Genomic DNA, 57,004 nt, shown 5'->3' with positions numbered 1-57,004 from the left:
GTGCTCGTCTCGGTCGGTTCCGTCCTCGTCGTGACGGTGCTCGTGTACGGCGCGGGTCTTGACCTAGCTCCGGACTCCGTGCGCTACTCCGCCTTCCTCGCTCCGGGCCTCGCCGCCTCCCTCGGCTGGCTCGTCTCGCGATGGCGACCACTCGCCGTCGCGGCGGTGATCGGCGCCGTCGCGTTCACGTCGATCGGGGTCTGGGATCGCTCCGATCGGTTCACGATCGACACCTCAGCGCGCTTCGACCCCGCTCTGCGACCGGTCGCGGAGCTGCTCGGAGCGCGCGGTGAGGACCACGTCTACGGCAACTACTGGTTGAGCGCGACGTTGACGGCTTCCACGGACGAGGAGATCACCGTCGCTCCTCTCGTCAACCGGCGCTATCCGCCCTACGAGGATCTCGCCGCCTCCGAGGACGCACCCGTGATCGTCGTCGACACCGGCCGGTTCAACGACGTCGAGCTCGACACATCGACCGTGCTCCCTCACCGGGAGCGAGTCGAACTCGGGAGATACACCGTCTACTTCTTCTCGGACGGGTTCGACGTGTTCGACCAGCCCTGGGGACTGTTCTGACCCGACAGGACTGGTCCGGGCTCAGCCCGGGAAGCCGTGCAGCTCGAGCGTCTTCTCGGCGCTGCGGTCGATCGCGTCCGTGAGGATCCGCTCTCCCGGAGTCCCCTCGTAGTCGTAGATCTCGAAGTCGCCGCACGTCGTGACCTCGGCGGGCGTGCCGAGGACCTGGACCGACTGCTCCGTCACATGGCCCCACGGATCGACGATGACGTACGAGTAGTCCTTGTCGACGTAGGTCGCGACGTTGATCATCCAGTCGTCGACCGAGAGGTCGCCCCGCACCTGGAGCACGTCGCCGCGCTCGTCCGCGTAGACCTCCCACTGCCTGGTGATCCAGAAGGATCCGACACCGGACTCCTCACGATCACCGATGGTGTCCTCGAAGCACGTCGCTCCCGAGTACGTCGCTCCCGTCACCATGCGGATCACCGGCGGGAGGGAGACGGCCCCGGCCACGACGACGAGGACGGCCACCGCCGAGGACGCGCCGACCATGAATCGCGCGAGGCTCCGCCGGTACTCGGCGTAGGGCACGACCAGCATCGAGAGGCGGAGCACGTGGATCACCACCGGGATCATCCCGAGCAGGGGGAACACGAAGATCGGCAGCAGGTAGCGCGTCGTCTGCGAGCCGGTGACGAAGAAGCCGAGCACCATCGTGACGAGCGAGAGCGTCGAGAACGCAGTGAGGAACAGCTCGGCTCCCGAGACGGTGCGACGCAGGGACGGCCTCGTCTGCGCGAACAGCGCGTAGAGGAAGAAGCCGACCGTGACGACGACGACGGCTCCCCACAGCAGGAGCTTGAACATGCCGACCGAGGTCGAGGCCAGTTCGGCGATCGTGTTCCCGACCAGCGTGATGCTCGACGGGATCTTCTCGATGTCCATGTACTTGTCGAGGGCGATGGCGAGGTACTGCTCGACGAAGCGGCGCCCCCAGAGGCCGAGGAGCGCGGAACCGCCGTTGACCGCCGCGAGCAGGAGGAACCCGCGGGTGGTCAGGTGCCGGGCGAACCACATCACGACCAGCGTCAGTCCGAGTGGTGCCGTGACCTGGAGGAGGTAGAGCGGGTCGCAGAGGGTGACCGCGGCGGTGACGGCCCCCGTGACCACCGTCGCCGTCACCGTCCGCGTGCTCCCCCAGGCGGCGCGCCGGAAGGCCCGGGTCAGCCAGAGCGTCAGCGCGAGGACGGACAGCCCGATGATGATGACGCCCTGGTAGTACGTGTTGAAGAGGTAGAGCGTCGCGATCGAGGAGCCGTTGATGTTGGGCTGCGGCTCGAGCAGGCAGATCACGGCGTAGAGGCCGATCGCGCCGAGGGCGACGGAGATCTCGATGAACCGGTGACGGCTCCGCTGCAGCGCGAGGCGCGCGATGACCCGCGCGAAGGCGTAGAAGAGGAGCAGATTGACGATGCCGTTGACCACGATCGCGGCGCGCGGATCGCTCACCACCAGAGCGATGGCCGAGTAGATGACCAGCTCCGGGAAGAAGAAGAGCTGCGACGAGAACACCCAGTCGAAGGGCTCTCCCGCGACGATCGACGAGTGCAGCAGCGGGAGGACGAGGGAGTCGCCGCTGTACAGCAGGACGGCGCTCCACTCCGACGCCGCCATGCGGGCCAGCACGACCAGAGCGGTCGAGACGACGACGACGACCGGCGCGAGTTCGATCAGGAGGCGCTGCCACAGCGGCGCACGGAGCGCGGGGGGCGACGCGCGGGGCGCAGTTCGAGTCATCGGACGCAATCGTGGCACACTGGCCGGACGGTTCCGCTCCCTCGGCATCGCGAGTCGCCTTTCGACCGCTCCCTCACGCCGGTCACGGCGGCACCGCACAGGCCCCTCCTCGAGGAGGAACAGACCCCCGGAGGACCGGACGACGGTCGCGGCCGCCTCCCGCACCCCGACCGAGAGATCCCCACCGCGTGACGAGACTGTTCGAGAAGCAGCAGGTGCGTTTCCTCGCCGCCGGATCGGTGAACACGGCGATCGACTTCGTGCTCCTCAACATCATGACACTGGCGCTCGGCGCCCCTGTCCTGATCGCGAACTCCGTCTCGGTGGTCTTCGGCATCTGCCTGTCCTACGTGATGAACCACTTCTTCGTCTTCCGCTACCCCGACCGGGTGACCGTGAAGCGCTTCCTGCAGTTCTTCGCCGTCACGGGTTTCTCGTCGCTGGTCATCCAGAACGTCATCATCTGGCTCTTCGAGATGCTGTTCGGCACGAGCTTCGGGCGGTCGCTCCTCTTCCTCGGCTCGGACGCCGACAACAACGTGCTCGCCATCAACTTCGCGAAGGCAGTCGCTGTGTTCGCCGGGCTCGTCTGGAACTTCGCCTTCTACCGGCTCGTCGTCTTCCGATCGAATCGCGGTTCGTCGATGGACGACGCCGGCGCGAAGGAGGTCGGTGCCGCGGGGACCCGTGCGGACCAGCCCCTCCAGCAGGAGAGCCGCCCGACGACCGTCGATCCGATCGACGGCCGTCCCGACCCGAGCCACTAGGCTGTTCGCCGCAACGCGGGCAGACGCCCCGCCCCGGACGAGAGAAGCGATGAGCCAGACCCTCCGACACACGACCGAGTCCGAGCACCGGCCGGGTCCGGCCCGGAGGCACCGCGGCGCACTCCTCGATCTGGGATGCGCCCTGGGGGTCGGTCTGGTCGCCCTCGTCGCCGCGATCATCGCCCTGCGCCTGTCGCCCGCGGATCTCGGGCGGCGCTGGACCTCGGGGAACACCGGCGACATGGTCGCGCACTACCTCGTCGCCGCGGGGGCGAAGGACTGGACGCTGTTCCTGCCGAACCCCTCGATGGGATTCCCCGGGACGCAGAACCAGTGGTTCACCCCGATCTTCGACTTCGAGTCGATCGGCGTGCTCTCCGCGCTGGCTCTCGTGCTGCGGGATCCGATCGTGATCCTGAACGTGTTCCAGCTGTCGGGGTTCGCCCTGGCCGGCATCGCCGGCTACTACCTCTTCCGCGCGCTCCGCATCCGCCGCTCCGTGGCCGTGCTCTTCGCCCTGATCTTCGCCCTGATGCCCTACCACTTCGAACGGGTCGCACTCGGGCACGCGTTCGTCGGGATGTACTGGGGGGTCGCCCTGCTCGGCATCCTGATCCTGGTCGTCGCGTCTCCGACGCTCGATCCCTTCGCGCGCTGGGTCGACCGCGCGCCGAGCCGAAGCCGATGCGTCCTGCGCCGGGCTCTCCCGGTGCTCGGCCTCACGTTCGGCCTGTCCGTCTCGAGCTCCTACTACTTCGTCTTCGGCTGCATCCTCCTCGGCGGAATCGTCCTCTTCCGGGCGATCGCGATCCTGATCGCGCGATCAGGATGGCGCGAGCTGGTCTGGCCCGCGCTGACCGTCGTCTCGCTCGTCGCCTTCATCGGCGTGCAGCTCGCTCTGCTCTCCCTCGACTTCGGCGAGCGGTACGCCTCCTACTTCGCGGAGCGCCTGCCGTTCCAGTCCGAGCAGCACAGCGGCAAGATCACGAGCCTCCTGCTGCCGTGGGACGGATCGGGATTCGGCCCCCTGGCCGAGCTCTCGCGCGGGTACCAGCAGAGCACCACGGTCTCGCCGACCGCCGAGCCGACGGGCACACCGCTGATCGCCGCCGTGGCGATGATCCTCCTCGTCCTCTTCCTCCTCGTCAGGGCGGTTGCCCCCGTCCGCACCGGGTCCACCGGTCCGACCGCGCGCTTCCTCGGCGACGAGCGCGCGCGCGTCCTCGCCGGCGTGTATCTGTGGGGACTCCTCTTCTTCGTCGTCGGCGGTCTCGGCTACGTCTTCGCCGCCGTGGTCACCGGCGAGATCCGCGCCTGGGTGCGCCTGTCGGTCGTGCTGTCGACCGTCGCCCTGATGTTCGCCGCTGTCCTGCTCGACACGCTGCTCCGGCGTCGGCTCCCCCTGGTGATCGCGATCGTGGGCATCGGACTCGTCGCGGGCGTCGATCAGCTGGGAGGAGCGAGTGTCGGTGCAGACCTCTCCCCCGTCGACGACACGGCACTGCGCGCGGCCGTCTCCGCAGCCGAATCGGAGTTCGCCCCGGGGTGCGGCATCGTGCAGCTCCCGCTCCACGGCTACCCGGAAGCCGGCGCCGTGGGCGGGATGGGCGATTACGACGAGGCCCTCCCCTACCTCTTCAGCTCCGACGACTCCGCGCTGCGCTGGTCGTACGGGGCGGTCACCGGCACCCGCTCGGCCGACTTCTGGGCGGACGTGACGACCCCGGAGCAGTTCGGAGCGGCCGTCGCCGAGAGCGGAGCGTGCGGCCTCCTGGTCGATCAGGCGGCCTACGGTGACGACGCGGCCGCTTGGGCGCCCTTCGTCGACGCCGCGACCTCCGCGACTCAGCCGGTGATCGAGTCCGAGGACGACTCCCGTCGCTACCTCTTCTTCCGGGTGAGCTGACTCCGCCCGGAGGAGCCCCCGTTTCCGGATCAGTCGACCCTGAACACCAGCCATCGGCCGGACGACGACTGCGCCATCGGGTCGAGACCGCCGGTGGCGGCGACGACCTCGTCGAACCACGCGCCCTCACTGTCCGAGTAGGCCGCAGTGTCGACGAGGAGGGCGCAGGCTCCGCTCTCCCGGACGGCGGCGGCGAAGGTCTCGGCATCGGCCGCGTCGTCGAAGACGTCGAAGCCGGGGGTCCCCTCGACCGCTCCGTAGCTCCAGCGCAAGTCCTCACCCGCAGTGAAGAGGTACGGGAGCGCCTCGTCGTAGTCCCGCATCGAGCCGATCGCACCGCTGTCGGGGAAGCTCTTGACGGGGAGCTGCACGACTCCGCAGCCGTCGGCCAGGTCGGCGTCGACCGCCGCGACGAAGGACGAGATCTCCGCGTCGTCGGCGGGAGCGAGCGGGACCATCCGCCTCACGCCCACTCCCTGATCGAGGACGACGAGGACGCAGACGAGGACGACCGCGAGCACGCGAGCACTGCGGTGGCGCAGGCGCTGCAGCACGAGGGCGACGGCTCCGAGTGCGAGCACGATGAGCACGATCGAGAGCCGCGACCAGGCGCGGATGGTCGTGCCGGCGAGGAGGGCGACTGCCATGCCGAAACCGGTGACGACGTAGAAGAGCAGCGTCCAGAGGGCGGCGACCGCGAGCACGCGGACACGATCGTCCGAGACGAGACGGCCGATCCCGGTCACTCGCAGAGCACGTCCTCCCACGATCGCGATCATGGGCAGTGCCGCGAGGAGCAGGACGAGCCCGGCGATCCCGAGCACCGGCATCCCCGGCGGCTCGGTGGTCTTCGCCACTGCGGTCGCGTTCGCGTAGATCAACGGCAGCGCTCCGAGCTTCGGCACGCGGGTCCCCTCCCACGGCAGGAACAGCGGGAGGATCTTGCCTGCGAAGTTCTCCGACTCGCCGAGTCCTCGATCCTCGAAGTACGGGGCGTATCGTCCGCCCCAGTCCGCCGAGAGGGCGAGCAGCTCGAGGCCCACCGCGACGACGAGCACTCCGAGAGGCGCCGCACGGGCGAGCACGGCTCGCCGACGCTCACCCGAGGCGAGCGAGGCGGCGGCGCCGAGGAGCCAGACTCCGCCGAGAACGATGATGCTGAAGACGTAGTAGTAGCCGCCCGATGTGGCGATGAGGACGGGAAGGAGAACCGTCGGGACTGCCGCGCGCGCGATCCGCGAAGCACCGGTGCCCCGCCGGATCCAGCTGCGGAACGGGTCTGTGCGCTCGCCGGCGGCGCAGAGCAGGAGTATGCCCAGCAGCGGTACGGTCCAGTAGTTGGCGAGGAAGGCGTGGCCGGCGCCGATGCGCAGGAAGTGATACGGAGCGAGAGCCAGCACGACGGCGACGAGAGCCGAGACCCAGGGCGAGGTCCTCAGGCAGCGGAAGAACGCGTAGCCCGTCAGTGCGACCGCGAAGAAGCCGAGCAGGTAGTAGATGTTGAGGAGCGCGAAGCCGTCCTCGACGACGAGTCCGAGCAGTGCGACGAGCACGGCGGAGGCGAGATCGAACTGCGCCGTGAAGAAGGCGTTCAGCCCCTCGGGAAAGCCGAGAGCGCCGTTGACCGAGAACGGGAAGGACTGGGTGGCGCTGCGGAACAGGGTGTAGTGCAGGATCTGGTCGTCACCCCCGACGGTCCACCGCTGTCCCAGGGAGGTCGGCGTGACGCCGAGGGCGAGGACGCCGCCGAGGAGGCTGATCACGCCGGCGCCCGTCGCCCACGCCGCCTCCCTCGCCGCGCGGGCGAGGAAGGCGGTCCGGGCCGCACCGGTCCGTGTCGCGATGCGCGTGTCAGAGTCCATGATCCCGATCCGCTCTCTCGATGCTGTCGGAGACGATCCCGTTCAGGATCGTCTCGCCGTCCGTCCCGGCGTAGTCGTAGATGTCGAAGGTCGGGCAGTCGACCACCGCGCTCGGCTCCCCGAGGTGGGCGAGCGCGAGGGCCGACCAGTCGGGATCACGGTCGGCCAGGACGAAGGAGAAGGTCGTGTCGCGATACGCGGCCGTGTTGTTCATCCAGAGCTGAGCAGTGAAGTCGAAGTTCACCTGCTGCACGTCGAGCGACGGCGGCCCGTACAGCTCGAGTGGGCGCGCTGTCCAGAACGAGGCGACACCGGACCGCGTGCGGTCCCCCAGCCAGTCCTCGAGGCACTGCCGCTCCGGGGTCGAGCCCGCCCGTTCGGCGGCCACGGCGAGCGGAGGCGCGGAGACGGCGATCCCCGCCGCGAGCGCCGAGACGGACAGCCCCGCGCAGACGAGGGCTCCGCGGCGTGACGCGTCGCCGGAGTTGCGGCGCTTCACTGGCAGGTGGCGGGACACCCGCCGCGCTGACTCACCGCACAGAGGCACGACCAGAAGCACCGGGAACGCGGCGAGAGGGAGGAGGTACCGGCTGACAAGGCTGCCGGTGACGACGACTCCCAGCAGAAGGGACAGGCAGGAGACGACCACGAACAGCGCGACGGCGGTGCTCGACGTCGAGACGCTTCCACGGCGCGGCTCCCTCGACTGCGTGGCCAGCGCCGCGACGACCGTCAGTGCGGCGAGCACGAGCAGGAGGCCGACCACGAGGAGCTCGATCTTCCCGCTGGTCGCCGACCCGACGACGCGCATCTGCAGGATGAAGGCGTCGACCGCTTGACCGGCGCGCTCCAGGTGCAGGTAGGTCGAGGCGTCCACGGCGATGAGGCTCCGCGCGAGCCCGCGCGACGCGTAGCCGAGGACCGCCCCGACGAGGAGGACTCCACCGAGGACCGCGGCGGTGCGCCGGGACATCCGCGCGAGCACGAGCAGGAGCAGGAGAGTCACGACCGCGGGTGCGGTGAACTGCAGGGCGAACAGCGGATTCGAGAAGGTCGTCGCGGCCGAGACGGCGAACACCGCCGCGAGACAGGTCCACCGTCTCCGCCGATCGTCGACCAGCCCGGAGGCGAAGCCCCGCGTGACCCCGCTCATCAGCGCGAGGATCCAGACCCCCGCGAGCGCGACGCCCGAGTAGTAGGTGGTCAGGAGGATCCCGCCGGAGAACGCACCGACGTTGATCAGCCCACGCCCCTCCGTCGCCGCGAGGAGCAGGAGAGTCGCGGTGGCCGCGGCGGAGGACCCGACGCGCAGTCCTCTCGAGCGATCGACGAGCACTCCCGAGGCGAGCAGCCGGGCTCCGCCGTAGAACACGACCGCGTTCACGACCGCGTTCACGATGAGCGACGTCTGGATCACGCCACCCGCCAGCGCGACGCTGAGGAGGTAGAGCGGCAGCTCGGGGAACACGAGCAGCTGGCTCGTCATGACCCAGTCGAAGGGCTCGCCGCGCTGCACCGACTGGAGGAGGAGGGGCAGGGCGAGCGAGTCTCCATCGGAGAGGAGGTACTCGACCCACGGCGTCGATGCCAAGTGCGCGAGGACGGCCAGCGCGCCGGCGACGACGAGGAGGAGCCCGGACGCCTCGACGAGGAGAGGCCGCGATCGACCCCCTTCCTCCGCCCTCATCGCTTCCCGTCGCGCCCGAACCGGATGCGCAGGACGAGCAGGAGGCTCTGCACCAGAGTGTTGCCGGGGATCTTCGAGGTGCCCTCGGTGCGGTCGAGGAAGACGATCGGGATCTCCCGCGTCCTCCTCGCAGCCGTGACCGCGCGGTGCTTGAGCGCGATCTGGAAGCCGTAACCCGTCGCGTCGACCGTCTGGAACGCGATCCTGCGCAGCAGCTCGGCGCTGAAGAGGTTGTAGCCACCGGTCCAGTCCGTGAGCGTGGACCCGAGGAACAGGCGCGTGTAGATGTTGCCGCCCCGGCTGAGGATCTTGCGGTCGAGTGTCCAGTCGGGAGTGCCCCCGCCGGGGATGTAGCGGGACGCCACGACGAGGTCCGCGCCCTCACGCACCTCGCGGAGGAAGTCGGAGACGTACCGCGGATCGTGCGAGAGGTCCGCGTCCATCTGCAGGATGTAGTCGGGGGCGTCCTCCGCCTCGAGCACCTGGGCGAACGACCAGATGTACGCCGCTCCCAGGCCCTCCTTCTTCGCCCTCTCGAGGACGGACACCGAGAAGTTCCCGGTCGCGAGCTCCTCGCCGATCGTCCTGGCCCTCCCCGCTGTCCCATCGGGCGACGAGTCGTCGACGATCACCGACCGGATCAGGGCGTCGGGGTTGTCGGCGGCGACGGCAGCGATCCGGCGGAGCAGTTCGCCGATGTTGTCCGCTTCGTTGTAGGTGGGAGTGACGATCGTCAGGGTGAGCATGGAGAGCCAATTCGACTGCAGAGGACGGAACGCTGGACGCGCGACGGGCGGTCGCAGAGTATCAGCGTCCGTCGGAGCCTCGCGGTTGATCGCGGGCTGGTCGCCGTTCGAGCGGTTCTCAGATTCGGAGCGCTTCGTGCACCTCCGCGTTCAGACACGACGGATACCGTCGGCCCGTCGCGCTCGCGCATCAGGGCGCCGGAGGAGGACACGTGGCGAGTCGAGCGGGATCGAGCGGGTGGCGGGACTCTCAGACGGTGCGATTCCTCGCAGCGGGCTCGCTGAACACAGTCCTCGACTTCGCGATCCTGAATGCGCTGACGCTGCTCGTCGGTCTGCCGGCCCTGGCGGCGAACGTCGCCTCGGTGACGGTGGGCATCTCGATCTCCTACCTGCTCAACCACTTCTTCGTCTTCCGCCAGCGCGGCCGACCCTCGGCCGCCGCGTTCGGCGTGTTCTTCCTCGTGACAGGCGTCAGCTCGCTCCTGCTGCAATCGCTCGTCATCTACGGCTTCGAGGTCTTCTTCGGCACGACGTTCGGACACTCTCTCCTCTTCCTGCCCAGCTCGGGACAGAACGCGGTCCTGGCGATCAACGCGGCCAAGGCCGCCGCCGTCCTCGTCGGCCTGATCTGGAACTTCTGCATGTACAAGTTCGTCGTCTTCCGCCGGCCCGGCGAGCCGGAGCTCCCGCTGATCGACACGGCGTCCGGCGCGGCCGTCGCTGCCGGAACAGCCCCTCTCGACGTCGTCCGCTGAGAGGAACGGGCCTCCCGGGAGGCTCCGAGGCTGCGTGCTAGCCTCGATGAGTTCTTCCGACGGAGCCTTCGCCCGTCGACACCGCACCCCCGGAGGCTCCCATCTCTCGCTCGACGTTGCCCATCGCGGTCGTCGTCGTCACCTACTTCTCGGGTGAGGTCCTCCGCGCCTGCCTCGAGTCGATCCCGGAGGCCACGGAGCACGACGTCCACGTCGTGGTCGTCGACAACGCGACGACGGACGACTCCGTGCGCCGCGTCGTCGAGATGCGCCCGGAGGTCGTCTTCTACGAGACGGGCGAGAACCTCGGCTACGGCAAGGCCGTCAACTACGCCGTGAACCGGCTGGGCCCGGAGTACGAGTGGATCCTGGTGACCAACCCGGACACGGTGTTCCTGCCCGGATCCATCGACGCCCTGTACGCCGCCGCCTCCGCCGACCCCCGGATCGGGTCGATCGGCCCGCGCATCCTCGACTCGGACGGCACCGTCTACCCGTCGGCGCGGGCGCTGCCCTCCCTCGGGACCGGGGTGGGCCACGCCCTCTTCGCGCACCTCTGGCCGGGCAACCCGTGGTCGGCCCGCTACCGCCGCTCGCGCGCCGTCGGCACTCTCGAGCACGGCAGCATGACGGCCGGATGGCTCTCGGGAGCCTGCGTGATGGTCCGGCGCACCGCCTTCGAGCAGATCGGCGGCTTCGACGAGCGGTACTTCATGTACTTCGAGGACGTGCAGCTGGGCGACTCGCTCGGTCGACGCGGCTGGACGAACGTGTACCTGGCCGACGCCCTGGTCTCGCACCTGGGCGGGCACTCGACCCGGCTCGCATCGGCGCGGATGCTCGCCGTGCACCACCGGAGCGCCTACCTGTACCTCGCGCAGAGGTACGGCGCCTGGTACCAGGCGCCGATCCGGCTGGCCGTCCGGCTCGGGCTCGGCGCGCGCGTCGGACTGATGCGCCTCCGGCTGGGCCGCTGAGCCGGGCGCTCCCCAGCCGCTACTCGTCGAGTCCGGCGTAGTACGCGCGCGCCTCGTCCCAGGTCGGGAGGAGCCCCAGCGCCTCGGCTTCGGCCAGCGTCGGCGCATCGGTGTCCTTGGGCGACAGCAGCAGCTCGCCCGCCTCGTCCGGGAACCGCAGGCCGATCTGCTCGTCGAGCGGGTCGATGCCCTTCTCGCGCTCGGGATCGAAGGTCGCATTCACCAGGTACGACACCACGGCGCCCTCGGTCAGCGCGACGAAGGCGTGCCCGATGCCCTCGGAGATGTAGACGGAGCGGCGGTCGACGTCGTCGAGCAGGATCGTCTCCCACTGCCCGAAGGTGGGCGATCCGACTCGGATGTCGACGACGTAGTCGAGCACGGCGCCCGAGAAGCACGACACGTACTTCGCCTGCGACGGCGGGATCTGCGCGAAGTGGATCCCGCGCACGGTGCCGCGGCGCGAGACCGAGGTGTTGCCCTGCCGGAGCGTCAGCGGATGTCCCACCTTCTCGGCGAGCCGATCGAAGCGGTAGAACTCGAAGAACACCCCCCGATCGTCGGGGAACTGCCGCGGGGTGACCTCGTAGACGTCGGGGATGTCGAGTTCTCGGATCTGCACGGGACGAGTGTAACGAGCGCGTGGGCGGCCCTGACGCCGTGTGCCGGGCGGTGCGTCCCGTGCCTGCGGAGCGCGCCCCTCCGGCATGATGAGGGGGTGACCTTCCTCCTCACGGGCGCCGCAGGAATGCTCGGCACCGACCTCCGCACCGCCCTCGGCGACCGTCCCCTCACGGCCCTCGGCCGACGCGATCTGGACGTCACCGACCTCGACGCCGTCCGCGCTGCGGTGGCCGGGCACGACGCGGTGCTCAACTGCGCCGCCTACACGCGCGTCGACGACGCGGAGAGCGACGAGGACGAGGCGCGACGAGTCAACGCGCTCGGCGCGCAGAACCTCGCGCGAGCGGCGGCCGAGATCGGCGCGGCGATCGTGCAGGTCTCGACCGACTACGTGTTCGACGGCTCCGCGACCTCCCCCTACGGCGAGGACCACCCGCGCCGGCCGATCTCCGCGTACGGGCGCACCAAGGCCGAGGGCGAGGAGCTCGTCCTGGCCGCGAATCCGGAGCGGGGCTACGTCGTCCGCACCGCGTGGCTCTACGGCGAGCACGGCGGCAACTTCGCGAAGACGATGGTCCGCCTCGCGGGCACTCACGAGACCCTGAGCGTCGTCGACGACCAGCGCGGGCAGCCGACCTGGACGGGCGACCTCGCCGCCCGCCTGGTCGAGCTCGTCGACTCGGGAGCGCCGGCGGGCGTCTACCACGGCACCAACGCCGGAGAGACGACCTGGTACGGCTTCGCCCGCGCGGTCTTCGAGAAGGCGGGGCTCGACCCCGAGCGGATCCGCCCGACCGACAGCGGCGCCTTCGTCCGCCCGGCGCCGCGCCCCGCCTACTCCGTCCTCGGCCACGACGGCTGGGGCCGGGCGGGCCTGCCTCCGCTGCGCTCCTGGGACGAGGCACTCGCGGCCGCACCGATCGAGGCGGTCCGACCGTGAGCACCGTGCTGCGCGTCGTCGTCGACCAGATGCTCGCCCGCGTGCCGGGCGGCATCGGCCGCTACACGGAGGAGCTGACGCGCGAGCTCATCGCGACCGCGCCCCGCGACTGCGAGGTCGAGGCCGTCGTCTCCGCCTACCCGCCCGAGAAGGAGGAGGAGCTGCGGCAGCGGCTGCCCGGGCTCGCGCGGATCCACCGGCTCCACCTGGGCCGCCGCGAGCTGTCGCGCGCCTGGCAGTACGGCATCGGCATCCCCGCCGGCGGAGGCATGATCCACGCTCCGAGCCTCTTCGCGCCGCTGCGCAGCCACGAGGGCCGGGACGGCGAGCAGATCGCCGTGACCATCCACGACACCGTCCCGTGGACCCATCCCGAGACCCTCACCCCGCACGGGGCGAAGTGGCACCGCGCCATGGCGAAGCGGGCGCGCAAGCACGCCGATGCCGTCGTCGTCCCCACCCACGCGGTCGCCCAGCAGCTCTCCGAGGTCCTCGACTTCGGCGACAGGCTGCGGGTGATCGGCGGAGCGGTGGGCTCGGGTCTCGTGCTCCCGGACGACGCCGAGGCGCGCGCCGTCGCGCTCGGGCTGCCGGCCGAGTACGTGCTGAGCGTCGGGACCCTCGAGCCGCGCAAGGGGCTCGTCTCGCTGATCGCCGCGTTCGGCGGCGCCTCCGCCCCCGCGATCCCGCTGCTGATCGTCGGACCGACCGGCTGGGGCGAGCTCGACATCGCCGCCGTCGCCGACGAGCAGGGACTTGACGAGCACCGCGTGCGCGCCCTCGGCGTGCTGAGCGACGCCGACCTCGCCGTGGTCCTGGACCGGGCCACCCTCTTCGTGTACCCCAGCATCGCGGAGGGCTTCGGCCTGCCGGTGCTCGAGGCGATGCACTTCGGCGTGCCGGTCGTCCACTCGGACGACGCGGCCCTGCTCGAGGTCGCGGCCGACGCCGGAGTGGCCGTCGAGCGCGGCGACGCGGAGGACTACCCGGAACGGCTGGCCCTGGCGATGAGCAGCGTCCTCTCGGACCCTGCGCTCCGCGAGCGGCTGTCGGTGGCCGGACGCGACCGCGCCCGGGCGTTCAGCTGGCGGGACTCGGCCGAGCGGGTCTGGGCGCTGCACGCCGAGATCTGAGCGGCGGCCGCGAGGCCCCGTCGAGATCGTGCTCGACCGGCTCTAGTTCCCGGAGTCGTCCGGGAACAGCGCCTCGTGCACCATCGACCGGACGACGTTGTAGTCCGGGTCCTCGGGGTCGACGGTCGGCGGAGTGAGCTCGACGCTCTCGATCGGCTGCGACCTCGTCTTCAGGCCGAGCTGCACGAAGTAGCCGAGCATCCCCTGGGGCACGTCCGTCTTGATCACCTGCGAGCCCGCCTCGGCCACGTCCTGGAACTTCGAGAGCACGTTCGCCGGCTCGAACTGGCGCACCAGCGCCTCCTGCACCTGGCGCTGCCGCTCCATCCGGGCGTAGTCGTCCGAGGTGATGCGGGAGCGCGCGTAGGCGAGGGCCTGCTCGCCGTTGAAGTGCCAGTCGCCCGGCTCGATCCACTGGTTCACGCCGTAGGGCACGCCGTCCGAGTCGAGGAGCCCGCCCAGTGGCAGCGGTTCGTCACCGTCGTAGGTGATGTCGACTCCTCCGAGCGCGTCGATCAGCTGGGCGAAGCCCTCCATGTCGATCAGCGCGTAGTACTGGATCGGCAGGTCCAGGATCGACTCGACGGCGTCCCGCATCGCCTCGATGCCCGGCTCGCTGCCCTCGGCGACCGCGTCGGGGTAGAGCTCCGGGTTCTTCAGCTCCACCTCGGTGTAGATCGAGTTCAGCTTGCACACGCTGACGTTGCAGTCGCCCCAGTTGTAGCCGTCCGGGTAGAGCTCGTGCATCGGACTGTCCTCGGCGAAGGGGACGTCGCGGAACTCGCGCGTCACACCGATGATGGTCGCCGTACCGCTGGACGCGTCGATGCTGACGACCGAGATGCTGTCGGGACGCAGCCCCTCGCGGTCCTCGCCCGCGTCGCCGCCCAGCAGCATGATGTTGTACCGGCCGTCGACCGGAGCCTCCATCGCTCCGCCACCGAAGATCGAGGAGAGCGTGCCGCGGGTGACGCCCAGGAGGTAGGTGCCCGCTCCCGCCGTGCCGACGGACACCGCCATCAGTGCGATCGTCGCGAACGCCAGCACTCCGCGCATCCTCGGCCGCACCCGCACGACCCGGATGAGCCGCAGGGTGTCGAGGGTGAGCACGAGCCAGACCACCGCGTAGATCACGAGTGCGGCCTGGAGGGCCAGCATCGACAGGTCGAAGGTCGCGAGCGTGTAGAGACCGGTCGGGAAGACGAAGTAGAGCACGACCGCGAGCAGCAGTGCGGTCCAGAGCGCGAGGGTGAACGCCAGGCCGAGGCGGCCCAGCCGGCGGTTGCCCGCCAGGACCTGGGCCGATCCGGGGACCAGGAAGTTGCCGACGAGCAGCCACCAGGCGCGCCGCGTCATGAAGGTGCTGGAGCGGACGTCGGGATGCCGCAGCGGCAGGGACACCGCCGTCACAGGCTCGCCACCAGGGCGTCGTTCTTCGCGGCGACCTGGGTCTCGAGGTCGGCGGCGAACGCGACGAGGCGCTCCGAGAGCGCGTCGTCGGCCGTGGCGAGGATCTTGACGGCGAGCAGCCCGGCGTTGCGGGCTCCGCCGATGGACACGGTCGCGACGGGGACGCCCGCGGGCATCTGCACGATCGAGAGGAGGGAGTCGAGGCCGTCCAGGCGCGCGAGCGGCACGGGCACGCCGATGACGGGCAGCGGAGTCACGGCCGCGAGCATGCCCGGGAGGTGGGCGGCGCCGCCCGCACCGGCGATGATCGCCTTGAGGCCTCGGGAGCGCGCGTCGCGGCCGTACGCGATCATCGCCTCCGGGGTCCGGTGGGCCGAGACGACTCGGACCTCGTGGGCCACGCCGAACTCCGTCAGGGTCGTCGACGCGGCCTGCATGACCGACCAGTCCGAGTCGGAGCCCATGACGACGCCGACGACCGGCGCGGATCCGTTCACGAGCGCATCCGCGCTCACGGTGGGGTCTCCGGCGGGGGCGGGGGTCGTCAGTCGGCTCGTCACGGCCACCATGGTACGTGTCAGTCGGTGAGAAGCGCCGCCGCGGCTCGCGCCTCGTAGACGACGCTCTCGAGCTCGTCGCCGGTCGCGTTCACGTGGCCGACCTTGCGGCCGGGGCGCGGCTGCTTGGAGTAGTTGTGCACCTTGACGCCCGGGTGCTCCGCCAGCACGCGGGGGTAGCGATCGGTCAGCGACTCGCCCTGCGGTCCGCCGAGCACGTTCACCATGACGGTCCACGGGTCGCGGCAGCCGGTCGCTCCGAGCGGCAGGTCGAGGACCGCGCGCAGGTGCTGCTCGAACTGCGAGGTGGTGGAGCCGTCCATGGTCCAGTGACCGCTGTTGTGCGGCCGCATGGCCAGTTCGTTGACCAGGATGCGGTCGTCGGTCGTCTCGAAGAGCTCGACGGCGAGGACGCCGGTGACGCCCAGGCGCTCGGCGATCGACTCGGCGATCTCCGCCGCCATCGCGGCGACGCGTCCGGCGGAGGCGGGAGCAGGGGCGAAGACCTCCGCGCAGACGCCGTCGCGCTGCACGGACTCGACGACCGGCCAGAGCACCGTCTCGCCGGAGGGGCGGCGGGCGACGAGCTGCGCGAGCTCCCGCCGGAAGTCGACGAGCTCCTCGACGAGCAGGGAGCCGCCGCGACCGTCCTCGGCGAGCGCCTCGAACCAGTCGTCGGCCTCCGCGGCGCCGCGGACGACCCGCACGCCCTTGCCGTCGTAGCCGCCGCGGGCCGTCTTGACGACGGCACGGCCGCCGTGGTCGTCGAGGAACGCGGCGAGCTCGTCGGCCGAGGACACCTCCGCCCAGTCCGGGACCGGCAGGCCGAGATCGGAGAGCCTGCGCCGCATGAGCAGCTTGTCCTGCGCGTAGAGGAGGGCGTCCGGGCCCGGATGCACGGGGATCCCGCGGGCGACGAGCTCGCGCAGGATCGGCTGCGGGACGTGCTCGTGGTCGAAGGTCACGACGTCGACGGTCTCGGCGAACGCGAGCACCACCGCCTCGTCGCGGTAGTCGCCGACCTGCGTCGCCGCGAGCGCCGCGGGAGCGCCCTCGGTCTCGGCGAGGACGGCGATGTCGATCCCTAGCTCGACGGCCGCGGGGATCATCATCCTGGCGAGCTGGCCGCCACCGATCACGCCGACGCGCATGGCGCTCCTCCGTCTCCGCCCGCTGGCGCGGGGCGGCTCCATGGTACCGACGCCCTCACTCGGGCCGCACCGGGTCCTCCCACGCCGGCAGCGGCCGCGGCGACGCGGCGATGGCGTCGCGGAGCACGATCGCGGCGAGCCCGGGATCGGGCAGGTCGCGCAGCACGAACACCTCCGCACCGTCCTGCTCGATCACGACGTCGGCGCACCGGGCGAACCGCTGGGTCACCGACCGCGCGACCCGGACGCTCATCCGCGGATCGAACACGACCTCGGCGCGCCGGACGCCCACGAGGCCGCGCCGCGCGTGCAGGGCGCGCGTGGTGATCCGGTAGCGGATCCCCGCCGAGCGCAGCGCCGAGGGGGCGCAGAGCAGGAGCACCAGGACGGCCGTGCCGAGCGCGATGATCCACCGCTGGAGCCCCAGGTCGAACTGAGCGGCGAAGTAGAACCCCGACCAGGTGAGGAGGAGGAAGCCGATCACCGGGGCCACCGCCTTCCTCGCCCGAGGGGTCAGCCGCGCGAGCTCGAGCTCGGGTGCGTCCGTCGTCATCGCCCCCTCCTCACTGCCGCAGGTGGGTGACGTCGCCCGCCGAGAACGCGCGCGGTCCGTCCGCGAGCTGAACGACGAGCCGACCGTCGGCGTCCAGCTCGAGGGCGGTCCCCTCGTGCACCGAGCCGTCGGGGAGCTCCACGCGTACGCGGAGGCCGAGGGTGCCGCAGCGCTCGCGCACGGCGGCGGCGGTGCCGGCCGCCTCGGCGTCGCGCAGCGAGAGCAGGGGTGCGAGCAGGGCCGAGAGCTCGGTGAGGTACGCCGCGAGGACGGCGTCGGCGTCGGTGGTCCGGGCGCCGGCGAGAGCGAGCGAGGTCGCGGTCGGCACGGGGAGCTCGTCCTCCGTGAGGAGCAGGTTCACGCCCGTTCCCAGGATCACGCGGCCGTCGGGGAGCCGCTCGGCGAGGATGCCGGCGGTCTTGCGGCCGTCGAGGAGCACGTCGTTGGGCCACTTCACGGCGACCGGGAGTGCGACCAGCGGGGCGAGCGCCCGGGCGAGCGCCGCACCCGCGACCAGCGGCAGCCATCCGGAGGCGCCGGCCGGAAGTCCTGAGGCGTCGACCAGGACCGAGACGGCGAGGGTCCGACCAGCCGGTGCCTGCCAGACCCGGCCCAGGCGGCCGCGGCCGGCCCGCTGGTCGTCGGTCGCCACCACCGCGAGGTGCGGCCACTGGTCCGGCGCGCGGGTGGCGTACTCGCGGAGCACGTCGTTCGTCGAGCCGGCGTGCTCCTCCCACAGCACCTTCGGGGACACGGAGCGGGAGAGCGGGAGCTGCATGCCGCCACGGTACTCGCGCCCTCTCCGAGGAGCCCGGAGGCGGGAGTCCTTGTGCGGATCCTCCCGCGCGGCAGGCCGCTCCCTGTGCCCTCACGACAAGGGGGGCGCCCCTACCCCCGCCGGTAAGGTGAGCGGGTGACCGCGAACATCGAACGTCCTGCGCCCGACATGTACACGACCGCGGGGAAGATCGCCGACCTCAAGGCCCGGTACCACGAGGCGGTCACCGCGAGCGGTGAGGCCGCGATCGAGAAGCAGCACGCCAAGGGCAAGATGACCGCCCGCGAGCGCATCGACACCCTTCTGGACCCGGGCTCCTTCGTGGAGCTGGACGAGTTCGTGCGCCACCGCACCCACGCGTTCGGCATGGAGAAGAAGCGCCCCTACGGCGACGCGGTCGTCACCGGCACCGGCACCATCCACGGTCGCCAGGTCGCCGTCTACTCGCAGGACTTCACGATCTTCGGCGGCTCGCTCGGCGAGGTCGCGGGCGAGAAGATCATCAAGGTCATGGACCTCGCGCTGAAGACCGGCGTCCCGATCATCGGCATCCTCGACTCCGGCGGAGCCCGCATCCAGGAGGGCGTGGTGGCCCTGGGCAAGTACGGCGAGATCTTCCGCCGGAACACCGCGTCCAGCGGTGTCATCCCGCAGATCTCGATCATCTGCGGGCCCGCGGCCGGAGGAGCGGTGTACTCCCCCGCTCTGACCGATTTCGTGATCATGGTCGACAAGACCAGCCAGATGTTCGTGACCGGCCCCGACGTGATCAAGACCGTCACCGGCGAGGACGTCGGCATGGAGGAGTTGGGCGGCGCGCTCACCCACAACAAGATCTCGGGCGTCTCGCACTACCTCGCGAGCGACGAGAACGACGCCCTCGACTACGCGCGGACGCTCCTCTCCTTCCTCCCCGACAACAACCTCTCGCAGGCTCCCGTCTTCGACACCGAGGTCGACCTCGAGACCACCGACTCCGACCGCTTCCTCGACACAGTCATCCCGGACAGCCCGAACCAGCCGTACGACATGCGCGTCGTGATCGAGCACATCGTCGACGAGGGCGACTTCCTCGAGGTGCAGCCGCTGTTCGCCCCCAACATCGTGATCGGCTTCGGCCGCGTCGAGGGCCGCTCGGTCGGCATCATCGCCAACCAGCCGAGCGCCATGGCCGGCACGCTCAACATCGAGGCGGGCGAGAAGGCCTCGCGGTTCGTGCGCTTCTGCGACGCGTTCTCGCTCCCGATCCTCACGCTCGTCGACGTGCCCGGCTACCTCCCCGGCACCGACCAGGAGTGGACCGGCGTGATCCGCCGCGGCGCCAAGCTGCTCTACGCCTACGCCGAGGCCACCGTGCCCCTGGTCACCGTGATCCTCCGCAAGGCCTACGGCGGCGCGTACATCGTCATGGGCTCCAAGCAGCTCGGCGCCGACATCAACCTGGCCTGGCCGACCGCCGAGATCGCGGTCATGGGCGGCCAGGGCGCGGTCAACATCCTCTACCGCAACGAGATCAGGAAGGCGGAGGAGGCGGGCGAGGACGTCGCCGCCGTCCGCACTCGTCTCGCGAACGAGTACACCTACAACGTGGCGAGCCCGTTCCTGGCCGCCGAGCGCGGCGAGCTGGACGGCGTCATCGAGCCGTCGGCCACCCGCGTCTCCGTGATCAAGGCGCTGCGGGCGCTGCGCACCAAGCGCGCGAACCTGCCCGCCAAGAAGCACGGCAACATCCCGCTCTGATCCGGCGGCCGCCCTCCTGTTAGCGTGGGCGGCGACGACGGCATCCGCTGCGGAATGACGGAGGGAGCGGGCATGGCGACCGACTCCCTCTCGACCCTGTCCTCCTCGTACGCCGACGAGTTCCCCGTGCGCGGCGCGGCCATCTCGACGATCGGCTCGTCGTTCGGCGGCGAGACCGTCTCGGCGAGCGACGACGTCGCTGCGCGCCTCGACGAGATCCAGCTCGACCTCGGCGAGGGGCCCTGCTGGGATGCCGCGCGGCGCCGCACGCCGGTGCTCGTCGACGACGTGCGCGACGCGGCCGAGCGCTGGCCCCTGTTCGCGGCCGAGGTCGGCCGGCTGCCCCTGGACGCGGTCTACGCGTTCCCTCTGCGCATCGCGGGGCTCGACGTGGGCGTGGTCGACCTCTACAGCACCACCGCGGGTCCGCTGCCCGCCGCGGTGATCGAGCGGATCCGCGCGCGCACGCCCGGCACGGCACTGCGCGTCGTCGCCCATGTCCTCTCGGACAGCGGGACCGCCGCGAGCAGCAACGTGCACTCGCGCCGCATCATCCACCAGGCGACGGGGATGATCCTCGCTCGGCACGGCATCTCGGCGGAGGAGTCCCTCCTGCTGCTCAGGGCCCATGCGTTCGCGCAGGGCCGCCCGGTCGCGGAGGTCGCCGAGGAGATCGTCGGCCGCCGCACCGGGTTCCCCCCTCCTCCCCTCGAAATCTAGGATCGACTGCATGGCGGCCCGCTCACGGGAGCACGACCTCATCGAGACGTTCGTGACCCTCTCCGACACCCTCGTCGACGACTACGACACGGTGGAACTCCTCCAGACCCTCGTGGACCGCAGCGCCGCGCTCTTCGAGGCCGCCTCGGCGGGCATCGTGCTGCGCGACGCCGGGGGCGTCGCCGAGGTGCTCGCGTCGACCGACGAGGACTCCCGCCTGATCGGGCTGCTGCAGCTCCGGGAGGAGTCCGGGCCCTGCATGGAGTGCCTCACGACCGGCGAGGCCGTGGTGGTGCCCGACATCCGCGACGTGCGCGCGGGCTGGGAGCCCTTCCGGGACCGCGCTCTCGAACTCGGACTCCGCTCGGTGCACTGCGTCCCGATGCGCCTGCGCAGCGAGTGCATCGGATCGCTCAACCTCTTCCGATCCGAGCCGGGCACGCTGCCGGCCGACGACGTCGCCGTCGCGCAGGCGTTCGCCGATGTCGCGACCATCGGGATCCTGCACCAGCGGGCCCTGCTCGAGAGCGACACCGTGCGCGATCAGCTGCAGCACGCTCTGAACAGCCGCGTGCTCATCGAGCAGGCCAAGGGCGCGGTCGCCTACGCCCGCGAGGCGTTCCAGATCCTGCGCCGGCACGCCCGCTCGAACTCGACGGCGCTCACCCTCGTCGCGAGCCGAGTCGTCGCCGGCGAGTTGCGGCTCTAGGCGGTCCGCGCGGGCCCCTCCCGCGCATCGGCCTGCGCGCCCGCTCGCGCCCGCCGTACAGTGGGGAGGGCGCACCCCGGCCCCCGGTGCCGAGCCCATCGCACACGGGGAGAGGTCACGACCATGAAGGTTCTGCGCTACGCCGGAGGCTCGCTGGTCGTCGGGGACGCCGTCGCTCACGCCGTCCTCGACTACGCCCGGACGGCCGACACGGTCGTCGTGCCCGGTCTGACCGAGAGCGGAGGAACGGACGAGGCGGAGCTGCTGCTCGAGCCGACCAGCCAGCTCGCCTCGAGCGCGGCCGGAGGCCCGGAATCGCTGCCCGGCGACGCCGCGACTCTCGCCGACCTGGCCGCCCGACGCGTTCCGGTCGGCTCGCTCGTGCAGCCCGTCGTCGGTGAGCAGGACGCCGACGGCTTCCCCGACCTCGACTTCGAGATCTGGTCGGCGGCCGACGGCGCCTGACGACTCAGCCGGCGTTGCGGACGGGCGTCTCGTGCTCCTCGGGCCGCGCGCCCAGCGTCCGGGCGAACGCCAGTGCGTCGCGGGCCGAGAGGTCCGGGAGGTAGGCGCGCGCCAGCGCCGTGCCGATCTGCGGCAGCCGCATCGCGTCGGGGTAGGCCAGCCAGAGCCCCTCGTAGCGCGGATGGAACTTCGCCTTGAACCGGAAGAGCGACATGAATCCGTAGGCGGGCTCGAGCGTCCGCGCGAGGAAGTCGAGCAGGCGCGAGAGCACGGTCGGCTCGGGCGGCGCCTCCCCCTCGGCGACGGGCGCGGTGGCGAGCGGAGCACCCGACAGCGAGACGTACTCGGCACCGTCCTCCTTCGCGCGCAGGGCCGCGGAGGCGATCAGGAACTCCATGATCCCGGGCATGGCGTCGTCGGAGCGGCGCATGAAGTCGAGCGTCCATCCCACGATCAGGCCGTCGCGGCGCACCGGCAGCCAGCTGGTCACGCCCTGCAGCACGCCGTCCGGTCCCACGGCCAGCAGGAGGGACACCTCCGGGTCGCGGGCCTCGTCGAGACCGCCCAGGGTGAAGCCCATCTCGGGGAGGGCCTTCTCGGCGACCCAGCGCTCCGAGAGGTCGACGATGCTGTTCGAGGTCGCGAGCGACAGCTCCGGCCAGGTGGTCCACACCGCCTCGATGCCGAGCTTCAGCCCCCGGTTCAGCGGGTAGCGCACCTTCTGCCACTGCTTGCCGGTCAGCTCGAACCCTGCGAGGTCGACGACCGTCTCCTCGCCGACCGAGACCCGTGACCAGCCGAGGCGGTCGAACACGGGCAGGAGCTCGTCGTGGACGCTGTAGAACACGGGCGACCAGCCGCGCTCGTCGCAGTGCCGGAGGAAGCCCGCGACGACCTCGTCGCGACGCTCAAGGGCGCACGCCGGATCCGAGAGCGCGATCGCGATCCCCCCGACGACCCGGTAGGCCACTCCGCCCTCGCCGTCCGGAGCGATCCAGTGGTCGTTCCCCTGCCAGGTGCCCTGGTGGCCGAGACTCCCGGCGCCGTGGCGCGCGAGGATCCCGCGGTACACCGCTCCGTCGCCTCGGGACCGTTGCGCGTCGGTGGCGCGCAACAGGGCCACCACGGCGATCACCACGAGCAGCCAGAACGCCGGCCCCACCCAGTCGGACACGACCCGGGCGAGAGGATCGCCCGGCATCGGGAGCCGACCGGCGCCCCCGAGGAAGCCGACGGGCACGAACCGCAGGAGTCCTCCGACGAGGAGACCTCCCCCGTCGACGGCGGGCTCGAAGCTCGTCCGCGCCGCGAAGGCGACGGCCAGGTAGCCGCCCAGACCGGCCACGAAGGCGGCACCGATCGCGCGCCGCCAGCGGCGGGCCGCGGCACGCGGCGCGAGTACGCGGAAGTGCCGGCGTCCGGCGAGCAGGAGCGCGACGACGGCCAGGGGGACGAGGACCGTCGTCGCGACCCAGAGCAGGTACTCGGCGTGGTGCTCGAACTCCGGATGCCGCGCCGCGTGCTGGAGCGACAGCACGTCGAGGACGACGATCGCCCCGTTGACGCCGACGGCGAGGACGAGTCCGAGACGCCGGCCGGACCGCAGACCCCGCGCGGCGACCAGGAGCAGAATCAGGGGCACGAACGTCAGCAGGATGGCTCCCGGCTGCACGAGGCTCAACTGCACGTGGTGGGTGCAGTGGCGGGTCAGCCGCGCGCAGGGATCCTCGAGATCGCCCGTACCGGTGAACGCGCTCTGCAGGAGTCGACCGAGGAACGAGAAGGGGCCGTAGCCCGAGTCGGACAGGACGGCGACGAGCGGGCCGAGGGCGGTGACGGCCACGACGGCTGCGAGCAGGCCGCGCGACTCGCGGTGAGAGCTGGGTGCGGGCCGGTGCGGGCGGACGCCGGCGACCGGGCCCGCGAGGACGGCACCGAGGCCCAGTCCCGCGACTCCGGCGAGGAGGCGGTGGACGTCGGCGGGATCGCCGGCGTAGAGCACGAACATGAGCACGAGGGCGAACACGGTGACGCGCAGGCGTCGACGCCACAGAGCGCCCATGAACGCGGTGGACGTGAGCAGCGCGCCCACCGCTCCGGTCAGCGGATCGAACGCGGTGTCGCCGATCGTGTCGCTCGCCCACCACTCCCCCGCGGCCGCGCCGACGACCTGGAGGAGCACGCCGAGGACGATCCCGGTCGTTCCCGTGATCACGAAGGCGAGCACCGTCCGCCACGACCCGAGGCGGCGCTCGGCGATCACCAGGAGCAGCAGGGCGAGCACCGCTTCGAGCACGAGCTGCAGAGGATCGGCGGCGATCACGAGCGCGGTGACCGCGGTCCACGGGCGGCCACCCAGCAGGGAGCCGGATCCGGCGGCCCACCACGCGGCTGTCGTGGCTGAAGCGGGCCCCGCGAGGGTGCCCGCAGCGGCGCTCGCGCCGATCACGAGGAGCACCAGCCCGACCGCGGCCGGCGACCGACGGGCGCCGGCGAGCAGACCGCGGACGGCGGACACGGCGTGCGGGGGGATCCACGACGGCATCGGGAGGTGCTCCTGGTTCGACGACGGTCGGTCGTCGCTCCGGCGGCGTCCGGCGTCAGCATAATCACCTCGCGCCGAACGCCGCCGCAGAGCATGCGGTACCGTCGCGGGATGAGCGAACAGGACTCCGCCCCCTCCGTCGTCATCTCGACCCCCGGGCTCGACGCCCGGCAGATCGCCGCGGTGACCGCCGTCGTCACCGCTCTCGCGACTCAGGGCGCGGACGAGGTCGAGGAGTCGCAGGAGCTGATGAGCGGGTGGAACGACCGCTCCCACGCCGTCCGGGCGCCCCTGCACGCGGCACCGGGCGCGTGGCGCTCCTTCGCCGGCTGACGGCCCTCTGCGCTCCAGGGGCCCGCAGCGGCGGAGAAGATGAATTTTGTACCCCGATTAGTCCCCTAAAGTGACGACTATCAGGCCCCTTCCGATCTGAGCATGATTATCCGTGTTAGGTGTTCACTCCTCGGAGGGGGCATCGCCAATCACTCGCCGACCAGGGTAATGAGGCGGGTGTTTTGGGGGCGAGTGAGGGTAATATTCGGGTTGTTACCCTCACTCGGGGTTTGACGGCGGGCTGGGCCCCCTCTTCGGAGGAGCGGACAGCCCGCCGCACTCTTTTAACCCGCTGTGTTCGTTCGACCCGCTGTACTCGTTCGACCCGCTGTCCTTCTGCGATGCGCGCAACTCGTCCGATGGGTGCTCCTCGACTCCGCAGAGCGGGCTCCTGAACGCGAGGAACTCCTCCGCGGAGGCATGGCCGCCGTCGCCCCGGTCAGACCCGCTGGTCGTCGCGGCGGATCTCGACCCAGGCGTCGACCTCGTCGGCCGAGTCGTCGGAGCCGAGCGCGACCGCGCTGCCGTCGCCGGCCGTCCGCAGCCCGACGATCGTCACGGCGGAGGGCGAGTCAGCCGACGCCGTCCGGACGACGATGCGGTCGACTCCGTGGCGAATCCCCGCGAGCGCCTGGGCGAGTTCGTGCAGCACGCGCCTGCTCTCCCGTTCGGACGAGTGATCGAGCCCGCCGTCGTCGAGGACCGACACGGTCACTCCTCGCCTTCGGGCGTCGAGGACGAGCCGCCTGACGTCGTCGTCGAGAAGCCGTCGCCCGCGGATCTCGTCGCGCACCGAGGCCTCGAGGAGGCGGCACTCGAGGCGCTCCTCGTCGCTCAGCCCCGGCTCGCTCGCGATGCGACGGAGCATGTCGGAGGCGATCGCGCGGGTCTGCTCGAGGCGGATCTCGCGCTCCGTCAGGTGCGCCTCCTCCGCCGCCCGCCACGACGTCGCGGCGCGCTCCGCCGCCTCGAGCACCCGCGCCTCGGATCCTGCTCGCCCGAGCTCGATGATGAGCGCCTGCGCTGAGCCGACCCAGGCCAGGTTGCCGATGACGCCGAGCGTGAAGAGCGAGAGCGGTCCCGCCCAGATCATCGTGTGCACGATGAGGACGAGCATGCCGGTCCAGGCGAACACCGGACGGCTGCGGGAGCACACGATGGTCATCAGGGTGCCCACGGCGGCGATGTACCAGGTCGAGTAGCCGTTCGGCGCCGCGGGATCCAGCGCCGGTGCCACGAGGAGGGGCAGGGCGACGGCCACCACCGTCATCGACGCGGCCACGGGAGTCGACAGGCGCGTCGTGGCGGACGGCCAGAGCGCCACCACCGTCGCCGCCACGTACAGGGCGACCGCGAGCAGATCGAAGGTGCTGGGCGAGGAGTTGCGGTACGAGAAGAAGGCGAGGACCACGTGGTACAGCGAGAAGCCCGCGCCGAGCGCGTAGAGCAGCGGGCGCGGATACGCGATCACGAGCCGGTCCCCGACCGCGCGGCGGCTGTCCGGGCACTCCAGCCGATCACGACGCGGGTGCCCTCCCCGGGGCGGGACTCCACCCGCGCGTCTCCGCTCACGTTGTGCACCCGCTCGAGGATCGAGAGCCGGATGCCCAGTCGCTCGCGCGGCACCTCGGCGACGCGGAAGCCGCGCCCGTCGTCCTCGACCACCACCTCGACGGAGTCCACGTCGAGCAGCCCTCGCACGGTGCGGCGCACCTGATCGCCGGGTCCCGCGTGCTGGACGCTGTTCGACAGCGCCTGCCAGACGGCTCCGAGGACCGCCTCCGCCACGATGCGCGGAACGGACGCCGTCCGGGGATCGGCCGCCGGAGTGGTCCCCATGTCGAGTTCGGCGGCGAAGGTCGACGCGGCGTGCGCGAGCTGCCGCTCGACGACCTCGAGCGGCACAGCCCCCTCCGCGACGTCCGACTCCTTCTCGGGCAGCAGCACGGCGAGCGTCCGGCGGGCCATGGACGACGCGAGCGCGCGCTGGGAGGGCGACTCCGCTGTGGCGGCCGCGAGGAGCGTCGCGAGCACGTTGTCGTGCACGAGGGCGTCGACCTCGATCCGCTCGACCTCCCCCGCGTGCTGGCGCATGGCCGCCTCGTACTGCTCCATCGCCGTGGTCTGGGCGCGGTCGACCTCCTCGGCCGACTGCCGGAGCACCGAGATCAGCACGAGCATGACGAAACCGACGATGCCCACGTAGAAGGCGTCCAGCACCGCTCGGGTCGGCTCGACGGCTCCGCCCGACGGCAGCACCCGCAGCACGCAGAAGAGCACCGGGGTGACGACGGCGTAGACGACCGCCACCCGCAGCGGAGCGACGAGGGTGCAGAAGGCCGTGCCCAGCGTCAGCAGGTAGAAGACGTAGGGCATCGCGGGCAGGACCTCGCCCGGGACGACGCTCAGCGGCCACGTCAGCAGCGCGAGGAGGAGGGCGCCCGCCACGAGGACACCGGTGATGCGCGTGCCGCGGTGGACGACCGCGGTGCCGACGGCCGCGGCCAGCGCGCCGAAGACCAGGGCCAGCACCGGCCAGGCCACCGCCGGCTGGAGGAACCGCAGCTGGTCGAGGATCGGCGGGACCGTCTGCAGGGCGAAGCCGAAGCCGAAGAGCGAGAGGACCGTGGTGACGATCCGGTCGATCCGCAGCCGGTTCGCCGGCGCACCCGTCGGCGGAGCGTCAGCGACCGGCATCGCCGTCGTCCGGATCGATGCCGGGCAGGATCCCGTCCTCCACGGCGCGGCGGAGCAAGTCGACCTTCGTCGGCGCGGGGCGGCCGATCTCGACGTACTTGTCGCGGATCCGGTCGAGGTACTCCTTCGCCGTCGACACCGAGATCTGCAGCCGGTCGGCGACGAGCTTCAACGGGAGACCGGAGGCGTAGAGGTGCAGCACGTCGCGCTCGCGACGGCCGAGGACCGCTCGCGCGAAGTCGTCGTCCGCGTCGATCGCCGACGCCCACTCGAGGTTGTTCAGCACTTCGCCGCGGGCGACGGTGCGGATGGCCGCGATCACGGTGGACATCGGCGACGACTTCGGGATCACCCCGGCCGCGCCGGCCGCCAGGGCCTCCCGCACGGCCACCACGCGGTCGGCGATGCTGTGCACCAGGACCGCGGATCCGCGGACCTGGCCCCACTTCACATTCGCGGTGATGCTCGAGCCGTCGTTCAGGGAGAGATCCAGCACCAGGACCTCGATCTCGGATCCGTCGAGGACCTGCTCGAGGACACGCACGGTCTCGGCGGCGGCGACCACGTGCATCCCGGCGTTCTCGATCGCTGCGGCGACGCCCAGGCGCACCGACTCGTGGTCGTCGACGATGGCGACCCGCACGCGCGGCTCCCCGACAGGCTCAGCGTTCACAGGTCCACTCCCTCGGGTCCGTCGGGGCCATCGTAGCGACGCCGGGCTCAGGCGGAGCGGCGCACCAGCCGCGCGACGGCCTCGACGTGCGAGGTGTTCGGGAAGAGGTCGAAGCCGTCGAGGCGCTCGAGCTCGTAGCCGCCGGCCGCCAGAGCTCCCACGTCGCGCGCGAGGGCGACCGGATCGCAGGCCACGTAGACGAGCTGAGCGGGAGCGAGCTCGACGAGGGCGTCGGTGACCGCGCGGCCCGCACCCGAGCGGGGCGGGTCCAGCACGACCGTCGCCGAGCGCCAGCGCTCGCGCTCGCGCGCGTCGGCCTGGGCGAGGGCGTCCCGGAGGTAGCGGTCGACCCGGGCGGTCACCGCGCGGGCGCCGACCTGGTCCGACAGGTTCTCCAGCGCGTGCTCGGTGGCGCGGGCGTCGCTCTCGACGCTGGTCACGCGGAGGCCGGCTCCGAGACGGTCGGCGAGCGCCGCCGCGAGCAGGCCGACTCCGCCGTAGAGGTCGTGGTTGGCCGCGCGGGGGTCGCTCCGCTCGGGGTCGACGGCCGTCTGCACGGCGTCGAAGAGGGTGGCTGCGGCTCCGCGGTGCACCTGCCAGAAGCCGGAGCGGTCGACGCGGAAGGTCCGGTCGGCGACGAACTCGGTCACGACGGTGCGGTCGCGTCGGGCCTTCTTGTCGGACGGGTCGTGCACGAGGACCGCGGCGCCCTCGGATCCGGCCGCATCGACCAGGTCGACCACCGAGCCGGGAGCGAGCCGACCGTCGAGCGGGGCCGCGGCGGCGCTGGCGGCGGTCGCGAGCGGGAGCGTGTCGACGGTGACGACGTGATGGCTCCGCGACGCGTACGGACCGACGCGGCCGTCGTCGTCCACGTGCAGGCGGTTGCGCGTGCGCCAGCCGAGGCCGCGGGTCTCGTCGTCGCCCTCGATGGGCGACACCTCGACGCTGACCTCCTGCCGCGCGAAGCGGGCGAACGCGTCCTCGAGGACCGTGCGCTTGAGCTCGCGCTGGTGCGCGAGCGCGGCGTGGCCGAACTCGGCACCGCCGACACGGTCCTCCGGGCGGCGGTCGATCGATGCCTCGGCCCAGACGTGCGCGACGCGGTGGGGAGACGACTCGAGGACCTCGAGGGCGTCGGCCCTCCAGAAGCTGTCGTGGCGGACCTCGCTGATGCGGGCCCGGACCCGCTCGCCCGGGAGCACGTCGGGAACGAAGACCACGCGGCCCTCGTGGCGGGCGACGAACACGCCTCCGTGGGCCACGTTGCTAATCTCGAGCTCGACCTGCGTCCCGAGCACGCCGTCGTCCTCGGAGGGACGGGAGGGTGTGCGGGGCGCGGACTTCGACATCCATCGAGCATCCCACAGCGGGGGCCCGGCCGCAGGGAGCACGCATGCGCCTCTACCTCGCCTCCACCTCCCCCGCGCGCCTGGCGCTGCTGCGGTCCTCGGGCATCGAGCCCGTCGTCGTGCCCTCGCAGGTCGACGAGCCGGCGGCGGTCGCCCTGGCCGAGCAGGAGTCGGGCGCTCCGCTCGACGCCGACGCCGTGGTGGCGCTGCTCGCCCGCGCGAAGGCGCGCGCGGTCCTGGGACCCGGCATCGACGGCCTCGTCCTCGGCGGCGACTCCGCGTTCGTGCTCGACGGCGTGGTCCACGGCAAGCCGCACGAGCCCGAGCGGGCTCGCGAGCGCTGGCGGGCGCAGCGCGGCCGGGAGGGCCGCCTCCACTCCGGGCACTGGCTGATCGACCACCGGGGCGGGGAGGTGCGCGCGGAGGTCGGCACGGTCACCTCCGCGGCCGTGCACTTCGCCTCCGACATCGAGGACGACGAGATCGACGCCTACGTCGCGACGGGCGAGCCCCTCGAGGTGGCCGGAGCGTTCACCATCGACGGCCTCGCCGCCGGCTTCATCACGCGGATCGAGGGGGACCCCTCCACGGTGATCGGGATGTCGGTGCCCGCTCTGCGCTCGCTGGTCCGCGAGCTCGGCGTGCCGTGGACCTCGCTCTGGAACCGCTGACTCCGCACCGGGTTGTGCGGAACCGACGAAGCCCCCGCGCTTCTTTGTGGTGAGCCGCCACGGGCATCCTCTGAGGGCCCCCTAGGGTGGGGAACCATGTCGCGTATTACGAAGGTGCTCATCGCCAACCGAGGCGAGATCGCCGTCCGAGTCGTCCGAGCCGCCCGCGACAGCGGAATCGCCTCCGTCGCCGTCTACGCCGACCAGGACCGCGACGCCCTGCACAGCCGCCTCGCCGACGAGGCCTACGCGCTCGGCGGCACCACCAGCGCCGAGACCTACCTCGTCATCGAGAAGCTCCTCTCGGTCGCCCGCCGCTCGGGCGCCGACGCCGTGCACCCCGGCTACGGCTTCCTCGCCGAGAACGCCGACTTCGCCCGTGCGGTCATCGACGCCGGCTTGATCTGGATCGGCCCGAGCCCCGACGCCATCGAGCGCCTCGGCGACAAGGTGTCGGCCCGCCACGTGGCCGAGAAGGTCGGGGCGCCGCTGGCCCCCGGCACCCTGAACCCCGTCTCGGGCGCCGCCGAGGTGCTCGAGTTCGTCGACCAGCACGGCCTGCCCGTCGCCATCAAGGCGGCGTTCGGAGGCGGCGGTCGCGGCCTCAAGGTCGCCCGCGAGCGCGACGAGGTCGAGGAGATGTTCGCCTCCGCCACCCGCGAGGCGGTCGCCGCCTTCGGGCGCGGCGAGTGCTTCGTCGAGAAGTACCTCGACCAGCCGCGCCACGTCGAGACCCAGTGCCTCGCCGACGCCCACGGCAACGTCGTCGTCGTCTCGACCCGCGACTGCTCGCTGCAGCGACGGCACCAGAAGCTGGTCGAGGAGGCGCCCGCGCCGTTCCTCACCGACGAGCAGAACGCCGAGCTCTACCGGGCGTCGAAGGCGATCCTCCGCGAGGTCGGCTACCTGGGCGCCGGAACGTGCGAGTTCCTCGTCGGCAAGGACGGGACCGTCTCGTTCCTCGAGGTGAACACGCGACTGCAGGTCGAGCACCCCGTCTCGGAGGAGATCACCGGCATCGACCTCGTGCGCGAGCAGTTCCGCCTCGCCGAGGGCGGTGTGCTCGACTACGACGACCCCACCCCGCGCGGTCACTCGTTCGAGTTCCGCATCAACGGCGAGGACGCCGGACGCGGCTTCCTGCCGGCTCCGGGACCCGTCCACGTGTTCAAGGCGCCGGGTGGACCCGGCGTCCGCGTCGATTCCGGCGTGGTCGCGGGCGACGTGATCTCGGGGTCCTTCGACTCCCTGCTCGCGAAGCTCGTCGTCACCGGCAGCACCCGCGCCGAAGCGCTCGAGCGATCGCGCCGCGCCCTGGAGGAGTTCGAGGTGACCGGCCTGCCGACCGTCCTCCCCTTCCACCGCGCGATCGTGCGCGATCCCGCCTTCGCCCCCGAGGGCGATGCGCCCTTCACGATCTACACGCGCTGGATCGAGACGGAGTTCGACAACACGATCGAGGCGTGGAGCGGGGAGCCGGGCGCGATCCCCGAACCCGCTGCCCGCCAGAACGTGGTCGTCGAGGTCGACGGCCGCCGCGTCGAGGTGACGCTCCCCGGCGAGTTCGCGCGCTCCGGACCCTCGCGGGCCGCCTCGGCGTCGGTGCCCAAGCGCCGCGGGTCGGGCTCGGTCAGCACCGTCACCGGCGACTCCGTCACCTCCCCGATGCAGGCGACCATCGTCAAGGTCGCGGTCGCCGAGGGCGACTCGGTCGTGACGGGCGACCTCGTCGTGGTCCTGGAGGCCATGAAGATGGAGCAGCCGCTCACCGCCCACAAGGACGGCGTCGTCACCGGCCTGTCCGCCGAAGCCGGCACCACGGTCTCCGCGGGCCACGTGCTCCTGCAGATCGTCTGACGCGCGTCCGCTGCGCGGGTCGCTCCCGCGCGTCCGTCGTCGGTGGATCTCGATACGCCCGCTCCACGGGCTACTCGATCAGCAACGGCGGGGGGGGGGGCGAGCGCTCTCCCGCCGAAAGCGGTGGCGTCAGCCCCGGGTGAGAGCCTGGGGCGGCGCCCGACTGTGCGCTGCTCCGCACCACCCGGGAAGTGCTGCTCGTCGACCGTCGAGTCCATCCCGTGCAGAACCTCAGCCGAGAGTACCCGTCGGCCACGATGGCATTTGAGCCCCACTCCTGGCTGTCGTTCTGCACAGCGGGCCTGACTCATCGAAATGCCGAACGCCGCGATCCGCGCTCGCGACCTTCGTTCCGGGATCAGCAGAAGTGCGCCGCCGGATCGCCGACCCCGCACGAGCGCGCGAGTGAGAATCGCGTGTCAGCGATTCGAAGCAGCGCGACGCGACCCGCTCTGCAGAACGCTGCCCCTGCGCAGCCGACCGCGCTGAGCCGCACAGGGGGCGGCTCAGAAGAGGGCAACGGCGCGCTAGCTCACGATGTGCATGGCACGCGCCGCGTCCGAGATCGAGCCGGTGAGGCTCGGGTAGACGGTGAAGGCCCGGGCGACCTGATCGACGGTCAAGCGGTGCTCCACGGCGAGAGCGAGGGGGAAGATCAGCTCGCTGGCCTTCGGGGCGACGATGACTCCGCCGATGACGGTGCCGGAGCCGGTGCGGGCGAAGAGCTTCACGAAGCCGTCGCGGATGCCCATCATCTTCGCGCGCGGGTTGGCGGCGAGGGGCAGCTTGTAGATCTCCCCCTGGGCGATTCCCTCCTCGATCTCGCGCTGGCTCCAGCCGACGGTCGCGATCTCGGGCTGGGTGAAGATGTTCGCCGCGACGTTGCGCACCTCGGTGGGGTTCACGGCGTCGCCCATGGCGTGGAACACTCCGGTGCGGCCCTGCATCGCGGCCACGGAGGCGAGCGGGAGGAACGTCGTGCAGTCTCCGGCGGCGTAGATGGACGGGACGCTGGTGCGCGCGACGCGGTTCACCCGGATGTGGCCCGACTCCGTCAGCTGCACGCCCGCCTCCTCGAGGCCGATGCCCGCCGTGTTCGGCACGGAGCCGACGGCCATCAGGCAGTGCGAGCCCTCGACGACGCGCCCGTCGGACAGGACGGCGCGGACGCCCTTCTCTGTCCGCTCGACGCGATCGGCGCGGGACTTCGAGAGGACGGTCATGCCGTTGCGCTTGAAGACGTTCTCGATCACGGCAGCGGCGTCGGCGTCCTCGCCGGGCAGGACCTGGTCGCGGGAGGAGATGAGCGTCACCTTCGCACCCAGCGCCCGGTAGGCGGAGGCGAACTCGGCGCCGGTGACGCCGGAGCCGACCACGATGAGGTGCTCGGGCACGGTCTTGAGGTTGTAGAGCTGGGTCCAGCTCATGATCCGCTCGCCGTCGGGAGCGGCGGACGGGAGCACGCGCGGGCTCGCTCCGACCGAGACGACGATGGTGTCGGCCTCGATGCGGTCGAAGTCCATGCCCTCCTCGCCGGGAGCGGTCGAGACGATCAGCGCGTTCGACCCGTCGAGGCGACCGTCGCCCGAGACGATGCGGACGCCGTGGTGCACGAGGTTCGCGCGCATGTCCTCGGACTGCTGACGCGCGAGACCGAGCAGGCGCTTGTTGACGGTGGCCAGGTTGACGGCCACCTCGGGCCGGACCGGCTTGTTCGTCTGCTCGGAGCGGGTGAAGAACTGGACGCCGAGATCGGCGGCCTCCCCGATCGCATTGGTCGCCTCCGCGGTCGCGATCAGCGACTTCGACGGCACGACATCGGTGATGACCGCCGAGCCGCCCACTCCGACCCGCTCGACGAGCGTGACCTCGGCGCCCAGCTGCGCACCGGCGATGGCGGCTTCGTAGCCGCCGGGTCCCCCTCCGAGTACGGCGATCCTCTGCGTGCGCTCGAACTCGTAAGCCATGACTCCCATTGTCCTCCGTCTCTGGGAGTTCGCCCAATCGGTGCGGCGCCCTGCCGCGCCGCTGCGCGCCCGCTGCTCCCCGTGAGCCGTGGATAGGGTGGGGGAATGGCCGACCAGACCCCGAATCCGCTCGATCCCGCCGACGCCGATCCCTTCGCGATCGCCCGTGAGGCCGCCGCTCAGATCGCCGAGGAGACGGGCGTCGAGAGACACGACATCGCCCTCACGCTCGGCAGCGGGTGGGGCAAGGCCGCCGACCTGATCGGCGAGACGACCGCGACGGTCGACGCGACCCGCATCGTCGGCTTCTCGCGACCGGCCGTGCACGGCCACGGCGGCACCCTCCGCTCGGTCCTGCTGTCGACCGGGAAGCGGGCACTGATCATCGGGGCGCGGACCCACTACTACGAGGGCTACGGCGTGCGCCGCGTCGCGCACAGCGTGCGGACCGCCGCCGCCACGGGCGCGACCGTGATGATCCTCACGAACGGCGCCGGAGGCATCAAGGAGCACTGGACGCCCGGCACGCCCGTGCTGATCAGCGATCACATCAACCTCACCGCCGACTCGCCGCTCGAGGGAGCGACGTTCGTCGACCTCACCGATCTCTACTCCTCGCGTCTGCGCGCGCTCGCCCGCGAGACCCGCGCCGAGCTCGACGAGGGCGTGTACGTCCAGTTCCGCGGTCCGCACTACGAGACCCCGGCCGAGGTGCAGATGGCCCGCATCATCGGCGGGCACATCGTCGGCATGTCGACGGCGCTCGAGGCGATCGCCGCGCGCGAGGCCGGCATGGAGGTGCTCGGCATGTCGCTGATCACGAACCTGGCCGCCGGGATCCAGAAGACGGCCCTCAGCCACGAGGAGGTGCTGGAGGCCGGCCGGAACGCCGAGGACGACCTCGCCCGCCTCCTGGCCGGCATCACGGGGACCCTGTGACCGCGGGGATCCGCGCCCTCGCCGAGGACTGGCTGGCGCAGGACCCCGATCCCGAGACGCGCGAGGAGCTCATGCGGCTGCTCGTCGCCGACGAGGCGGGCGACGCCGACGCGAGCGCCGAGCTCGAGGACCGCTTCGGCTCCCGGCTCGCGTTCGGCACCGCGGGGCTGCGCGGGGCGATCGCCGCGGGGTCGAACCGGATGAACCGCGTGCTGGTCTCGCAGGCCGCCGTCGGCCTCGCCGAGCACCTCCTCTCGCAGGGGATCGAGCGCCCCGTCGTCGTCATCGGCTACGACGGCCGGAAGAACTCGCGCATCTTCGCCGAGGACTCCGCCGCGCTCATGGCCGGCGCGGGCGTCGACGCCGTGCTGCTGCCGCGCCTGCTCCCCACTCCGGTGCTGGCCTTCGCGGTGCGCCATCTCGCCGCCGATGCGGGCGTCATGGTGACGGCGAGCCACAATCCGCCGCAGGACAACGGCTACAAGGTGTACCTCGGCGGCGACGACCAGGGCTCGCAGATCGTCCCTCCGGCCGACGCCCGGATCGCCGAGCGGATCCTCGACGTCGCGCGGACGCGTCGGGTCACCGAGCTCCCGCGCGGGGAGTACCGCACGGCGGACGAATCGGTGGTGACCGCCTACATCGACGCGACGGGCGCGGTCGGCCGGCAGACCGCTCCGCTGCGCGTCGTCTACACGGCGATGCACGGGGTGGGCTGGGAGACCGCGCACCGCGTGCTCTCGGCCGCCGACTTCGACGAGCCGCTCGTCGTGGTCGAGCAGATCGACCCGGATCCCGCGTTCCCCACGGTCGCGTTCCCCAATCCGGAGGAGGAGGGCGCGCTGGACCTCGCCTTCGCGACCGCCCGGACGGGTCGTGCCGACCTGATCGTGGCCAACGACCCCGACGCCGACCGGTTCGCCGCGGCGATCCCGGACGACAGCACCGCGGACGGCTTCCGCCGACTCACCGGCAACGAGGTCGGTGCGCTGCTCGGCTGGCGCGCCGCGGAGCGCGCTCGCGCCGAAGGACGCGTGGGCGGAGCGCTCGCGTGCTCGATCGTCTCCTCCCCCGCGCTCGGAGCGGTCGCAGCCGACTACGGGCTGACGTTCGTCGAGACGCTCACGGGCTTCAAGTGGATCTCGCGGGTGCCCGATCTCGTCTTCGGGTACGAGGAGGCGCTCGGCTATCTCGTGAATCCCCGGACGGTGCGCGACAAGGACGGGATCTCGGCGGCTCTGGCGTTCCTCGACCTGGCGAGCGCTCTGGCGTCGGAGGGCAGGACCATCGCCGACCAGCTCGACGCCTTCGCCGACCGCTTCGGCCTCTTCGGCTCCGAGCAGATCTCGCTCCGGGTGACCGATCTGTCCGAGATCGGCAGGATCATGGCGGCGGTGCGCAGCGCCCCTCCGACGTCGATCGGTGGACTGCCGGTGCAGCGGGTCGAGGACCTGCTCGAGGTCGAGGGCGATGTGCCGCCGACGGATGCACTGCGTTTCACCCTCGACGGAGGGCGCCTGATCGTGCGCCCCAGCGGCACCGAGCCCAAGGTCAAGCTCTACCTCGACGCCTGGTCCTCGGACGCCGACCCCTCGTCCCGCCGCTCCACCGTCTCCGCCCGCCTCTCCGCCCTCCGCACCGGCGCCGAGTCCCTCCTCCGCTGACCCCCGCCCGCGAGACGCCACTCGCGCACCCTCCCCGGATGCGTCCCATCGCGAGGCGGCATCTCGCGGCACCCGTCCCGGCTCTCCCGCGACACCTCGAAAGCGGCGACCGCCGGTCGCAGACGATCGACCCTGGTCACGATCTCCGGATCGCCGCCCCGCAGGGAGCGCGCGATCCGGAATCGCGTGCCAGCGATTCAGGACAGCGCGACGCCACCCGCTCCACGGGACGCACCATCTCCGAGAGCCGACTGCGCTGAGCCGCACTAGGGGCGGCTCAGAAATCGGCACAGCCCGACTGCGCTGAGCCGCACAGGGGGCGGCTCAGGAATCGGCACAGCGGATCAACCCAGCGCGCGCTCGATCTTCGCCGTGATCTCGGCCTGGTCGAGGTAGTTGTCGATGATGACGACCTCGGCGAAGGTCCGGCCGATCCGGTCGACGAGTTCGCCGGAGGTGAGGATGACCTGCGCGTCGGCGGCGAGGGCGTCGACCGAGGCGATGTCGGAGGCGACGACCTCGGCCTCGAGGTCGAGGGCCTCGAGCGCGCGCTCGGCGCCGAGCTTGAGGATGGCGGAGGTGCCGATTCCGGCGCCGCAGAGGGTGACGATCTTCATGAGCTTCTTCCGTGGTGCGGGGTGGCGTCCGTGAGGACGGCGTTGACGCCGCCGACCGTCCGCGCTGCGGCGAGGGCACCGATCGCGTCGGGGCGGCTGAGGACGTCGGCGAGACCGGCGACGAAGCCGACGTGGCCGTGCGCCTGCGTGGCGGCGATGCCGATGACGACCGAGACCGGATCGTTGGTGCCGTGTCCGAAGGCGACGGGCTCGGCGAGCGTGACGACGGACAGGCCGTCGCTGTGGACGTCGTTGCCCGGGCGGGCGTGCGCCAGGGCGAGCCCCGGTGCGATGACGATGTAGGGGCCGAGCACATCGATCTGCTCGACCATGCGGCGCGAGTAGGCCGGGTCGACCGCTCCGCTGCGCTCGAGGGCGCGGCCGGCCTCGAGGACGGCCTCCCGCCAGTTCGCGGCGGGGTGGCGGAGCGCGATCGCGGCGTCGCCGAGGGCGTCGAGCGGCACGGTCAGGCCGCTTCGAAGCCGGCGCTGATCGTCTCGACGAGCTCCCGGCGCTCGTCGAGCGGGAGGAAGCTGGCCTCCGCGGCGGTGATCTGGAACGCCTCGAAGTCGTCGAGGTCGTACCCGAAGGCGTCCGAGAGCAGCGCGAGCTCGCGGCTGAGGGTCGTACCGCTCATCAGGCGGTTGTCGGTGTTGACCGTGACCCCGAAGCCGAGCTGGTACAGCAGGTCGAAGGGGTGGTCGAGGAGCTCGGTGCCCCAGGCGGCGATCGCGCCCGTCTGCAGGTTCGAGGAGGGGCTGAGCTCGAGGGCGATGCGCCTGTCCTTCACCCACTCGGCCAGCTCGCCGAGCGTGACGTAGCTGGCGTCGTCGTCCTGGCGCTCGATCGCGATGTCCTCGGCGAGCCGCACTCCGTGCCCCAACCGCAGCGCGCGACCGTCGAGGAGGGCGGAGCGGATGCTGTCGAGACCGTCGGCCTCGCCGGCGTGGACCGTGGCCGGGAAGTGCGCCGCAGCGAGGAGCTCGAACGCGGGGCGGTGCAGCGAGGCGGGGAAGCCCGCTTCGGCGCCGGCGATGTCGAACCCGATCGCTCCGCGCTCGCGGTGGCGCAGGGCGAGCTCGGCGATCTCGAGGGAGCGGTCGGTGTGCCGCATCGCGGTGATCAGCTGCCCGACGCTCAGGCGGGAGCCGTGCGCGGCCGCCTCCTGGACCCCCTGCTGGAGCCCCTCCTGCACGGCCTCGACCGCGGCGTCGAGCGAGAGGCCGAAGCGCAGGTGCTGCTCGGGCGCCCAGCGCACCTCGCCGTGCACCACTCCGTCGGCGGCGAGGTCGAGGACGAACTCGCGCGCCACCCGCTCGAGCTGGGGGGCGGTCTGCATGACGGCCACGGTCGTCTCGAAGGTGGCCAGGTAGTCGTCCAGCGAGCCGGAGTCGGCGGTCGTGCGGAACCAGCGGCCCAGTGCCTCGGGCTCGTCCGCCGGCACCGGGACTCCGGCCTCGGCCGCGAGCTCGAGGATCGTCGCGGGACGCAGACCCCCGTCGAGGTGGTCGTGCAGCGAGACCTTCGGCAGGTCGTCGATGAGGATCCCCTCACCCGGGAGGAGGTACTCGTCGGTGGTGTCGGTCACGGTGCTCCTCGGGGTCGGGCGACGGTTCGCGGACCACCCTACTGCCGGGGGCCGACGCGGTGACGGGACCGGTCCGCCGCCTCCGGGAACGGGCGCGGCATGCGCCTGTGGAGGAGCGGCGTAGGGTGCGGGGATGAGCGGACGACGGATCATCCTGGACTGCGACCCCGGCCACGACGACGCCCTCGCGATCCTCCTGGCGCACGGCAGCCCTGCGATCGAGCTGGTCGCGATCACGACCGTCGCGGGCAACCAGTCACTGGAGAAGGTGACCGGGAACGCCCGCGCGGTGGCCGCCGTCGCCGGTCTCGTCGGAGTACCGATCGCGGCGGGGATGCACCGGCCGCTCGTCCGCGAGACGGAGCCCGCGCCGAGCATCCACGGCGAGAGCGGGATGGACGGGCCGTCCCTCCCTGAGGACCGCCCGGCGCTGGATCCGCGCCACGCGGTCGATCTGATCATCGAGGAGGTCATGGGCTCCCCCGCGGGCTCGATCACCCTCGTGCCGACCGGTCCGCTGACGAACATCGCGATGGCGGTGCGCCGCGAACCGCGCCTCGCGGAGCGCGTGCGCGAGGTGGTCCTGATGGGCGGCGGCGTGCAGGGCGGCAACTGGACGGCGACCGCGGAGTTCAACATCCTCGCCGACCCCGAGGCGGCCCACATCGTCGTCGGCGCGGGGTGGGAGGTGACGATGGTCGGTCTCGACGTCACGCACCGCGCGCTCGCGACCGAGGAGGTCGTCGCGCGGTTCCGCGCCCTCGACTCCGATGTCGGCCGCTTCTGCGTCGGACTCCTCGACTTCTTCGCCGAGAGCTACCGGGACGCGCAGGGCTTCGATGCTCCCCCGGTGCACGATGCGGTCGCCGTGGCGCACGTCATCGATGCGTCGATCCTCGAGGTGCGGCGGGCTCCGCTCACGGTCGAGCTGCGGGGCGAGCACACCGTGGGGATGACGGTCGCGGATCTGCGCTCGGCGGCGCCCGCCGACTGCCGGACGAGCGTCGCGACCGGGATCGACTCCGATCGCTTCTGGGACCTCGTCCTCGACGCCGTCGGTCGCCTCTGACGAGCGGACGCGACGCTCCGCTCAGGCGATGCGCTCGGCCACGAGCGGCCCGCCGTCGAGGACGGCCTCGCCCGCGTCGCCGAGGCGGTAGGCGCCCTCGAGCGCCGCGAGCGCGCGCTCGAAACGGGCCGGCTCGTCGGCCGAGAGGGTGAAGAGGGGCTCGCCCGCGCGGACGCGGTCGCCCGGCTTCGCGTGCAGGTCGATGCCCGCCGCGTGCTGCACGGCGTCCTGCTGCCGCGCCCGCCCCGCTCCGAGACGCCAGGCGGCGATCCCGAACGGCAGGGCGCGCTGCTCGACGAGGACCCCGTCGCGGTCGGCGCGGACCACGTGCGTCTCGCGGGCGACGGGCAGCGCCGCGGTCGGGTCGCCGCCCTGTGCCCGGATCACCGCGTTCCACGTGTCCATGGCCGCTCCTCCGTCCAGCGCCCCCTCGACATCGGCGTCGGGCAGGCCCGCCAGGTCGAGCATCTCGCGGGCGAGCGCGAGGGTCAGCTCGCGCACGTCGGCCGGACCGCCGCCGGCGAGGACCTCGACCGACTCCCGCACCTCGTTGGCGTTGCCGATGGCGAGACCGAGCGGGACGTTCATGTTCGTGAGCAGCGCCGTCGTGCGGACGCCCGCGTCGTTGCCGAGGTCGACCATCGCGCGGGCCAGCTCGCGCGAGCGCTCGATGTCGACCATGAAGGCGCCCGAGCCGAACTTGACGTCCAGGACCAGCGCGTCGGTCCCCTCCGCGATCTTCTTCGACATGATCGAGGACGCGATCAGCGGGATCGCCTCGACGGTGCCGGTGATGTCGCGCAGGGCGTAGAGCTTCTTGTCGGCGGGGGCGAGGCCGGAGCCGGCCGCGCAGATCACTCCGCCGACCGTGCGCAGCTGCTCGAACATCTCGTCGTTGCCGAGCTCGGCGCGCCAACCGGGGATCGCCTCGAGCTTGTCGAGCGTGCCGCCGGTGTGGCCGAGGCCCCGCCCCGAGAGCTGGGGCACGGCGACGCCGAACGAGGCCACGAGCGGCATCAGCGGCAGCGTGATCTTGTCGCCCACGCCTCCCGTCGAGTGCTTGTCGACGGTCCGCTTGCCGAGCCCGTCGAAGCTCATCCGCTCGCCGCTCGCGATCATGGCCAGCGTCAGATCGCGGATCTCGTCGCGCTCCATGCCGTTCAGGAGCACGGCCATGGCGAACGCCGCCATCTGCTCGTCGGCGACGTAGCCGCGGGTGTACGCGTCGATCAGCCAGTCGATCTGCGCGGTCGACAGGGTGCCCCTGTCGCGCTTGGTGCGGATGATGTCGACGGCGTCGAAGGCCTCGACGGGAGTGGAGCCGGTCATTGCTGTCCTCGGATCGTGTGCGGAGCGGGCGGGGAGGCGGCGGGCCGCTACTCCCCCGCGTACGCCTGGAGGGTGCGGGGGCCGAACGCGTCGGGGATGACCTCGTCGATCGTGCGCAGCCCCGAGACGGTATCGAGGACCATCCCGTCGGCCGAGTGCTCGAAGAGGAGCTGACGGCAGCGTCCGCAGGGCATCAGGGTCGCCCCGTTGCCGTCCACGCAGGTGAAGGCGACGAGCTTGCCCCCACCGGTCATGTGGAGGGAGGAGACGAGCGCGCACTCGGCGCAGAGCCCGATGCCGTAGGAGGCGTTCTCGACGTTGCAGCCCGCGATGACGCGGCCGTCGTCCACGAGCGCGGCCGCTCCCACCGGGAACTGCGAATAGGGGGCGTAGGCGCGGCGCATGGCGTCGTTGGCGGCGGCGCGCAGCGCCTCCCAGTCGATGTCGGTCACGGGACCCCTCTCAGGACTTCAGGTACGGCTTGCCGGCGGCCGCCGGTCCGCGGGACTGCCCGACCAGGCCGGCGACCGCGAAGATCGTCACCAGGTACGGCAGCATCAGCATGAACTCGCTCGGCACCGGCGAGCCGATGACGCCGAGGACGTTCTGCAGGTTGGTCGCGAACCCGAACAGCAGCGACGCGAGGGTCGCCTTGATCGGGTCCCAGCGGCCGAAGATGACCGCGGCGAGGGCGATGAAGCCGGCTCCGGCGGTCATCTCCTTGCCGAACGAGCCGACGGCGTCGAGCGTGTAGTACGCGCCGCCGATTCCGGCGATGGCGCCCGCGAGCGACACGTTCCAGAAGCGGGTTCGCGCCACGTCGATGCCGACGGTGTCCGCCGCCTGCGGGTGCTCGCCGACGGCGCGCAGGCGGAGGCCCCACTTCGTCTTGAAGAGACCCCACCACACGGCGAAGATCGCGAGGTACATGAGGTAGACGATGATCGACTGCTTGAACAGCACGGCGCCGATCACCGGGATCTGGCTGAGCACCGGGATCGGCAGCGTCTCGAACTGCACGGGCGAGTTGAAGGTGGGCGAGTCCGACGTGAGCACCTGGGAGTAGAGGAAGCTCGTCAATCCGGTCACGAGGACGTTCAGGACGACGCCGACGATCACCTGATCGACCACGTACTTGATCGCGAACGCGGCCAGAACGAACGACACGAGCACGCTCGCCAGCATCGCCGCGACGAGGCCCAGGACCGGCTGGCGGGTGATCGAGGCGACGACCGCCGCGGTGAAGGCGCCCGCGAGCAGCTGCCCCTCGATCGCGACGTTGACGACTCCGACCCGCTCCGAGATCACCCCGCCCAGCGAGCCGAAGATGAGCGGAGTGGCGAGGCCGACGGTGCCGAGCAGCAGTCCCGACACGGGCAGCGTCGCGCCCGCGGACGCCCAGACGAGGAACCCGATCAGGAACACGAGGGCGAACACCGTCGAGCACCAGAGCGGGATGCGCCGCGCCGCCCGCGTCATCAGGGCGGCGAGCACGGTCAGCACGACGGTGACCACGGCGACGACCACTCCGGTCGCCCGGGTGGGGAAGGGCAGGTCCGGCAGGGCGAAGAAGTCCCCGCCGGCAGCGAGACGGAACGAACTGGTGCCGTCGCGGCCCAGCGCGACGAACAGCACGATCGAGAGCAGCGCGAACACGCCGAACGCGATCGGCGCCTTCCAGCTGCGGACCGCGACCCGGGAGCCTCCGACGGGCGCAGTGGTGGCGAGCGCGCTCATGCGGAGACCTCCGAGGCTCGGCGCGTGCGGCGTCTCGGCGCGGCGCCGGGAGCGGGCAGGCGGAAGATCGCGCGCACCAGGGGCGGAGCGGCGATGAAGAGGACGATCAGCGACTGCACGACGAGGACGACGTCGATCGGCACGCCCTGGGCGGCCTGCATGGAGTAGCCGCCCGCCTTGAACGCGCCGAAGAGGATGCCCGCGAAGAACACGCCCCACGGCCGCGACCGCCCGAGCAGGGCGACGGTGATCGCGTCGAAGCCGATGCCGGCGTCGATCCCGGACGTGAAGCCCGTCGTGACGGTGCCCATCACCTGCGCGCTGCCCGCGAGGCCGAGGAGACCGCCGGAGAGGAGCATGGCGTACACGTAGCTGTTCTTGACGTCGATGCCGGCCACCCGTGCCGCGTGCGGGTTCTCGCCCACCGCGCGGAACTTGAAGCCGATGCTCGAGCGGTTCAGGAGCCACCAGACGAAGACGGTCGCGAGGATCGCGAAGACGAAGCCCAGGGTGAGCGAGTAGCTCGGGCCGAGGAGCGACGGGAAGACCGCCGTCTCCTTCATCGCCGGGGTCTTCGGGTTGTTCGAGCCCGGCGCCTGCAGGGCGCCGGGAGTGCGGAGCAGGTACGAGATCAGGTAGAAGGCGACGTAGTTGAGCATGATCGTGAGGATCACCTCGTGCGCACCGGTGCGCGCCTTGAGCACGCCGACGAGCCCTCCCCACAGAGCGCCGCCCAGGATGCCGGCGGCGAGCGCGACGATCAGGTGGACGCCCCACGGGAGGTCGAAGGAGAAGCCGACCCAGCCGGCGCAGGCCGCCGCGATCAGCATCTGCCCGCGGCCGCCGATGTTGAACAGGCCGACGCGGAACGCGAGCGCGACGCCCAGACCGCCCGCGATCAGCGGGGTGGCGAAGGCGAGCGTGTCGGTGAGCGGCTTGATGCCGTTCGCGAAGCCCTCGCGGCGGAAGTTGTAGACGGATCCCTGGAAGAGGGAGGAGTAGGCGCCGGCGACCGACTGCCAGATCGCCTGCAGGGTGTCGATCGGGCGGGCGAAGAAGTAGCCGGACGCCTCCTGGACATCGGGGTCCGTCGCCGCGATCAGCACGCCGCCCGCGATCAGCGAGAGCAGCACGGCGAGCACCGACATCAGAGCGGTGCCCGAGAGGATCTCGCGCAGCACGCGGGACGCGCCGCTCTCGATCGCGCCGGGGCGCGCCTCCTGACCCGGCTTCTGGCCGGGCTCGAGGCCGGTGGACTTCTCGGTCTCCGCGTCGGGATCGACCGCGGGCAGTTGCGCGTCGCTCACGCCGCCGCTCCCTTCTCGGCGGGCGACTGCCCTGCCATCATGAGCCCCAGCACGTCGCGGGGGGTGTCGGCGGGCACGATGCCGATGATGCCGCCCTTGTACATGACCGCGATGCGGTCGGCCAGGGCGGCCACCTCGTCGAGCTCGGTCGAGACGACGATCACGGGCACGCCGGTGTCGCGGGTCTCGACGATCCGCTTGTGGACGAACTCGATCGAGCCGACGTCGATGCCGCGGGTGGGCTGAGCCGCGATGAAGAGCCTCAGCTCCCGGCTCAGCTCGCGCGCCAGGACGACCTTCTGCTGGTTGCCGCCGGAGAGGCGGCCCACGTGGGTGCCGATGCCCTGCGCCCGGACGTCGAACTCGCGCACGCGCTCCTCGGCGAAGCGGTCGAGCTCCTTCAGACGGAGGGTGAGGCCCTTCACGAACGGGCCTCCGTCGCTGCGGTCGAGCATGAGGTTCTCGGCGATCGTGAACTCGGCGACCAGGCCGTCCTCGGTGCGGTCCTCGGGCACGAAGCCGACCCCGGAGTCGAGGACGCGGCGCACGGAGAGCCCGTCGAGCCGCTTGCCGTCGAGGGTCACGGTGCCCTCGACCCGCTCCTGCAGCCCCATGATCGCCTCGGTGAGCTCGGTCTGCCCGTTGCCCTGCACGCCGGCGATGGCGAGGATCTCGCCGCGGCGGACCTCGAACGAGACGTCGTCGACGACGGCCTGCCCGTTCGCGTCGCGGACCGTGAGTCCGCTGACGACCAGGGCCTCGTCGCCCGCGCGCGCCTGCTCCTTCCGCACCGTCAGCTCGACGGCACGACCCACCATCAGCGACGCCAGTTCGGCGTTGCTCGCCGTCGGCGACGCCTCTCCGACGACCTTGCCGAGGCGGATGACCGTGATGCGGTCGCCGACCTCGCGCACCTCGCGCAGCTTGTGCGTGATGAAGACGATGGCGGTGCCGGCCGCGCGCAGCTGGCGCATGATCGCGATGAGCTCGTCCGTCTCCTGCGGGGTGAGCACCGCCGTGGGCTCGTCGAAGACGAGGACGCGGGCGTCGCGCGAGAGCGCCTTGATGATCTCGACCCTCTGCTGCACGCCGACGGGCAGATCCTCCACGATCGCGTCGGGATCGACGTCGAAGCCGAAGCGGTCCGAGATCTCCCGCACCCGGGCGCGCGCCGCGGCGAGGTCGAGTCGACCGCCGGACTTCGTCTGCTCGTGACCGAGCATCACGTTCTCGGCGACCGAGAAGACCGGCACGAGCATGAAGTGCTGGTGCACCATGCCGATGCCCGCCTTCATGGCGTCGCCGGGCCCGGAGAAGTGCTGGACGGCGTCGTCGAGCAGGATCTCGCCCTCCTCGGCCTGGTAGAGGCCGTAGAGCACGTTCATCAGAGTCGACTTGCCCGCGCCGTTCTCGCCCAGGAGGCAGTGGATCTCGCCGGGTTCGACCGTGAGATCGATGTGGTCGTTGGCCACGAGGGCGCCGAAGCGCTTCGTGATGCCCCGCAGTTCGAGCTTCATGGAACCAATCTAACTTTCGGTCGGGCTCCCGGCGTCGACGGGGCACGAGGACGTCCGGCGACGGAGAGGGGACGTGCCGCGCCACCGCTGCGCCCCTTCGCGGAGGGGACCCGGCGGCGGCAGAGAAAAGAGGCCGGCCGGCTCCGGGATCCCCCGGGGCCGGCCGGCCTCTTCGCGTCGACTAGGACGCGGCGGGAGCCGACGGCGACTCGACGGTGATCGACCCGTCGATGATGCCCTCGGTGATCGCGTCCAGCTCGCCCTGCAGGTCCGGCGAGACCTTCGACTCGAAGTCGTGGAACGGGGCGATGCCCACTCCGTCGTTCTCGAGCGTGCCCACGTACGGCGTGGCGTCGAACTCGCCGGCACCGGCGGAGGCGGTCACGTCGGACGTGCCCTCCTTGATGCCCTTGAGGATCGAGGTCAGGTACAGGTCCGACCCGTCCGGGTAGGTCTCGTACAGGTCGGCGTCGACACCGACCATGGCGATCTCCTTGCCGGAGTCGCGGATCGCCTCGATCGCCGACTGGAAGATCGGGCCGCCCACGGGGAGGATGACGTCGGCGTTCTGGTCGATCAGCGACTGCGCCGCCGACTTCGCCTCGACGCCCGCCGCGAACCCGCCGGTGAAGGAGCCGTTCTGCGACGCGACGTCCCAGCCGACGACCTTCACGTCGGTGCCCTTCTGCTCGTTGTAGTAGGCGACACCGTCCGCGTAGCCGTCCATGAAGATGGTGACGGTCGGGTAGGGCTGGCCGCCGAAGGTGCCGACGACGCCGGTCTTCGAGTACGACGCCGCCGCGTAGCCCGCGAGGAACGCGGACTGCGAGGTGTCGAACGTGATCGGCTTGACGTTCTCGAGGTCGATCGAGGCGTCGTCGATGATCGCGAAGTCGATGTCGGTGTTCGCCTCGGCCGCGGCCTTGGTCGCATCGGCGAGCGCGAAGCCGACCGTGATGATCAGGTTGCAGCCCTGATCGACGAGGCTCGTGAGGTTCGGGGCGTAGTCGGTCTCGGACTCGGAGGTCACGTCGACCGGCTCGACACCGAGCTCCTCCGACGCCTCGACGAGACCGGTGTAGCCCAGCTCGTTGAAGGACTTGTCGTCGAAGCCACCGGCGTCCGAGACCATGCAGGGCAGGAAGTCGCTCGTCGCGGCGGCGCCCGAGTCGCCCTCCTCGGGAGCGGAGGCGCAACCGGCGAGAAGCGCGGTGACGCCCAGAGCGGCGAGACCGCCGAACGCGGCCTTACGCGTGGTGATAGTCAAGAGATTCGTCCTCCAGGATTCGGCCCGAGCGTCGTGCGCAGCAGGGCGTCGATCCGCTCACGTTACCCAATGTGACGATTCACTCAGGGCTTCCGGGGGATGCGTTCGGAAGTCGTTACACGGTGTTTATTTTGTGGAGGAGGCGCGGGCGCCTCCTCCACCGCGGTCGGCTCGCAGAGGTGGGGCGTTTCCGAGAGCGGGGTGCGTCGGGCTGGCGGACATCGCTGGCACGCGATCTCCGCTCGCGGCCCTCCACCTTGCGCTCGAGGTTCCGAGCTGTTCGGAGTGACTGCGCGCGGACGAGCACGGGCAGCAGGAGGACTGCGCGCTGCGCGCGGACGGGCACGGACAGCAGGAGAGCTGCGCGCTGCGCGCGGACGGGCACGGGCAGCAGGAGGGACGAGTACGGACAGCAGGAGGGTCGCGCTGCCGAGGACGGGGGTGTGCGAGGCGGGAACGACGAAGCGCGGCGCTCCCGGGGGAGGCCGCGCTTCGAGGAGGGTGGGGCTAGAGGACGTCGGTGCGGCCCGAGAGGCGGAGGGCGTCGACGACGCCCTTGACCTTCTGCGCGTTCTCCGTGGTGGTGACGAGGAGGGCGTCGGGGGTGTCCACGACGACGATGTCCTTCACTCCGATGAGGGCGATGGTGCGGTTGCCGCCGCTGACGACGATTCCGGTGGCGGAGTCGGCCAGGACGCGGGCGTCCTCGCCCAGGATCGCGAGGTCGGAGCGGAGACCGCTCGCGTGCAGCTTCGCGATGGAGGCGAAGTCCCCGACGTCGTCCCAGGAGAAGTGACCGGGGATGACCGCGAGCTTGCCCTCCGCGGCGGCCGGCTCGGCCACGGAGTAGTCGATCGCGATCTTCTCCAGCCCCGGCCAGATGCGGTCGACGACCGCGCCGCGCTCGGGGGTGTCCCACGCCTCGGCGAGCTCGAGGAGCCCGGCGAGCAGCTTCGGCTTGGAGCGTCCGAGCTCCTCGAGGAGCCGGTCGGCGCGGGCGATGAACATGCCGGCGTTCCAGAGGTACTGACCGCTGCTGACGTACTCGCGGGCGGTGTCCGCATCGGGCTTCTCGACGAAGGAGTCGACGGCGAGGGTGTGCGCGGCACCGTCGATGCCGAGGTGGTCGCCGGTCCTGATGTAGCCGAATCCGACCGCCGGCTCCGTCGGCGTGATGCCGATGGTCGCGATGTAGCCCGCGTCGGCGGCGATGACCGCCTCCGCGACGGCGTCGTGGAAGAGGTGCTGACCGCTGATGACGTGGTCGGCCGCGAACGAGCCGATGATCACTCCGGGCTCGCGGCGCTCGAGGATCGCGGCGGCCAGGCCGATCGCGGCGGAGGAGTCGCGCGGCTCGCTCTCGAGCACGACGTTGACGTCCTCGAGCTTCTCGAGCTGGCGCTCGACGGCGGCGCGGTGCGCCCGGCCGGTGACGACCATGATCCGGTCGGCGCCCGAGATCGGGGCGAGACGCTCCCACGTGTCGCGCAGGAGGGTCTGGCCCGAGCCGGTGAGGTCGTGCAGGAACTTCGGGGCGTCGGCCCGGGAGAGCGGCCACAGCCTCGAGCCGATCCCACCTGCGGGGATCACGCTGTAGAAGCGGTCGAGCGGGGCGCGGCCATCGGTCTCAGGTGATGTCATGTCCGCAGGATACAAGGGCGTCCGGACGCGACCGTCCGTTCACCGGGCGGCGCTGCGCCGTTCACGCGGGCGCCGTAGCGTCCGGGGCGTGAGAGTCGCGGTCGTCACCGAGAGCTTCCTGCCGTCGTTGAACGGCGTGACCACGAGCGTCCTGCGGGTCCTCGACGAGTTCGCCGCCCGCGGCATCGAGGCCCTGGTGGTCTGCCCCGCCGCGGGAGCACCGGCCCGCTACGCCGGGCACCGCGTGGTCGAGCACCCCGCGATCGCCTACCGCGACTTCCCGGTCGGCATCCCGACCCTCGCCCTCACGCGCGAGCTCGCGGACTTCGCGCCCGACGTCGTGCACGTCGCCTCGCCCTTCCTACTGGGGGCACGCGCCATCGCCTCGGCGAACCGCCTGGGCGTGCCGAGCGTGGCCGTCTACCAGACGGACGTCGCCCGCTTCGCCGCGCGGTACGGCATCCGGGGAGCGCGCGCGCTCGCCTGGAAGGTCATCCGGCAGATCCACGCGGGTGCCGACCTGACTCTCGCCCCCTCCAGCAGCGCGCTCGACGATCTCTCCGCCGCGGGGATCGAGCGCACTGCGCTCTGGGGACGCGGCGTGCAGAGCGACCGCTTCCACCCCCGGATGCGCTCCTCCCCCTACGCCCACGAGGTGCGCGCGCCGCTCGCTCCGGACGAGGCGCTCGTCGGCTACATCGGCCGGCTCTCGCCCGAGAAGAGAGTGGAGCGCCTCGCCGCACTCGCCTCACTCCCCGACGCGGCGCTCGTGGTCGGCGGCTACGGCCCCTCCTCCGCCCGGGTCGCCGCGGCCGTCGGGTCTCGCGCCCGCATGCTCGGCCGGCTCGACGGCGAGCGGCTGCCCGCCGTCTACGCCGCACTCGACGTCTTCGTGCACACGGGCACGGAGGAGACGTTCGGCCAGACGGTCCAGGAGGCGCAGGCGTCCGGGACCGCGGTCGTCGCCCCGCACGCGGGCGGACCGACCGACCTGATCGAGCACGGCGTCGACGGCCTCCTCTACGCCCCCGAGAGCGACTCCGATCTGCGCCGTCAGGTCGAGCGCCTCGTCCGCGACCCCGCCCTGCGCGCCCGCCTCGGCGAGGCGGGGCGGCGGCGCGTGCTGCACCGGACCTGGAGCGCGCTCACGGACGAACTGCTGGGCCACTACGCGGCCGTCGGGGTGCCCGCCGTGGTGGAGCACCGCAGCTAAGGCTCGCCTTAGCCGCGCTCTCCCGGAACGCCGTTTAGAATCGAAGGGCGAGAATCTCGTCGCTCCCCCGCCCCGTCCGCGTCCACGAGACGCGGAGCAGGTCAGGCCGTCGGAGTGCACAACCAGGGAGGGTTGTCCGTGTCAGTTCAAGCTGCTCAGACCCTCGCACCCCGGAAGCAGGGGAAGATCCGCCGTCCGGCCGGAACCCTCTACCGCGGTCGCGAAGGCATGTGGTCGTGGGTGCTCCACCGCATCACCGGTGTCGCCATCTTCTTCTTCCTCCTCGTCCACGTCCTGGACTCGGCCCTCATCGCCGTGAGCCCGGAGGCGTACGACGCGGTGATCGGAACCTACAAGAACCCGATCATGGGCCTGGGCGAGACGGGGCTGGTGGGCGCCATCGCGTTCCACGCCCTGAACGGCCTGCGCATCATCCTGGTCGACTTCTGGAGCTGGGCGACGCGCAACCAGCGCCTGCTCTTCTGGGTGGTCATGGGCCTCTGGGTCGTGCTGATGCTCGGCTTCGCGCCGCGCCACCTCATGTTCGTCTTCGGAGAGGGAGGAGGGGAATGAGCACCGTCGCCGCCCCCCGCACGCCGCACACCCCGACTCGTTCCTCCGGGACGAACTGGGAGAAGTGGGGCTGGATCTACATGCGCGCCTCCGGCGTCGTGCTGATCGTCCTGATCTTCGGGCACCTGATCTACAACCTCCTGCTCGGCGACGGCATCAAGGCCATCGACTTCGGCTTCGTCGGCGGCAAGCTCGCGAACCCGTTCTGGCAGTGGTGGGACGTCCTCATGCTGTGGCTCGCCCTGATCCACGGCGGGAACGGCATGCGCACGCTGGTCAACGACTACGCGACCTCGCCGCTGCTGGCCCGCGCCTTCAAGGGCGGGATCCTCGTGGCCGTCGTCTCCCTGATCGTCCTCGGAACCTGGGTCGTCTTCGCGTTCGACCCGTGCCCGCCGAACACGGCGGCCGAGTTCCTGCCGTCGTTCTGCGGCGCCTGACGCACCGCCGCTGATGCGGGAGGAGGCGCTGCGGTCGACCGCGGCGCCTCCTCCCGGGTCCGGCACCCCTCCCCGTCCTCCTCACCCGCACAACGGAGCACCCACCCAGTGAGCACAGCAGGCCACGTACACCCCGGCGGCGACCAGAGCGCCTTCACGCAGACCGTCGGACCCGACGGCGTCCACTACCACCAGTTCGACGTGGTGATCGTCGGCGCCGGCGGCGCCGGCATGCGGGCGGCCATCGAGGCCGGCCCCAAGGCGAAGACCGCCGTGATCTCGAAGCTCTACCCGACGCGCTCGCACACCGGAGCGGCGCAGGGCGGCATGGCCGCCGCGCTCGCGAACGTCGAGGAGGACAGCTGGGAGTGGCACACCTTCGACACTGTCAAGGGCGGCGACTACCTCGTCGACCAGGACGCGGCCGAGATCCTCGCGAAGGAGGCCATCGACGCGGTCATCGACCTCGAGAACATGGGCCTCCCCTTCAACCGCACCGAGGACGGCAAGATCGACCAGCGCCGCTTCGGCGGTCACACCCGCGACCACGGCAAGGCGCCCGTGCGCCGCGCCTGCTACGCGGCCGACCGCACCGGCCACATGATCCTGCAGACGCTGTTCCAGAACTGCGTCCGCCTCGGCATCAACTTCTACAACGAGTTCTACGTGCTCGACCTCGTGATGACGAAGGTCGACGGCGTCGACAAGCCCTCCGGAGTCGTGGCGTACGAGCTCGCGACGGGCGAGCTGCACGTGTTCCAGGCGAAGGCGATCATCTTCGCGACCGGCGGCTTCGGCAAGATCTACAAGACCACCTCGAACGCGCACACGCTGACCGGCGACGGAGTCGGCATCATCTGGCGCAAGGGCCTGCCCCTCGAGGACATGGAGTTCTTCCAGTTCCACCCGACCGGCCTCGCCGGCCTCGGCATCCTCCTCACCGAGGGAGCGCGAGGAGAGGGCGCGATCCTCCGCAACGCCTCGGGCGAGCGCTTCATGGAGCGCTACGCCCCGACCATCAAGGACCTCGCGCCCCGCGACATCGTCGCGCGGTGCATGGTCCAGGAGGTCGCGGAGGGCCGCGGCGCCGGTCCGCACAAGGACTACGTGCTGCTCGACTGCACGCATCTGGGCGCCGAGGTCCTCGAGACGAAGCTCCCGGACATCACCGAGTTCGCCCGCACTTACCTCGGTGTCGACCCGGTCGTCGAGCCGGTGCCGGTCATGCCGACCGCGCACTACGCGATGGGCGGCATCCCGACGAACGTGAAGGCCGAGGTCCTCTCGGACAACACCACCGTCGTGCCGGGCCTGTACGCGGCCGGCGAGTGCGCCTGCGTGTCGGTGCACGGCTCCAACCGCCTCGGCACCAACTCCCTCCTCGACATCAACGTCTTCGGCAAGCGCAGCGGCAACAACGCGGCCGACTACGCCAAGACCGTCGACTTCACTCCCCTGCCCGCCGACCCGGCCGGAGCGATCCGCGACATGCTCGCCTCGCTCCGCGACGCGACCGGCACCGAGCGGATCGCCTCGATCCGCAAGGAGCTGCAGGACGAGATGGACAAGAACGCCCAGGTGTTCCGCACCGACGAGTCGCTCGAGCAGGTCACCGGCACGATCCAGCGCCTGCGCGACCGGTTCCGCAACATCTCGGTGCAGGACAAGGGCAAGCGCTTCAACACCGATCTCCTGGAGGCCGTCGAGCTCGGCTTCCTCCTCGACCTCGCTGAGGTCGTCGTGTTCTCGGCGCGCAACCGCAAGGAGAGCCGTGGCGGTCACATGCGCGACGACTTCCCCAAGCGCGACGACGACAACTACATGCAGCACACGATGGCGTACCTCTCCGGTGACGCCCACTCCTCCGATGCCGGTGACCACATCCGGCTTGACTGGAAGCCCGTCGTGATCACCCGGTACCAGCCGATGGAGAGGAAGTACTAGCCATGTCGACCGCTACCCTCGAGCAGCCCCCCGCGGCCCCCGCCGCCCCGGAGGCGTTCACCGTCACGTTCATCATCCGCCGCTTCGACCCCGAGGTGGACGCCGAGCCGCGCTGGCAGGACTTCGACGTCGAGATGTACTCGACCGACCGCGTCCTCGACGCCCTGCACCGCATCAAGTGGGACCAGGACGGGTCGTTGACCTTCCGCCGTTCCTGCGCGCACGGCATCTGCGGCTCGGACGCGATGCGCATCAACGGGCGCAACCGCCTGGCCTGCAAGACGCTGATCAAGGATCTCGACATCTCGCAGCCGATCTACATCGAGGCGATCAAGGGCCTGCCCCTCGAGAAGGACCTCGTCGTCGACATGGAGCCGTTCTTCGCCTCGTTCCGCGAGGTGCAGCCGTTCCTGATCGCCAACACCCCGGCGCCCAAGGGCAAGGAGCGCGTGCAGTCGGTCGCCGACCGCGCCCGCTTCGACGACACCACGAAGTGCATCCTCTGCGCCGCGTGCACCTCGTCGTGCCCCGTGTTCTGGACCGACGGGCAGTACTTCGGCCCGGCCGCCATCGTGAACGCGCACCGCTTCATCTTCGACTCGCGCGACGACGCGGGCGGAGCCCGTCTCGACATCCTCAACGACAAGGAGGGCGTGTGGCGCTGCCGCACGACCTTCAACTGCACCGAGGCGTGCCCCCGCGGCATCCAGATCACTCAGGCGATCGCGGAGGTCAAGCAGGCGGTCATCCGCGGCCGCGCCTGATCGCACGAGCACTTCCCCGCGAGCTTGGGCCGTGAGAACTCGTTCGGCTCGTCGGAATCCTCGGATCCGGCGAGCCGAACGTCGTTCCGCGAGCCGGAGGTGGGCCGCAGGTTCCTCCCCAGGGACGGACGTCACGACCCTCTCCCAGGATCGGCCGAGGCCGGGCGGAGCTGCGCGGCGGCTCGACGAGTGTCGGAGCATGAAGTACGGCGTGCACCACATCGGGTACCTCCGAGCGATCGGGATCGACACTCCGACCGCGGTCAGGGCGGGAGCGCTCCGCCGCATCCGCTGAGGCTGGTACGCCGCGCCGAACGCGACCACCGACGAACTGCAGGCCGCTGCCGCGTGCGGCTCGCTCAGCTGCATCTCGCTCCTGGCCGAAGCGGGCGCGTTCCGCCCCGCCGGACGAGCGCCTGCCCCTCGCCATCACCTCGAGTTCGAGGCCCCGCCCGGCCGTCCTCGATGCTCGAATCGTGACGCACTGGAGCCATCGCGTCCGGGAGGCGGAGTACCGCTCGATCCGGGCGACTCGCGAGGAGGCCCTCGCACAGGTCTTCCAGTGTCAGCCGCGCCCTCTCACGATCGCCGTCGCCGACTCCTGCCTTCGCCTCCGTCTCCTAGCGCCGAACGCCCTCGCTGCAGTGGTCGGCGTCCTCCCCTCCCGACTCTCGGGCGTCGTCCGGCTCGTCGACGCGCGGGCCGAGTCCGGATCGGAATCGGTGGCGCGCGTCGGTCTCGTGCTGCAGGGTCTCGCCTGCGACGTCCAGGTCCAGGTCCCCGGTGTCGGCCGCGTCGATCTCGTGGTCGACGGATGGGTGCTCATCGAGGTCGACAGCCGTGCCTGGCACGATGACGAGCGCTCGTTCCAGCGGGACCGTCGACGCGACCGCGCCGCCGCGGCACTCGGGTACACGTCCCTCCGTTTGACGTATGCCGACGTCATGCACGACTGGCCGCGCACCCTCGACAGCATCCTCGCCGTGCTCGCCCGGGGCCGTCCCGTCTGACGCCTCGGTCCGTCGAGCCGGGGCCCATCGTGGGGACTTCTCGGCTCGCACGACTCGGTTCGGCTCGTGGAACAAAGCGGGTTCGACGAGCCGAACGCGGAACCGCGAGCCGGAGCTGGAGGTGGAGCCGGAGGTGCAGGAGACGGCCTCGCTCCGGCCCTACCCTTGGAGGCATGACGGAGGCGGCGACAGACACTCCGCGCGGCATCCCGGCGCTGATCGAGCGGGTGCTGCGCACGCGACCGCTCCGCGTCTTCCTGCACTACTCCGAGACCGGCGGGCCGCTCTTCGCCTCGGGCCTGGCGTTCCAGGCGCTCTTCGCCGTCTTCGGCGCGCTGTTCGTGTTCTTCGCGGTGTTCGGCTTCTGGGTCCGCGGGGACACCGCGCTGCGCGATTCGCTGATCGAGCTCGTGCAGCGCTCGATCCCCGGACTGATCGGCGGCAAGGGCTCCCTCGTCTCCGTCGACACGCTGCTGGACCAGTCGATCCTGGGCTGGACCGGAGTCATCGCCGCCGCGGTCCTGCTCTGGACGGCCCTGAACTTCCTCGGGAGCCTCCGGCAGGCCGTCCGGATCCTCTTCACGCTGCCCGGTCCGACGACGCTGTTCGTCCTGCTCAAGCTCAAGGACGCCGGACTCGCGCTCGTCTTCGGAGCCGTGCTGCTCGTCTCCGCGGGCCTGTCGGTGTTCTCGACCACGTTCGTCGACGTCGCCTTCGACTTCCTCGGTATCGGCAGCGACTCGGAGCTCGGACGCATCACCGGTGGTGCGGTCGGCCTCCTGATCATGCTCGCGCTCGACACCGCGACCCTCGCCGGATCGTTCCGGATCCTGTCGGGCATCCCGATCCCGTGGAAGAACCTGTGGGTCGGAGCGCTGATGGGCGGCGTCGCCCTCGGCGCCCTGAAGATCCTCGGGACGCAGCTGCTCGGCGGCGCGTCGCGCAACCCGCTGCTCGCGTCCTTCGCGGTCCTCATCGGTCTGCTGATCTGGTTCAACCTCGTCTGCCAGGTCATCCTGATCGTCGCCTCGTGGATCTCGGTCGGGATGAGCGACGCCGGCATCTCGGCTCGCAAGCTCACCCCGGAGGAACGCGAGAAGGAGCAGGAGGAGCAGCTGCGCGCCGCACGCCGCACGCTCGCAGAGGTGGAGCGGCAGCGTCTCACGACCGCCCTCGCCGACGCCTCCCTGCTCAAGCGGCGGCGGATCGAGAAGAGCCTGGAGCGCCTCGACGAGGAGCTCGCCGAGCTCTCGGCCTGACCCGCGCATCCGAGGACCGCCCCACTCCGCGGGCGCGCTGCTCCACGCTTGTCGAACATGTTTGTTTCTGTTGACTTCGTGGGTAAACGGGTCTAAAAAGATGTAAACGCAGATCCGCCCCGCGGAACGCGAGCACCACTGGATCGAGACGACGGAGTCGACATGTACGCACCGGAGCGCCACCAGGCGATCCTGGACCGTGCCCGCACCGACGGGCGGGTCGAGGTCCGCGATCTCGCGCTCTCGCTCGCGGTCACGCCCGAGACGATCCGTCGCGACCTCACGAGCCTCGAGCGCCGCGGCCTGCTGCGCCGGGCGCACGGCGGCGCGATCCCGGTCGAGCGCCTGGGCATCGAGCCCGAGGTCGCCGCCCGCGAGGGCCACCTCGCCGCCGAGAAGGACCGCATCGCCACCGCAGCCCTCGCCGAAGTGCCCGACGGCGGGTCGCTCGCCATCGACGCGGGCACCACCACCGTCCGCCTCGCGGAGCTGCTCCCCCTGGACCGCCGGCTGACGGTCGTCACCCACTCCCTCCCCGTCGCGATGGCGCTCGTCGGCCGGCCCAACATCGATCTGCACCTGCTCGGCGGTCACCTCCGCGGAGTGACGCAGGCCGCCGTCGGCCCGTGGGCCGCCCAGGCGATCGCCTCCGTCTCGGTGGACGTCGCCTTCATCGGCACCAACGGCATCAGCCGCGAGCGGGGCCTCACCACCCCCGACCTCGACGAGGCCGTGGTCAAGTCGGCCCTCATCACCTCGGCACGCCGCGTCGTCGTCCTCGCCGACCACTCCAAGTTCGGCCGGCAGGACTTCGGGCACGTCGCTCCGCTGTCCGCGATCGACACCGTCATCACGGACAGCGGCCTCGACGACGAGACCGTCGACGACGTCGAGTCCGCCGGCCCCGAGGTGGTCCGCGCATGATCGTCACCGTCACCGCCAACCCGAGCATCGACGTCACCCTCTCGACCAGCGGCTTCGCGGTCGGCGAGGTCAACCGGGCGCACGACGTGCGCCGCGACCCGGCGGGGAAGGGTGTCAACGTCGCCCGCGCCCTCGCCCGCAACGGAGTCGAGGCCACGGCTGTCTACCCCGCCGACGCCTCGACCGGGCTCGACCTCTCGTCGATGCTCGAGGCGGCGGGCGTCCGGTCCGCGAGCATCGCGATCGCGCAGCCGATCCGCACCAACATCACCGTCGTCGACGACGCCTCGGGGCGCACCACCAAG

At 71.3% G+C, this 57,004-nt stretch carries 52 protein-coding genes (2 of these 52 running past the window's edge); 26 read left to right on the top strand and 26 right to left on the bottom strand.

Going from position 1 to position 57,004, the window contains the following annotated elements; translation table 11 throughout:
* Positions 1–579 carry the final stretch of a hypothetical protein gene (locus ASF48_RS06450; protein ID WP_055788126.1) on the top strand. 903 nt of this gene lie to the left of the window's left edge, so only the last 579 of its 1,482 coding nucleotides appear in the window; its start codon lies beyond the left edge, outside the window; it ends in the stop codon at positions 577–579.
* A gap of 21 nt (positions 580–600) precedes the next feature.
* Here the strand turns inward: ASF48_RS06450 and ASF48_RS06445 are convergent, their stop codons facing one another.
* Positions 601–2,319 (bottom strand): hypothetical protein, encoded by a 1,719-nt coding sequence (locus ASF48_RS06445; protein ID WP_055788123.1) that lies wholly within the window; start codon positions 2,317–2,319, stop codon positions 601–603.
* Between the two features lie 188 nt (positions 2,320–2,507).
* Between ASF48_RS06445 and ASF48_RS06440 the strand changes: the two genes are divergently transcribed.
* The gene (locus tag ASF48_RS06440; protein ID WP_082481023.1) at positions 2,508–3,086 is read left to right on the top strand and encodes a GtrA family protein; all 579 of its coding nucleotides are present in this window, start codon (positions 2,508–2,510) and stop codon (positions 3,084–3,086) included.
* Positions 3,087–3,135: 49 nt separating this feature from the next.
* A complete protein-coding gene (locus tag ASF48_RS06435; RefSeq protein WP_055788120.1) occupies positions 3,136–4,992 on the top strand; it encodes a hypothetical protein in 1,857 nt (618 codons plus the stop codon).
* A gap of 29 nt (positions 4,993–5,021) precedes the next feature.
* Here the strand turns inward: ASF48_RS06435 and ASF48_RS06430 are convergent, their stop codons facing one another.
* Genes ASF48_RS06430 through ASF48_RS06420 form a run of 3 tightly spaced genes read right to left on the bottom strand, consistent with a single transcriptional unit; the run spans position 5,022 to position 9,287 of the window.
* Positions 5,022–6,854, bottom strand: a complete 1,833-nt coding sequence (locus ASF48_RS06430) for a hypothetical protein (protein WP_055788119.1) — start codon at positions 6,852–6,854, stop codon at positions 5,022–5,024.
* On the bottom strand, positions 6,844–8,541 hold the full coding sequence (locus tag ASF48_RS06425) for a hypothetical protein (RefSeq protein WP_055788116.1): 1,698 nt from the start codon (positions 8,539–8,541) through the stop codon (positions 6,844–6,846). The genes ASF48_RS06430 and ASF48_RS06425 overlap by 11 nt, the downstream gene beginning before the upstream one ends.
* On the bottom strand, positions 8,538–9,287 hold the full coding sequence (locus tag ASF48_RS06420; protein ID WP_055788112.1) for a polyprenol monophosphomannose synthase: 750 nt from the start codon (positions 9,285–9,287) through the stop codon (positions 8,538–8,540). The genes ASF48_RS06425 and ASF48_RS06420 overlap by 4 nt, the downstream gene beginning before the upstream one ends.
* Positions 9,288–9,544: 257 nt before the next feature.
* Here ASF48_RS06420 and ASF48_RS06415 point away from each other — a divergent pair, with 257 nt between their 5' ends.
* Together ASF48_RS06415 and ASF48_RS06410 are read left to right on the top strand one after the other, a co-directional pair.
* The gene (locus tag ASF48_RS06415) at positions 9,545–10,045 is read left to right on the top strand and encodes a GtrA family protein (protein ID WP_230671542.1); all 501 of its coding nucleotides are present in this window, start codon (positions 9,545–9,547) and stop codon (positions 10,043–10,045) included.
* Between the two features lie 116 nt (positions 10,046–10,161).
* Complete coding sequence (locus ASF48_RS06410; RefSeq protein WP_230671544.1) at positions 10,162–11,022, top strand: glycosyltransferase family 2 protein; 861 nt, start codon at positions 10,162–10,164, stop codon at positions 11,020–11,022.
* A 19-nt stretch (positions 11,023–11,041) separates the two neighbouring features.
* Here the strand turns inward: ASF48_RS06410 and ASF48_RS06405 are convergent, their stop codons facing one another.
* Complete coding sequence (locus ASF48_RS06405; RefSeq protein WP_055788102.1) at positions 11,042–11,644, bottom strand: dTDP-4-dehydrorhamnose 3,5-epimerase family protein; 603 nt, start codon at positions 11,642–11,644, stop codon at positions 11,042–11,044.
* A 96-nt stretch (positions 11,645–11,740) separates the two neighbouring features.
* Between ASF48_RS06405 and rfbD the strand changes: the two genes are divergently transcribed.
* A complete protein-coding gene (gene rfbD / locus ASF48_RS06400; RefSeq protein WP_157603070.1) occupies positions 11,741–12,586 on the top strand; it encodes a dTDP-4-dehydrorhamnose reductase in 846 nt (281 codons plus the stop codon).
* Positions 12,583–13,719, top strand: a complete 1,137-nt coding sequence (locus ASF48_RS06395) for a glycosyltransferase family 4 protein (protein WP_230671546.1) — start codon at positions 12,583–12,585, stop codon at positions 13,717–13,719. Before rfbD ends, ASF48_RS06395 begins: the two co-directional genes overlap by 4 nt.
* A gap of 42 nt (positions 13,720–13,761) precedes the next feature.
* On the opposite strand, the gene ASF48_RS06390 is transcribed toward ASF48_RS06395, so the two are convergent.
* The 5 genes from ASF48_RS06390 to ASF48_RS06370 form a co-directional block, all read right to left on the bottom strand.
* Positions 13,762–15,120: an LCP family protein gene (locus ASF48_RS06390; protein WP_230671548.1), complete on the bottom strand. Its 1,359-nt coding sequence runs from the start codon at positions 15,118–15,120 to the stop codon at positions 13,762–13,764.
* A 5-nt stretch (positions 15,121–15,125) separates the two neighbouring features.
* On the bottom strand, positions 15,126–15,593 hold the full coding sequence (gene purE, locus ASF48_RS06385) for a 5-(carboxyamino)imidazole ribonucleotide mutase (protein ID WP_055789047.1): 468 nt from the start codon (positions 15,591–15,593) through the stop codon (positions 15,126–15,128).
* Between the two features lie 113 nt (positions 15,594–15,706).
* Positions 15,707–16,837: a 5-(carboxyamino)imidazole ribonucleotide synthase gene (locus ASF48_RS06380; RefSeq protein ID WP_107574809.1), complete on the bottom strand. Its 1,131-nt coding sequence runs from the start codon at positions 16,835–16,837 to the stop codon at positions 15,707–15,709.
* A gap of 55 nt (positions 16,838–16,892) precedes the next feature.
* A complete protein-coding gene (locus tag ASF48_RS06375; RefSeq protein WP_055788099.1) occupies positions 16,893–17,390 on the bottom strand; it encodes a PH domain-containing protein in 498 nt (165 codons plus the stop codon).
* 10 nt (positions 17,391–17,400) lie between these two features.
* Positions 17,401–18,168 (bottom strand): biotin--[acetyl-CoA-carboxylase] ligase, encoded by a 768-nt coding sequence (locus ASF48_RS06370; RefSeq protein WP_055788096.1) that lies wholly within the window; start codon positions 18,166–18,168, stop codon positions 17,401–17,403.
* A gap of 168 nt (positions 18,169–18,336) precedes the next feature.
* Here ASF48_RS06370 and ASF48_RS06365 point away from each other — a divergent pair, with 168 nt between their 5' ends.
* From ASF48_RS06365 to ASF48_RS06350, 4 genes are all read left to right on the top strand, one after another.
* Positions 18,337–19,908, top strand: a complete 1,572-nt coding sequence (locus ASF48_RS06365; RefSeq protein WP_055788093.1) for an acyl-CoA carboxylase subunit beta — start codon at positions 18,337–18,339, stop codon at positions 19,906–19,908.
* 72 nt (positions 19,909–19,980) lie between these two features.
* Positions 19,981–20,628, top strand: coding sequence for a GAF and ANTAR domain-containing protein (locus ASF48_RS06360; protein ID WP_055788089.1), 648 nt, complete (start codon positions 19,981–19,983; stop codon positions 20,626–20,628).
* 10 nt (positions 20,629–20,638) lie between these two features.
* On the top strand, positions 20,639–21,337 hold the full coding sequence (locus ASF48_RS06355) for a GAF and ANTAR domain-containing protein (RefSeq protein ID WP_055788086.1): 699 nt from the start codon (positions 20,639–20,641) through the stop codon (positions 21,335–21,337).
* Positions 21,338–21,460: 123 nt separating this feature from the next.
* Positions 21,461–21,802: a hypothetical protein gene (locus ASF48_RS06350; protein ID WP_055788083.1), complete on the top strand. Its 342-nt coding sequence runs from the start codon at positions 21,461–21,463 to the stop codon at positions 21,800–21,802.
* Between the two features lie 4 nt (positions 21,803–21,806).
* Here the strand turns inward: ASF48_RS06350 and ASF48_RS06345 are convergent, their stop codons facing one another.
* Positions 21,807–24,347 carry a bifunctional lysylphosphatidylglycerol flippase/synthetase MprF gene (locus ASF48_RS06345; RefSeq protein ID WP_055788080.1) on the bottom strand — a complete coding sequence of 847 codons (2,541 nt, stop codon included), beginning with the start codon at positions 24,345–24,347 and terminating at the stop codon, positions 21,807–21,809.
* Between the two features lie 111 nt (positions 24,348–24,458).
* Between ASF48_RS06345 and ASF48_RS06340 the strand changes: the two genes are divergently transcribed.
* On the top strand, positions 24,459–24,680 hold the full coding sequence (locus tag ASF48_RS06340; RefSeq protein WP_055788077.1) for an acyl-CoA carboxylase subunit epsilon: 222 nt from the start codon (positions 24,459–24,461) through the stop codon (positions 24,678–24,680).
* Between the two features lie 439 nt (positions 24,681–25,119).
* Here ASF48_RS06340 and ASF48_RS06335 read toward each other — a convergent pair whose 3' ends face one another.
* Genes ASF48_RS06335 through ASF48_RS06320 form a run of 4 tightly spaced genes read right to left on the bottom strand, consistent with a single transcriptional unit; the run spans position 25,120 to position 29,402 of the window.
* Entirely contained in the window at positions 25,120–26,151 is a 1,032-nt protein-coding gene (locus ASF48_RS06335) for a hypothetical protein (protein ID WP_055788074.1), read from the bottom strand.
* Positions 26,148–27,377 (bottom strand): ATP-binding protein, encoded by a 1,230-nt coding sequence (locus ASF48_RS06330; RefSeq protein WP_055788071.1) that lies wholly within the window; start codon positions 27,375–27,377, stop codon positions 26,148–26,150. The genes ASF48_RS06335 and ASF48_RS06330 overlap by 4 nt, the downstream gene beginning before the upstream one ends.
* A complete protein-coding gene (locus ASF48_RS06325; RefSeq protein WP_055788068.1) occupies positions 27,364–28,050 on the bottom strand; it encodes a response regulator transcription factor in 687 nt (228 codons plus the stop codon). The genes ASF48_RS06330 and ASF48_RS06325 overlap by 14 nt, the downstream gene beginning before the upstream one ends.
* Positions 28,051–28,097: 47 nt before the next feature.
* On the bottom strand, positions 28,098–29,402 hold the full coding sequence (locus ASF48_RS06320) for a class I SAM-dependent RNA methyltransferase (RefSeq protein ID WP_157603069.1): 1,305 nt from the start codon (positions 29,400–29,402) through the stop codon (positions 28,098–28,100).
* 44 nt (positions 29,403–29,446) lie between these two features.
* Here ASF48_RS06320 and ASF48_RS06315 point away from each other — a divergent pair, with 44 nt between their 5' ends.
* Positions 29,447–30,073 (top strand): Maf family protein, encoded by a 627-nt coding sequence (locus tag ASF48_RS06315; RefSeq protein ID WP_055788064.1) that lies wholly within the window; start codon positions 29,447–29,449, stop codon positions 30,071–30,073.
* A 96-nt stretch (positions 30,074–30,169) separates the two neighbouring features.
* Positions 30,170–31,930 (top strand): acetyl/propionyl/methylcrotonyl-CoA carboxylase subunit alpha, encoded by a 1,761-nt coding sequence (locus ASF48_RS06310; RefSeq protein WP_055788060.1) that lies wholly within the window; start codon positions 30,170–30,172, stop codon positions 31,928–31,930.
* Positions 31,931–32,457: 527 nt separating this feature from the next.
* Here the strand turns inward: ASF48_RS06310 and ASF48_RS06305 are convergent.
* Positions 32,458–33,897, bottom strand: a complete 1,440-nt coding sequence (locus ASF48_RS06305) for an NAD(P)H-quinone dehydrogenase (RefSeq protein ID WP_055788056.1) — start codon at positions 33,895–33,897, stop codon at positions 32,458–32,460.
* 105 nt (positions 33,898–34,002) lie between these two features.
* Between ASF48_RS06305 and ASF48_RS06300 the strand changes: the two genes are divergently transcribed.
* Both ASF48_RS06300 and ASF48_RS06295 read left to right on the top strand, forming a co-directional pair.
* The gene (locus tag ASF48_RS06300) at positions 34,003–34,836 is read left to right on the top strand and encodes a purine-nucleoside phosphorylase (protein ID WP_055788051.1); all 834 of its coding nucleotides are present in this window, start codon (positions 34,003–34,005) and stop codon (positions 34,834–34,836) included.
* Complete coding sequence (locus ASF48_RS06295) at positions 34,833–36,500, top strand: phospho-sugar mutase (RefSeq protein ID WP_055788050.1); 1,668 nt, start codon at positions 34,833–34,835, stop codon at positions 36,498–36,500. The genes ASF48_RS06300 and ASF48_RS06295 overlap by 4 nt, the downstream gene beginning before the upstream one ends.
* Positions 36,501–36,844: 344 nt before the next feature.
* Here ASF48_RS06295 and ASF48_RS06290 read toward each other — a convergent pair whose 3' ends face one another.
* Genes ASF48_RS06290 through ASF48_RS06280 form a run of 3 tightly spaced genes read right to left on the bottom strand, consistent with a single transcriptional unit; the run spans position 36,845 to position 38,705 of the window.
* Positions 36,845–37,117, bottom strand: a complete 273-nt coding sequence (locus ASF48_RS06290) for a PTS sugar transporter subunit IIB (RefSeq protein WP_055788046.1) — start codon at positions 37,115–37,117, stop codon at positions 36,845–36,847.
* A complete protein-coding gene (locus ASF48_RS06285; protein ID WP_055788042.1) occupies positions 37,114–37,581 on the bottom strand; it encodes a PTS sugar transporter subunit IIA in 468 nt (155 codons plus the stop codon). The genes ASF48_RS06290 and ASF48_RS06285 overlap by 4 nt, the downstream gene beginning before the upstream one ends.
* Positions 37,582–37,583: 2 nt before the next feature.
* Positions 37,584–38,705, bottom strand: coding sequence for an adenosine deaminase (locus tag ASF48_RS06280; protein WP_055788039.1), 1,122 nt, complete (start codon positions 38,703–38,705; stop codon positions 37,584–37,586).
* A 133-nt stretch (positions 38,706–38,838) separates the two neighbouring features.
* Here ASF48_RS06280 and uriH point away from each other — a divergent pair, with 133 nt between their 5' ends.
* On the top strand, positions 38,839–39,774 hold the full coding sequence (gene uriH / locus ASF48_RS06275) for a uridine-preferring nucleoside hydrolase UriH (protein ID WP_055788037.1): 936 nt from the start codon (positions 38,839–38,841) through the stop codon (positions 39,772–39,774).
* A 21-nt stretch (positions 39,775–39,795) separates the two neighbouring features.
* Here uriH and ASF48_RS06270 read toward each other — a convergent pair whose 3' ends face one another.
* The 7 genes from ASF48_RS06270 to ASF48_RS06240 form a co-directional block, all read right to left on the bottom strand.
* Positions 39,796–41,103, bottom strand: coding sequence for a thymidine phosphorylase (locus tag ASF48_RS06270; protein ID WP_055788034.1), 1,308 nt, complete (start codon positions 41,101–41,103; stop codon positions 39,796–39,798).
* Between the two features lie 47 nt (positions 41,104–41,150).
* Entirely contained in the window at positions 41,151–41,555 is a 405-nt protein-coding gene (locus ASF48_RS06265) for a cytidine deaminase (RefSeq protein WP_055788031.1), read from the bottom strand.
* Positions 41,556–41,565: 10 nt separating this feature from the next.
* Positions 41,566–42,840, bottom strand: a complete 1,275-nt coding sequence (locus ASF48_RS06260; RefSeq protein ID WP_055788023.1) for an ABC transporter permease — start codon at positions 42,838–42,840, stop codon at positions 41,566–41,568.
* A complete protein-coding gene (locus tag ASF48_RS06255) occupies positions 42,837–44,147 on the bottom strand; it encodes an ABC transporter permease (RefSeq protein WP_235577186.1) in 1,311 nt (436 codons plus the stop codon). The genes ASF48_RS06260 and ASF48_RS06255 overlap by 4 nt, the downstream gene beginning before the upstream one ends.
* Positions 44,144–45,664: an ABC transporter ATP-binding protein gene (locus ASF48_RS06250; RefSeq protein WP_055788019.1), complete on the bottom strand. Its 1,521-nt coding sequence runs from the start codon at positions 45,662–45,664 to the stop codon at positions 44,144–44,146. The genes ASF48_RS06255 and ASF48_RS06250 overlap by 4 nt, the downstream gene beginning before the upstream one ends.
* A gap of 181 nt (positions 45,665–45,845) precedes the next feature.
* Entirely contained in the window at positions 45,846–46,931 is a 1,086-nt protein-coding gene (locus ASF48_RS06245; RefSeq protein ID WP_055788016.1) for a BMP family lipoprotein, read from the bottom strand.
* Between the two features lie 507 nt (positions 46,932–47,438).
* Positions 47,439–48,572, bottom strand: coding sequence for a mannose-1-phosphate guanylyltransferase (locus ASF48_RS06240; RefSeq protein WP_055788011.1), 1,134 nt, complete (start codon positions 48,570–48,572; stop codon positions 47,439–47,441).
* 88 nt (positions 48,573–48,660) lie between these two features.
* On the opposite strand from ASF48_RS06240, the gene ASF48_RS06235 reads away from it, so the two are divergent.
* From ASF48_RS06235 to ASF48_RS06195, 9 genes are all read left to right on the top strand, one after another.
* Complete coding sequence (locus tag ASF48_RS06235; RefSeq protein WP_055788007.1) at positions 48,661–49,785, top strand: glycosyltransferase family 4 protein; 1,125 nt, start codon at positions 48,661–48,663, stop codon at positions 49,783–49,785.
* Between the two features lie 138 nt (positions 49,786–49,923).
* Positions 49,924–50,358 (top strand): succinate dehydrogenase, cytochrome b556 subunit, encoded by a 435-nt coding sequence (sdhC, locus tag ASF48_RS06230; protein WP_372488113.1) that lies wholly within the window; start codon positions 49,924–49,926, stop codon positions 50,356–50,358.
* Positions 50,355–50,798, top strand: coding sequence for a succinate dehydrogenase hydrophobic membrane anchor subunit (locus tag ASF48_RS06225; RefSeq protein ID WP_055787999.1), 444 nt, complete (start codon positions 50,355–50,357; stop codon positions 50,796–50,798). Before sdhC ends, ASF48_RS06225 begins: the two co-directional genes overlap by 4 nt.
* Positions 50,799–50,999: 201 nt before the next feature.
* Positions 51,000–52,742, top strand: a complete 1,743-nt coding sequence (gene sdhA, locus ASF48_RS06220; protein WP_230673091.1) for a succinate dehydrogenase flavoprotein subunit — start codon at positions 51,000–51,002, stop codon at positions 52,740–52,742.
* Positions 52,743–52,744: 2 nt separating this feature from the next.
* Entirely contained in the window at positions 52,745–53,506 is a 762-nt protein-coding gene (locus tag ASF48_RS06215) for a succinate dehydrogenase iron-sulfur subunit (protein WP_055787993.1), read from the top strand.
* A gap of 476 nt (positions 53,507–53,982) precedes the next feature.
* Positions 53,983–54,516, top strand: a complete 534-nt coding sequence (locus ASF48_RS06210; protein ID WP_055787990.1) for a DUF559 domain-containing protein — start codon at positions 53,983–53,985, stop codon at positions 54,514–54,516.
* A 173-nt stretch (positions 54,517–54,689) separates the two neighbouring features.
* The gene (locus tag ASF48_RS06205) at positions 54,690–55,775 is read left to right on the top strand and encodes a YihY/virulence factor BrkB family protein (protein WP_055787988.1); all 1,086 of its coding nucleotides are present in this window, start codon (positions 54,690–54,692) and stop codon (positions 55,773–55,775) included.
* A gap of 162 nt (positions 55,776–55,937) precedes the next feature.
* Positions 55,938–56,699 carry a DeoR/GlpR family DNA-binding transcription regulator gene (locus tag ASF48_RS06200; protein ID WP_055787984.1) on the top strand — a complete coding sequence of 254 codons (762 nt, stop codon included), beginning with the start codon at positions 55,938–55,940 and terminating at the stop codon, positions 56,697–56,699.
* Positions 56,696–57,004, top strand: partial view of a 1-phosphofructokinase family hexose kinase gene (locus ASF48_RS06195; RefSeq protein WP_055787981.1) — the beginning only. It continues 651 nt past the right edge of the window; only the first 309 of its 960 coding nucleotides appear in the window; its start codon is at positions 56,696–56,698; its stop codon lies beyond the right edge, outside the window. The genes ASF48_RS06200 and ASF48_RS06195 overlap by 4 nt, the downstream gene beginning before the upstream one ends.

This window comes from Rathayibacter sp. Leaf299, from assembly GCF_001423055.1.
Taxonomy (GTDB): Bacteria; Actinomycetota; Actinomycetes; order Actinomycetales; family Microbacteriaceae; genus Rathayibacter; species Rathayibacter caricis.
This window is presented reverse-complemented; position numbering and strand designations above follow the sequence as displayed.

What these genes read in the sequence shown, in the direction of transcription:
- ASF48_RS06445 (WP_055788123.1), bottom strand. Translation starts at nt 2,319, where the DNA reads ATGACTCGAACTGCGCCCCGCGCGTCGCCCCCCGCGCTCCGTGCGCCG.
- ASF48_RS06435 (WP_055788120.1), top strand. Translation starts at nt 3,136, where the DNA reads ATGAGCCAGACCCTCCGACACACGACCGAGTCCGAGCACCGGCCGGGT.
- ASF48_RS06430 (WP_055788119.1), bottom strand. Translation starts at nt 6,854, where the DNA reads ATGGACTCTGACACGCGCATCGCGACACGGACCGGTGCGGCCCGGACC.
- ASF48_RS06425 (WP_055788116.1), bottom strand. Translation starts at nt 8,541, where the DNA reads ATGAGGGCGGAGGAAGGGGGTCGATCGCGGCCTCTCCTCGTCGAGGCG.
- ASF48_RS06420 (WP_055788112.1), bottom strand. Translation starts at nt 9,287, where the DNA reads ATGCTCACCCTGACGATCGTCACTCCCACCTACAACGAAGCGGACAAC.
- purE (WP_055789047.1), bottom strand. Translation starts at nt 15,593, where the DNA reads ATGGGCTCCGACTCGGACTGGTCGGTCATGCAGGCCGCGTCGACGACC.
- ASF48_RS06380 (WP_107574809.1), bottom strand. Translation starts at nt 16,837, where the DNA reads ATGCGCGTCGGCGTGATCGGTGGCGGCCAGCTCGCCAGGATGATGATC.
- ASF48_RS06375 (WP_055788099.1), bottom strand. Translation starts at nt 17,390, where the DNA reads ATGACGACGGACGCACCCGAGCTCGAGCTCGCGCGGCTGACCCCTCGG.
- ASF48_RS06370 (WP_055788096.1), bottom strand. Translation starts at nt 18,168, where the DNA reads ATGCAGCTCCCGCTCTCCCGCTCCGTGTCCCCGAAGGTGCTGTGGGAG.
- ASF48_RS06365 (WP_055788093.1), top strand. Translation starts at nt 18,337, where the DNA reads ATGTACACGACCGCGGGGAAGATCGCCGACCTCAAGGCCCGGTACCAC.
- ASF48_RS06360 (WP_055788089.1), top strand. Translation starts at nt 19,981, where the DNA reads ATGGCGACCGACTCCCTCTCGACCCTGTCCTCCTCGTACGCCGACGAG.
- ASF48_RS06355 (WP_055788086.1), top strand. Translation starts at nt 20,639, where the DNA reads ATGGCGGCCCGCTCACGGGAGCACGACCTCATCGAGACGTTCGTGACC.
- ASF48_RS06350 (WP_055788083.1), top strand. Translation starts at nt 21,461, where the DNA reads ATGAAGGTTCTGCGCTACGCCGGAGGCTCGCTGGTCGTCGGGGACGCC.
- ASF48_RS06345 (WP_055788080.1), bottom strand. Translation starts at nt 24,347, where the DNA reads ATGCCGTCGTGGATCCCCCCGCACGCCGTGTCCGCCGTCCGCGGTCTG.
- ASF48_RS06340 (WP_055788077.1), top strand. Translation starts at nt 24,459, where the DNA reads ATGAGCGAACAGGACTCCGCCCCCTCCGTCGTCATCTCGACCCCCGGG.
- ASF48_RS06330 (WP_055788071.1), bottom strand. Translation starts at nt 27,377, where the DNA reads ATGCCGGTCGCTGACGCTCCGCCGACGGGTGCGCCGGCGAACCGGCTG.
- ASF48_RS06320 (WP_157603069.1), bottom strand. Translation starts at nt 29,402, where the DNA reads ATGTCGAAGTCCGCGCCCCGCACACCCTCCCGTCCCTCCGAGGACGAC.
- ASF48_RS06315 (WP_055788064.1), top strand. Translation starts at nt 29,447, where the DNA reads ATGCGCCTCTACCTCGCCTCCACCTCCCCCGCGCGCCTGGCGCTGCTG.
- ASF48_RS06310 (WP_055788060.1), top strand. Translation starts at nt 30,170, where the DNA reads ATGTCGCGTATTACGAAGGTGCTCATCGCCAACCGAGGCGAGATCGCC.
- ASF48_RS06305 (WP_055788056.1), bottom strand. Translation starts at nt 33,897, where the DNA reads ATGGCTTACGAGTTCGAGCGCACGCAGAGGATCGCCGTACTCGGAGGG.
- ASF48_RS06300 (WP_055788051.1), top strand. Translation starts at nt 34,003, where the DNA reads ATGGCCGACCAGACCCCGAATCCGCTCGATCCCGCCGACGCCGATCCC.
- ASF48_RS06290 (WP_055788046.1), bottom strand. Translation starts at nt 37,117, where the DNA reads ATGAAGATCGTCACCCTCTGCGGCGCCGGAATCGGCACCTCCGCCATC.
- uriH (WP_055788037.1), top strand. Translation starts at nt 38,839, where the DNA reads ATGAGCGGACGACGGATCATCCTGGACTGCGACCCCGGCCACGACGAC.
- ASF48_RS06270 (WP_055788034.1), bottom strand. Translation starts at nt 41,103, where the DNA reads ATGACCGGCTCCACTCCCGTCGAGGCCTTCGACGCCGTCGACATCATC.
- ASF48_RS06260 (WP_055788023.1), bottom strand. Translation starts at nt 42,840, where the DNA reads ATGAGCGCGCTCGCCACCACTGCGCCCGTCGGAGGCTCCCGGGTCGCG.
- ASF48_RS06250 (WP_055788019.1), bottom strand. Translation starts at nt 45,664, where the DNA reads ATGAAGCTCGAACTGCGGGGCATCACGAAGCGCTTCGGCGCCCTCGTG.
- ASF48_RS06240 (WP_055788011.1), bottom strand. Translation starts at nt 48,572, where the DNA reads ATGACATCACCTGAGACCGATGGCCGCGCCCCGCTCGACCGCTTCTAC.
- ASF48_RS06225 (WP_055787999.1), top strand. Translation starts at nt 50,355, where the DNA reads ATGAGCACCGTCGCCGCCCCCCGCACGCCGCACACCCCGACTCGTTCC.
- ASF48_RS06215 (WP_055787993.1), top strand. Translation starts at nt 52,745, where the DNA reads ATGTCGACCGCTACCCTCGAGCAGCCCCCCGCGGCCCCCGCCGCCCCG.
- ASF48_RS06205 (WP_055787988.1), top strand. Translation starts at nt 54,690, where the DNA reads ATGACGGAGGCGGCGACAGACACTCCGCGCGGCATCCCGGCGCTGATC.
- ASF48_RS06200 (WP_055787984.1), top strand. Translation starts at nt 55,938, where the DNA reads ATGTACGCACCGGAGCGCCACCAGGCGATCCTGGACCGTGCCCGCACC.